Genomic DNA, 51,194 nt, shown 5'->3' on the forward strand with positions numbered 1-51,194 from the left:
TAACAAGGGGAAGATTACAGAATGATAAATATTTTAATTGATTATTCAAATGATTGATTTTCTTTTAAAATCAATAAATATAATTGATATTATTCATTAGCCTTATTCAAATGAAATCGAGTAAATTTGTCTAAAATTTTAATAAAATGTTTTTATATAACAGACATAGACGACTACGCAAAAACGAATCAATTCGTAGTATGATTCGCGAAAATCATTTGTCACCAAACGATTTTATTTTACCAATTTTTATGGCTGAAGGAGAAGGTGTGAAGGAAGAAATCGCTGCAATTCCAGGTATTTACCGCCAATCTCTTGACAATACTGTAAAAGAAGTAAAAGAAATTTGGGATTTAGGTATAAAATCGGTTAACATATATTGTAAAGTTAGTGATAACTTAAAAGATAACACAGGTAAAGAGGCTTGGAATCCAAACGGATTGATGCAAAATACAATCAAAGCGATTAAAGATGCTGTTCCTGAAATGATTGTAATGCCTGATGTTGCCTTAGATCCATATTCAGTTTATGGTCACGATGGAATCATCAAAAATGGAGAAGTTATTAATGATGAAACAGTTGATGCTTTAGTAAAAATGACATTGTCTCATGCAGAAGCTGGGGCTGATTTTGTTGCGCCTTCTGATATGATGGATGGTCGAATAGGAGCAATGCGTGCTGCGTTGGAGGAAAATGGTTTTCATAATGTAGGAATTATGACGTATGCTGCGAAATATGCTTCATCTTTTTATGGACCTTTCCGTACAGCTTTAGATTCTGCACCGGTTGACTCTCAAGAAATTCCGAAAGACAAAAAAACCTATCAAATGGATTACCATAATTCACAAGAAGCGTTGCGCGAAGCAATTGCTGATGTAGAAGAAGGTGCAGATATTTTGATGGTAAAACCAGGTATGGCTTATTTGGATATTGTGAAATTAGTAAAAGATAATTTACAAGTTCCGGTTTCAGTATATCAAGTTTCAGGTGAATATGCGATGATTAAAGCTGCTGTAGAAAAAGGCTGGTTAGATAATGATAAAGTTATTTTAGAGTCTTTAACTTGTTTCAAAAGAGCAGGAGCAGACCTAATTTCAACTTACTTTGCAAAAGAAGCTGCAAGGTTATTGAATGATCAATAAATTAGTTCAAAATAGAAATAAAAAATCCACTTCAAATGAGTGGATTTTTTTTGTTTTATAGCGAATAATTAATCATTTTCGCTGTAAATTGTTGTTTTTCTAATGTAGATAGAAAATATTTTTGTTCAGCTTCCGCTTGTTCTTTTTTCTGATAATTCTTTTCGTAACCCGTTTGAATTTCTTTTAAAGAACCAATCGTTCCATTTTTTAATAAATAATTCTGAAACTTTGTATATCTATCTGCCAGTTTGCCATAGATATCTTTGTTATCGATGCTTGCTTCATAAACATCTGTTACATAAACCTCATTATCTTGTCCATAAGCGATGGAAAAAAAATAATAAGTTTGATTATTCTTTGTTTGACTGAAAACTATTCCAGTAACAAAGAATAAAAATAGTATTAAACCTTTTTTCATTCAACCAAAATTTGAGCACGCAAGTTAATCATTATAACCTAATTAAAACCCTTGTTGTGTGATTTTATATTATTCGGTATAATTTTTTTATATTTGTGTCCTAAAATTGACTCAAAATGTTTCAAAATCTTCAGGATAAATTAGATAAAGCATTACATACCTTAAAAGGAAAAGGACAAATTACAGAAATTAACGTTGCAGAAACCGTAAAAGAGGTGCGTAGAGCGCTTGTTGATGCCGACGTTAGTTATAAAGTTGCAAAAGATTTTACAAATACAGTAAAAGAAAAAGCTTTAGGTGAAAACGTAATTACATCGCTTAATCCTGGACAATTAATGGTAAAAATTGTTCATGATGAATTAGCAAAATTAATGGGAGGTGAGGTTACTGAACTGAAAGTAGACGATAATCCGACAATTATATTGATTGCTGGTTTACAAGGTTCTGGTAAAACAACTTTTTCTGGTAAATTAGCTAATTTCCTAAAAACTAAGAAAAACAAAAAAGTATTATTAGTTGCTGGTGATGTTTATCGTCCTGCAGCCATCAATCAGTTACAAGTTTTAGGAGAACAAATTGGTGTTGATGTTTATGCTGATTTAGAAAACAAAAATCCTGTAGAAATTGCTCAATCAGCAATTGCACAAGCAAAACAAAACGGAAATAATGTAATTATTGTCGATACAGCTGGTCGTTTAGCGATTGATGAGCAAATGATGGATGAAATTCGTCGCGTTCACCAAACAGTTAATCCAACCGAAACTTTATTTGTTGTAGACTCTATGACAGGACAAGATGCGGTGAATACTGCAAAAGCCTTCAATGAAGTGTTAAATTATAATGGAGTTGTTTTAACAAAATTAGACGGTGATACACGTGGTGGAGCTGCTTTAACGATTAGAACTGTTGTTGATAAGCCAATCAAATTTATTTCTACTGGTGAGAAAATGGAAGCTTTAGATGTTTTCTATCCAGAACGTATGGCGGATCGTATTTTGGGAATGGGTGACGTTGTTTCGTTAGTAGAGCGTGCTCAAGAGCAATTTGACGAAGAAGAAGCAAAACGTTTGCAAAAGAAAATTGCAAAAAATAGCTTCGATTTTGATGATTTCTTAAAACAAATTCAGCAAATCAAACGTATGGGTAATATGAAAGATTTGGTCGGAATGATTCCTGGTGCTGGAAAAGCATTAAAAGATGTAGATATTGATGACAATGCTTTTAAAGGTGTTGAAGCAATTATTCACTCAATGACAAAAAAAGAGCGTCAAAATCCAAATATTATCGATAATTCTCGTAAGAAAAGAATTGCAGCTGGTTCTGGAACATCTTTACAAGAAGTGAATCAATTATTGAAACAATTCTCTGAAATGGGAAAAATGATGAAATTTATGAATTCTTCAAATGGTAAAAAGATGATGGAAACAATGTATAAAAATATGCCTGCAGGTGGATTCCCAGGAATGCCAAAAATGTAATCACAATTATTTATATAGCTAAAAACCTCCAATAATTTGGAGGTTTTTTTTATAGATTTTATTTTTGTTTCGTAAACGTTAAGTTTGAACCATTTGAACCATCAACATAGGATTGGTTCAATTTGTTAATTATAAATTTAATGAAAAATATTTAAACGCAACATTAAATATAAGTTAGTGGTATAAGTTTATTCAATTTAACATAATAAAGATTATTAACATTAATATTTCATAGAAATAATAATGTTATAATATATATTATGTTAAGTAAGGATTTAAACAATCTCCTATTTAGATATTTTTATAGAATTTAGATATCCTATCGGAATATCCATATGTTCTAATTATTCTAGATTAAATAATCTAAAATTTGAATGTTCTTTGCTTATTATAATTTCATTGTACCGGTTACAATAAATATAGTTTTATTTGGAGCAACCTCAAAAACCCAAGAATTAACAATTTTTGAAACTTTACACTTTATATTTAATTCTTCATAAATTTCACGTTCAAGAGTTTCTTCTGGCAATTCATTTGGTTATAATCTTCCTCCAGATAATTCCCATTCATTTCGATTATTCTTTATCAATAAATATTTACCATTTATTCTGATTATCCCTTTTATAGATATACATTCTTCTTTCTCTAAAATCGATAAATTCAATCACTTTCTATTTAACATAATCTATGACCTAATAACATTGCTTCTTTTGATTAATATTTAATGTTTTATTAAAATATGATTTTTGTTCTATTGCTATTTAGATTAGTTTAAAATAAATTTGCAACACAATTTTCTTATTGATGAAAAAAGGTTTATTAGCGCTCTCACTATTGGGTACATTTAGTTTTGTAAATGCCCAACGAATTTTAACTGGTACTGTGACGGATGAAAATGGTCAAAAATTATCTAATGTTCAGGTTCAGGATCCTCAAACCAAACGATGGACACAAACAAATTCGGACGGTTTTTTTACAATAGAATTAACGAACGAGAATACTAATTTGTCTTTTTCTCAAAAAGGAAAAGAAACACAAGAAATTGTTGTAGACTCTTCAGAAAATAATGTTTCGATTGTCTTATACAATCAAACTTTACGTTTGGAACAAGTTGATATTTTCCCGAAAAAGAAAAAGGAATATTCAGAAATTACGCTTGGTAAAGAAGCAATAGAAAATGTGCAAGCGTTTTCGTTAAACGAAGTTTTGCAACAATTACCAGGACAAGTTACAATGGATTTTAACAACAACGAATTCAAAAATGTTGTTTTTAGAACTGCGATTTCTTCAAATAATTTGGGATTATCAGGAAGTTTGTCAAGTAATACAAATAGTGATCGCAAAGATTATTTTCAGAATAAAGCGTTTGGGACGTCGATTGTAGTCAATGATATTCCAATTTCAAACAATGAAAATATGCAAGCGTTTACCTCTTTAAATGGTGGTGGTTTCAATGATTTTAATAACCCTAGTTATGGTGTCGATTTGCGTCAAATTACAACGGCTAATATCGATGAAGTAAAAATTATTCAAGGAATTGCTCCTGCAAAATATGGTGATTTAACTTCAGGACTAATCATTATCAATTCTAAAGTTGGTTCAACTCCCCTACGCGCTTCTATTTCGATGTTAGATGCGACAACAGAATATAATATATCAAAAGGTTTCAAGCTTAATGATAGAAATTTCTTGAGTTTGTCGGGGAATTATTTGGCTTCTAATGAAGATGTTCGCGATAATTTGAAATCCTATAATCGTATTACAACAAATGCTGCGTGGAAATCATCGAACAAAATCAATACATTGGTTAATACTTTAGAAGGAAGTTTTGCAATCAATAATGATAAAATAAAATATGATCCAGATGATATTTCGGATCCTAAAATAAAGAATGATAAGTTCACGATTCGATTATCTAATAATCTGAAATGGAACTTGAAAAAAGATTGGATTGATGCTTTAAATGTTGACGCAAACATCAATTATGAGAAGCAAAATTCGAAAGAAGAACGTTGGAATAATGTCGCAACTGCTGCGGTCACAACTTCTACGGAAAATGGAATTTCGGATGCGATATTTTTACCAAATCAATATACATTTGTCAAAAATGTAGAAGGAATTCCGATGTCTACTTTCTTAAATATAGAAGGTGTAAAAAATTACGAATCTAAAAACAATTGGAACCATACTTTTTCTGTTGGTTTATCTTCTCGATCAAGCTCTAACAAAGGTCGCGGAACATATACGGACGAAAATACAACGCCTAATTATTATACATTAAGTGGAGCAAAAGGTGGTTTGGGTTATCGTGATTATAATTTCAAAAACACCAAAACGCAATGGCAATTGTCTGTTTATGCAGAAGATAGAATTGTGAAATTTGGCGAAAATGATAATGTTTTCAAGTTAGATTTAGGTTTTAGATTCGATAATCAATATGGAAATAACACATTTCAACCGCGTATAAATACATCTTACGCGTTCAATAAAGTGTTTAGAATTCGTGGTGGATACGGAATTGCTTCTAAAGCACCTTCGTTGAATCAACTATTTACGGGAGATCGAATTTACGATCGTTTGTTGGGAGACGGAATTTATTATGTCAATAATAAGCAATATGGCTGGATTGAAACGTTTCTTTTGGAAGGAAATAATTTAAATTTGAAACCAAGTAGATCTTACAATTCAGAAATAGGTTTTGATGTTAATTTGCCTTTCGGATCATTAAATGTAACAGGATATTATAATCAATTGAAAGATGGTATTTCAAAAGTTTATCATGCAACAACTTTAGAAGGTTCTACAATTAGTGTGGACACGTCTACTTCTACTCCAACCTATTCTGTAACTGGAAAAGAAGCTTATCAAATTATTTATAATACTTTAGAAAATAACTTAGAATCGACGGATAAAGGTATCGAAATGTTTATAAATTTTAACCGAATCAAATCTCTAAATTTAGATATTTCGGTGAATGGTTCGTACACAAAAACAACAAATAATAAGCCTGTTTATGAATATGAAGCTTCTACAAATGTTTTAGCAAAAGAAAAATATGCTGTCTATTATAATCCAAAATCGAATGATGAAGCTTTAATGTTTGGAACAAATTTTAATTATCATTTGAAAAAAGTTGGATTGATTTTATCTCTTCGTACAGAACATATTTTTATTCAAAATCATGATAAATACAACAATAGAAATCCAATAGGATATTTGGATGAAAATTCTGTTTATCATGCAATTCCTGTCGAAGATCAAGGAAATACAGATTTGTACGGACATTTGATTAAAGCGCCACAAAAAACATTAGCAGAATTACAAAATTCATTGCATAATTTCCATTTACGCATTTCGAAAGATTTCTTGAATGGATTCAAAGTATCTGTTTATACAACAAATGTTTTTGGTTTAAAACCTACTTATATCAACGATTCTGGAGAAAGAAGAGTCTCTAATATTGCAAAATTTTCATTGGGAGGTAAAATTGAATACACTTTCTAATTCTAAACAATTTCAAAAAAGATTATTATGTTAAAAAAATATATACTTCTCACTCCTATTTTAGCAAGTTTATTATTTAATTCTTGTTCTGATGATGATTTTGGAAATTCAGCGGTTCAACCCGTTACATTTACAACAAAGGTTACTTTTGATAGCGATTTTGATGCTTCAAAATTACCTGTAAATGCGAAAACAATTCTTAAAAATACGCAAACAGGAATGATATATGAAGCGGTTACTAACAGTAATGGTGAAGCGGTTTTTCCTCAACTAATTCCAGGAACATATTCAGCGAATGTTAGTTTTTCATTGACTCCAGCAGAGTTTGAAACTTTATTTGGATATGATGCAGGAACGGAAGATAATATTGAGTTTAATGGATCTGCGCAAAATGTGAGTGTAAATTCTTCAAATATTTCAATTGCTATAGAGTTGAATTCGGCTAAAATAATTGGTGGTTTAATTTTAAAACAAATCTATTACGGAGGTTCTGATATCAAAGAAGGCGCTTTGTTTAGAGATCAATTTATTGAGATTTACAACAATTCGAATGAAGTAATTTATGCAGATGGTTTAATTTTTGGGCAATTATTTGGTGCTAATACAGTCGAATCTCAATCATATTCTCAAGCAAATGGACAATTAGATTGGTCCAAAGGTGAAGGAAATACAAAAGGTGCTGAAGCGAATACGGGTTATGTGTATGTTGCGAATGCGGTTCGTATTCCAGGAAATGGAACGACTTATCCAGTTCAACCAGGTCAAAGTATTACAATTGCGCAAACGGCGATAAATCATAAAGGAAATTATACCGATGCAAATGGTAAAGTGATCGAAATTCTGAAACCAGAGTTAACGGTCGACTTATCAAATGCCGATTTTGAGGTAAATATGACGAGTTATTTAGGTTCTCAATATTCGTATGATATTCAAAATCCTGCTGTTCCAGATTTAGATATTGTGTGGTGGGCAAATGGAAATAAAGATTTATTGTTAGACAATTTAGGTCGTCAAGCTTATATTCTTTTTAGAGCTGATGAAAATGATATAAATGGTTTTGGTAAGGTGAGAAATCCATCAAATAAAACAACATATCAATATTTACAATTGCCGAATGATTTTATTTTAGATGCTGTAGAAACAACACAAGATATGGGAACTAAATTGGTTCCGAAAAAATTACAGAACAAACAAGATGCTGGTTATGCTTATTTAACAGCGGGTTCTTATACATCAACATCTATTATTCGTAAAACTCAAAAAACAATTAATGGTCGTATAATTTTGAAGGATACAAACAATTCCACAAACGATTTTGTAAACATCAAAGCTGAACCAAAGATTTTTGCGCAATAGAAATTAAAAAACATGAAATCAATTGATTTAACAACATACGATAACAAATTATTGAAAATTGTTTCTTTTGCGTGTTTACTTTTCGGAAGTACATCATTTGCACAAGAAAATGATTCGATAAAAGTAACTTCTAACGAAGCTGAACAAGTTGTAAAAGATTTGAATTGGCAATTACCCGTTGCAACACATTCTTTACCGATTAAAGATTATACACATACAGGGATTTATTTGAGTCATCAAAACAATCAATTTGCGCGTAAACAAACAGCCGAAGAAACAAATCGTTATGGTTTTTTGAGCGAAGGTTTGTACACAACTGAAAATGGTTTTAGAATTTTCGGAATGATAGATTTGCAGAAATTCAATGAAAAAAATCTATCATGGAATCTTTCTGATGAACGTACTGATGAGCAACAAGTGCTTTCTCCGCAATATTTCTACGTTCCGCGTGCAGCAGATTGGGATAATCAGCAATATTTGATTCGTGGTGGAGTTTCGAAAAATTTTGGAAACTTAACATTAGCTGCTAAAGCCGAATTGAATGTCAATAAAATGGCGCGTAAATTAGATCCTCGTCCAGAAATCAAAAACAATAAATTAGTTGGAGAAATTCAAGTTGGTTATGAAATTTTTGATGGACATCAAATTTTTGTATTAGGTGCATATGGTCGAAAAGACAAGGATTATAGCTTAAAGTATAAAGGAAGAAATCAAGATGTAGAAGAAAATTCAAGTACCTATTTGCGTTACATGGCAGGTTATGGTCGCGAAATTAATAATCCATTGAGAAATAAAATAGATAACGAAAAAACAATTTACGAATATTTTACACGAAATATCATTTCTAAAATCGGTGGTGGATATCAATTTAGTTCAGACAATACAAAGTTGATTTTAGGTTACAATTACCAAGAAAATCAACAGCGAATGTATGATAGCAAAACCAAAGAAGATAAGTTCTTTATCTATGTTTGGGATATCAACGAGCATTTTGCTTATGCGAATTTTATGACAAAATTTGATAACAATACAATCAATGCGCGTTTAGATTTTTCGAGAAAAGATGGCGAAAATTACGATGTTTCTATCGGTGGAATGAATTATCAAAATCGTTTACAAAATCTAAATTTAGATGTTAATTTAGCGAATCGTGATCTTACAAAAATGAATTATTTTCTTGGATTCAAAACAAGCTATAATCAGAACAAATATTACGATGCTTTAGCGATATATGACATGAAAATTAAATCGTTGGATGTTGGTATTTATGGAAATAAAGATTTGATGTTGAATAATAATTCGAAATTAAATGTCGGTTTAGCTTTTAATTATTATGCATTGTTAGATTCTTATTTTGATTATACAAAAATGACTGGAGTAAACGAAGATACTTTTTACAACAATGTTGCGGCTTATGATTATGCGTACAATACAACCAATCATTTTGATGCTTCAACGTCTATTCGTTACATTTTACCTGTAAAAAACAATAAAACAATCGAGTTGTATACGCAGTTAAAAGGTATATTTGCAACAAATAAGAGCAATTTTACCGAAATCAATACAGATAATACGTATTTAATGAATTTCGGAATTCAATTAAATTATTAGAATGAAGATGAAAAAAATGCTTCCAATCGTTGCATTTGGTGCGACTACTCTATTTTATGCGTTTAATAGTAACAAAATAATCGATCAAGGTTATACAGTTACCGAATTACGTGCATTGTATAGTAGCGGAGATCAGTCAAAATGGCCTAAACCAATTGTGGACGAAAGTGTTTTGAAAGATGGTTTTGAAGATATTGGTACATTAGGCGAAGTTCCTTTTCCTAAAGATAATCCGTATTCTAAAGAGAAAGCTGAGTTAGGAAAATCCTTATTTTTTGATCCTCGTTTATCAAATTCCAATCAAATTTCTTGTGCAAATTGCCACGATCCTGAGTTGAATTGGGTCGATGGTCGTCGTGTTCCTTATGGTGAAGATCGACAGTTGGGAGCGCGTAATTCGCCGAGTTTGATGAATGTTGCTTACTCAAAAGTAATGTTTTGGGATGGTCGTGCAAAAACATTGGAAGAACAAGCAGAATTTCCGATTCGTGATAAAAAAGAAATGAATCATCACATTGATTTTGCAACAAAACGAATTGCTGAAATTAATGGTTACAAAGAATTATTTAAAGCCGCTTTTGGTGACGAAAAAGTAACGAATGACCGTATTACAAAAGCAATTGCAACTTTTGAACGTACAATTTTATCTCCGAAAAATAGATTTGATAAATTTATTGCAGGAAAATCGGATGAATTAACTGATCAAGAAATTGAAGGTTTACATCTTTTCCGCACAAAAGCGCGTTGCATCAATTGTCACAATACAGCGTATTTTTCGGATAATAAATTTCATAATATTGGTTTGACATATTATGGTCGAGAATACGAAGATTTAGGTTTATACAATACAACTAAATTGGCTAAAAATGTTGGCGAATTCAAAACACCTTCATTGCGAGAAGTTCCTCAAAATGCACCTTATATGCACAACGGACTTTTTCCTACGATTCGTGGTGTAATCAATATGTACAATGCAGGAATGTTCCATTTTCAACCAAATGAGAAACAGAAAATGATTCATTATTTCCGAAAACAACAGAGTTAGTTCAGAAATTGAATTTAACTGCTTCGGAAATGGATGCATTAGAAGCTTTTTTGATGAGTTTGAAACAGAATCAATACAAAATGCGTCCACCGCAATTACCGAATAAATAACAAATTATAAATAAAAAACGACTCAATAATTGAGTCGTTTTTTATTTTGTATAGTTTTAATTTTCAACTAAAATTTTTAATTGATTTTGAATAAATACTTGACTCAAATTATTATTGAGTTCATTATATTTTGATTTTAACACTTGATTTTTAGACGATTTGTAAACAGAAGCATCAACTTTATCAAACTTATATTTTGTTTCTGTGGTTTCAAAAGATTGTTCAGAAGTTTTTACAATTTCAATTAAAGAATTGGTCAAATCTTTCAATAAATTTAATTTTTTTATTTCAAGATTAACGAGATCATTTAATCGTTTTTCCTCTTTATCTTTTTGCACTTCATTTAATTGTAATTCAATTTTTTTCAATTCTCGTTGTTGCGCTGTATTTCCTCTCGAATAAATTGGAATAGAAAGATTCAATCCAATATATTGACTTTTGTTGTCTTTTAATTGATTTCCAAACTGAAAATTAGTATCCGCCAAACTCTTAATTTTCTGCGCATAAAAAGTTCCGTAAGAATAATTCAAGAAATTTCTTTGTATTTACGTTCGATTGTGTAAGATGAAAGCGCAAACAATCCAAATAATGCGATTGTAATCACAATAACATTTAGAATTTTGAACATTTTCTCTTGTTTTGTGTAATTCTCATACGAACGAGCAAATTGCTTATCAACAAATTCATATTCAAATGGATAATCTTGATTAACTTTAGCTTTCCAAAACGTTTCAATGTTATCGATGGTTTCTTTTGTATCTTCTGTGTCTATTTTAATCAGTATATTTTGAAGATTGGAAGGCATCCACTTTACAACTTTAAAATGAAAAAACATCATTGGTCTAATCTTAGCCTGTGGCTCTCCCAAATTAAAATCTTTTATTACTCCAACCAGTTTTAATTTTTGATTATTCCAATCGAACTCGTCATTTAACTTTAATGTTTCTCCAAAATGTTTTTTTGCGGTTTCATTAATAAGAACACTGGAAATTGTATCAGATGAGATTTTAGGATCTAAATCTCGTCCTTCTTTTACTTCAATTTTCATCATGTTTAGAAAGCCAAAGTCAATCGCCATATTATCTGTTACCAATTGTTTATCTTTTACTCTAAAACTTGTGTTGGATATTGCTCCACCGGAACCAAACTTAAATGCCGTTGCATTAATGCTTTGTACGCCTTTAATTTTTGCTAAATCTTGCTGGAAACTTTCGTAAAAATTGAACTTATTTTCTCCTAAATCCTGTCTTTTAAACGGAATACTAATCACTTGATCTCCTGAAAATCCCAAATCTTTTTTTGCAATATGATTCATTTGTTGAATAACAAGAGTTCCAGCTACAATAAAGAATGTAGCAATAGAAAATTGTAAAATCAACATTCCATTTCGTAACCAAATTCCATTCTTGCTTCTTGAAAAATTCCCTTTTAGAACGTTAAGCTCTTTAAAATTTGACACATAAATGGCAGGAAAAATTCCGGCAATAATCACAACTACAATGAAAATCGCTACAAGATATGGGATAAACGGGATAATTTCTATTTCCAGGTTTTTGTCAATCAGCTGATTATAACTGGGTAAACCTACTTCAACCAAAGCCAAAGCAACCACAAATGCCAAAACAGTTGTAATGGTTGTTTCTACAATAAATTGGACAACAATATTTCGTTTGGTTGCTCCAACCACTTTTCTGATTCCTACTTCTTTTGCTCTTCTAATTGCTTGTGCAGTGGAAAGGTTAATATAATTGATGATGGATAAAATTAAAATCAGATAAGATAATCCCAGGTTAATCTGTAAAAACAGTTTGTTTCCCATTCCTTCCGGAAGTCTTGAAACTTTGGCATTTAATCTCGAATCTTTTAAAGGCTGTAATTGTACTTTAACAGGTTCGTATATCTTTGAAAATTCTTCTACTGAAACTCCTTCTCGTTGCGCATTTTTAACTGTATTATTCTCATAAAATAATTGTGTAGCCAGTTTCTCTACTTCTAGTTTGTCTGCAGGATTTTTAAGCTTTATAAATAGTCCTGTGCCATAATTTCCCCAGTTATCCTTAATATCCTCTAAACGTGAATAAATATTAGAAATAACCATTTTAGGTTGAAAGCTTGTGTATTTTTCTGCTTTAAAAACACCATAAATCGGCATCTTTATTCCATCATATGTTGTCAAGATTTTCCCTACAGGGTTTTCTTTACCAAAGATTTTGATTGCTTCACTCTCTTCTATTGCAACACCATATCTGTTTTTGCGAAAATCATCTACACTTCCTTTTATAAACTTGAATGGAATAAAATCAAAAAAATTCTGATCTGTACTAGTAATTCCAGTAACATAAACTTTTTTATTATTGACGTAATAAGTTTCTTGCCCATACCAACCTTCAAACCAACAATAACTTTCTATCTTATCTGATTTTTCTTTTAAGTAACGAGGCAAAGGTTCAACACTTGTAGGCCAAGTTTCTCCACCTCTCTGAAATACAGTTAATGTTTCAAATACGCGACCAATATTCGGATTCCATTGATTGTAACTCGTTTCATCTTTCCAATATAAAGTCGAAAAAATAACACCAGCAATTCCGATAGCTAAACCAAGAATTGTAAGAAATGTAAACCCTTTATTCTTGATCGTATTTCTTAAGTATATTTTAAGCCAATTTTTTAGCATTGAATTTAAATTTTAGTTTTCTCAAAAACATTTACATTTTTCTGATTCATTTTTTCAGAAAGAATTTCACCATCTTTCATGGTAATAATTTTATCAGAGTAAGCCGCATCATGAGCCGAATGTGTCACCATCAAAATTGTAGATCCTTGCGCATGCAAATCGGTCAAAAGCTCCATGACTTCATTTCCATTAATACTATCCAAATTTCCTGTTGGTTCATCAGCCAAAATTATTTTAGGATTAATCACTAAAGCTCTTGCTACTGCAACACGTTGTTGCTGACCACCAGAAAGTTGCTGTGGATAATGTTGCAAACGATGGACAATGTTTAATTTTTCGGCAATTTCTTGCACTCGTTTTTTTCGTTCCGAGTTCGAAACTTTAGAATAAATCAAAGGTAATTCGATATTATCATAAACTGATAATTCATCAATTAAGTTGAAATTTTGGAAGATAAATCCTATGTTTTCTTTTCTAACTTGAGAGCGTTTCGATTCGTTTGCATTAGACATTTCAAGGTTATTCAAGGTATAACTTCCTCCATTGAAAGAATCCAATAATCCAATAATATTCAATAAAGTTGATTTTCCACAACCTGAAGGGCCCATAATGGAAATAAATTCTCCAGAATTGATTATTAAATTAATCTCATTCAACGCTTTTGTTTGAATATCTTCTGTGATAAATATTTTTGATAAGTTTTCTATTTTAATCATGATGTTATTTTTTTAATTTATTTTTTGTCATTCCGAACATAGCTTTTAGCGAAATGAGGAATCTGTATTTTATAGATTTCTCGATAAGCTCGAAATGACAGCTAAAATTGTGTGTTATTATTTTTTTATCGTTAATTCTTGTACTTCTTTATAATCTTCGTAATTCGAAATAATTACTTTTTCATTTACTTTTAATCCTGAGGATATCTCATAAACACTCGGATTTTCTCTTCCTAATTCAATTTTTCTTCGTGTTGCTTTATCATTATTAACAACAAAAATCCACTTCCCTTGTGTGGTTGTATAAAAGGAACCTTTCTGAATCACTAATTTCTTCTCTTTCTCGGATAAAATCAATTTTACTCCTACGGATAAACCTTCTTGTAAATTTTCAGGAATTTTATCAATAAATTCTAATTCTGTTTTAAATTTTCCATTTTTTATTTCTGGAGAAATCTTAGTCACTTTCACTTTTATGATTTTTCCTTTAATTTCGATTTGTCCATATTGATTTTCTTGAATTCTATCCAAATAATATTCATCTACCATTGCAACTAATTTATAACCGCTTAGAATATCCACTTTTCCTATGCTTTTTCCTGCTTCTATTGATTGTCCTAATGTCGCTTCAAAAGAACTTAAACGACCAGTTTCAGGTGCTAAAACCAAGAAATTTTGTTTGTTTTTCCGAAGCGTTACTAGACTTTTTTGCATGATAGCTAAAGCTTCATTAATTTGCTTTAATTGAATCGAATTTGATTCACGTTCCTTTACCAAACTTTTTTGAATAATTGCTTTTCGTTCTTGCTGATAGCGCATTTTTTCCTTCGTATTCTCCCACTCATTTTTTGCTAACACTTCTCGATCATATAACTTTTGATTTAGTTCATAATCTAATTTTGATTGATTAAAATCGTGTTCAATTCCTACAAAATCCTTTGATAGATCTAATTCTTGATTCCGAATAGATAGTTTTGCAACATTTAATTGATTCATTTGTTCAATAATTGCCGTTTCTTGCGTCAAAAAATTAAGTTCCGTATTCGGATTATATAATCGTGCAATTGGTAATCCTTTTGTCACCTTCTCACCATTTTCTACAAATATTTCTTGAACAGAACCACCTTCTATCACATTGATAAAGATTGAATTAATTGGTTCTATTTGTGCCTGAAAAACAACAAAATCTTCAAAATAATCTTCAGAAACGTCTTTTATCATCAATTCATTTGCACTTACAGTTAAAGTTCGCGGTCGATTCATCAAATAAAAACTCGAACCGCCTAAAATTATGGTCGTTACAGCAATTATTCCGAGGCGTTTATATTTTTTATTTTTTTGATTGATTTTCGTATCCATTATTTATTAAATTTACCAAACAACCGTTTATTTATGGTTATTTTACTAATTATCAATACGTAATAAATATGCCCAAAATTTATAATTTCTTAAAGCATTGAAATCAATTCTTTTAAAAAATTATATAAAAAATAGACTGTCCGAAAACGAACACTTATTTGTTCAGAAACGGACACATGACAAAACTGAATATGAAGAAAACTTTAGCCACTATACCGATTTTAGACGATCAAGAAGAAATATTAATTGCAAGTCGACTACTTTTGAAACGCCAATTCGAAACAATTATCACTTGTTCTGATCCTAAAAAGATTCCTCAAATCTTGGTAGAAAATGAAATTGATGTTGTTTTAATGGACATGAATTTTAGAACAGGTTATGAAGATGGAAAAGAAGGAATTTTTTGGCTGAAAGAAATTCAACATGCGCAACCAAAAACGAGAGTAATTTTAATGACTTCCTATGGAAGTGTAGAAACTGCGGTTGAAGGTTTAAAACTTGGTGCGATTGATTATATTTTAAAACCATGGGATAATGATAAATTAGTTAATCTTATAAAAGAAGCGATAAAACAACTTAGAAAATCGAGGAAAATAAAAGAAGCGAAAGAAAATAAGTTGTTTTACGGAAATTCTCCGAGTATCGAAAAAGTATATAAAATCACCAATAAAATTGCAAAAACCGATGCAACAATCTTGATTTTAGGCGAAAATGGTACAGGAAAATCAGTTTTGGCAAAATCAATTCATGAAAATTCTTCTCGAAATACAGAAAAATTTGTTCATGTTGATTTAGGTTCTTTAAACGAAAATCTATTTGAAAGTGAATTATTTGGATATAAAAAAGGTGCGTTTACCGATGCAAAAGAAGATACAATTGGTCGATTTGAAGCAGCAAATAATGGAACAATTTTTTTAGATGAAATTGGGAATTTACCAAATCATTTACAAGCAAAACTTTTGCAAGTAATTCAGAATAAAGAAATTATTCGTTTAGGAGAAAGTTTACCAAGAAAAATTGATGTTCGGATTATTGTTGCTACGAATGCGAATCTTGAAAATGCAGTAAAAGAAGGTCGTTTTAGGGAAGATTTATATTATCGAATCAATACAATTTCAGTTACAATGCCAAGTCTTAGCGAACGAAAAGAAGATATTAAACCTTTGATTGATTATTTTTTAGAACTTTATGTTGATAAATATGAAGTAGAAAAACCTATTATCCATGAACAAATTTTACATCAATTAGAAAACTACGATTGGAACGGAAACATTCGAGAATTGCAAAACAGAATCGAACGTGCAATTATTTTGGCTGAAGAAAATGAAATTACGATTGAAAATATAGGTTTCACAACATTTATTCCTCAAAAAATAACAGATAATTCAAATAATTTGAACGAAATAGAGCGAAATAAAATTGTAGAACGTTTACATTTTTTTGAAGGAAATATTAGTAAAACAGCCGAAAATTTAGGTGTTTCTCGTGCTGCTTTATATCGAAAATTAGAAAAATATAACATTACGAATTATAAATAATGAAACGCAATTCTCTTATTTTTCAGTTAGTACTCAGAATACTTTTTTTAGCATTTCTTTTGTTTATGTTGGCTTTTATTGGAATCAAAAATTATTGGTTTTCATTTACATTTGTATGTATTATTACAATTGTTTCGATTACGGAAATAATTCATTTTTCTAAAAATTATCTTTCTAAAAATCAGAAAATTATAGATGCTTTATTGTACAATGACTTTAGCTTAAATATTAATCAAAATCAATATAAAAAAGACAATTCTGTATTAAAATTATATCATAAAATTAGAGAAGAACATGTTTTAAATTCGTCTAAAGAAATCATTTATCATCAATTATTGAATGCAGTTCCGTTTGGCTTTTTGATTCTTAAAAAAGAAGAAAATGATCGAAAAATTATATTTATCAATCATCATTTTCAAAAGATATTTAGCGTTCCAAAATCAAGTTCGTGGAATTATCTAAAAAAATTGATTCCACAGTTTTGTGAAACTTTAGAAAATAAAGAATTTGATGATTTTAAAAGTACAATTGACATACAAATTAATGATGAAGAGCGACAAACTTATCTGATTCAGAACACAAAAACGTTGATTGCTCATGATGAATATGCGATTATTTTTATTGATTCGATTCAGCGCGTGATTGATTCCACTGAAAAAGAGGCTTGGATGAATATTATGAAAGTTATTGCGCATGAAATCATCAATTCTTTGACGCCTATTTATTCATTAGCAAATACCACAAAAACTTATTTTGAAGCGAATCATTTAGACAAAAATGATTATGATGATATTCGTTTGAGTTTGGATACAATTATGAATAGAAGTCAGCATTTACAGACGTTTGTAGAGCAATATCGTAAATTGACCATGTTACCAAACCCTGTTAAATCGTTACAAAATTTGTATGAAATTGTCCAAGGAATTGAACAATCTTTTTCGGCTGAATTTCATCAAAAAAATATTGTTTTTCAGAATTTAATTCCACAAAATATTGAAGTTGAAATTGATCGTATCTTATTTGAACAAGTTTTGATTAACTTAATCAAAAATGCGATTTATTCATTAGAAAATGTAGAAACTAAATCTATTGAAATTTCATCGAAACAAACTGATAATCGATTGCAAATTATTATTCAAGATTCTGGACAATTGATTGATGAAGAAATCATTTCCAAAATATTTTTACCTTTTTATACAACTCGAAAAGATGGTGCAGGAATTGGCTTAACACTTTCCAAAAACATTATAGAAGCGCACAAAGGTTATTTGTATTATCAACAAAATGATGGCGTGAAACGTTTTAATATCATCTTAAAGTAATTAGTAAAAAGTGTAACTTTAACCTCTAATTATATAATACTTTCTCGCCAAAATCTTTGGAAATTTGTCCCATAAAATTACTGTTATGAATGCACTAACACTTACTATACCGATTATCAATTTGAATTCAGAAAAAGATGTTGAACTCATCAATAAATTACTTTCTGAAATAGAAAATCTTGATGAATATGCTGTGAATTTAGATGCTAAAACGATTAACGTTTCGGCAAAGAAATTATGGAAAGTTTCCCCTAAAATCTACGAAACTTTAAAGCAAAATAACTTCAAAATAGATTCTGTCGAAAAATCGTATCCCGTTCTCAATATGACGTGTGCTTCGTGTGCGAGTAGTTCTCAAGCGAATCTTAATCGTCAGTTAGGTGTTGTAAATGCGGAAGTGAATTACGGAAATGGAATGGGAAAAATAGAGTACATTCCTACTCTAGTTTCTCCAGAAAATTTGAAAAATGCTTTAGTAGAAGTTGGCTATGATTTGGTGATTGATGAGTCTAAAAATCAAGATGAAGAAATAGAACAACTTCACGAAGAAAAATACAAAACGCTGAAAAATAAAGTGATTTGGGCTTTAATTTTTGGAGTTCCTTTATTTATTATTGGAATGTTTTTTATGGATATGCCTTACGGAAATTACATTATGTGGGCACTTTCTACGCCAATTCTTTTCATTTTTGGGCAACAATTTTTCGTCGGTGCTTGGAAACAATTGAAAAATAAATCGGCTAATATGGATACTTTGGTTACTTTGAGTACAAGTGTAGCCTATCTTTTTAGCGTTTTCAATACATTATTTCCAGAATATTGGCACAGCAAAGGTTTGCATGCGCATCCTTATTTTGAAGCTGCTGGTTTAATCATCGTTTTTATCTTGATTGGTAAATTGATGGAAGAACGTGCGAAAGGAAATACTTCCGAAGCGATCAAGAAATTAATCGGATTACAACCTAATACTGTGTTGGTTGTGAAAGATGGAGATCAGGTTGAAGTGAAAATTGAAGATGTACAAATTGGTGATTTGATTATTGCAAAACCTGGAGATAAAATTGCGGTTGATGGAATTATTGTTTCGGGAGAATCTTTTATCGATGAAAGTTCATTGACAGGAGAACCAATTCCAGTTGAAAAAGGAATTGATGCAAATGTTTTTTCAGGGACCTTAAACCAAAACTCTCCTATTCAATATAAAGCCTTGAAAGTAGGGAATGATACACTTTTGGCTCAAATTATTCAATCGGTTAAAAATGCACAAGGAAGTAAAGCGCCAGTTCAACAATTGGTAGACAAAATTGCAGGTGTTTTTGTTCCGATTGTAATTATTATTGCAATTCTAACGTTCATTACTTGGTTAGTTTTAGGTCAAGAAAATGCTTTTACAATGGCCCTTTTATCGATGATTACTGTCCTTGTTATCGCTTGTCCTTGTGCGCTTGGTTTAGCAACACCTACCGCGATTATGGTTGGAATGGGAAAAGGTGCTGAGCAAGGAATTTTGATCAAAAATGCTGAAAGTTTAGAATTAGCGAAGAAAATTGATACAATTATTTTAGATAAAACAGGAACAATTACAGAAGGAAAACCAAAAGTACAAGAATTGATTTGGTTTGATGATTCTGCTAAAAATATGCTTTATACAATCGAAAATAATTCGCAACATCCTTTGGCAAAAGCGATTACAGAACATATTGGAAAACAAGATATTTTACCTGAACTAAAAATTGAAGATATATCTGGAAAAGGATTGAAAGCTAATATTTTAAATGACACTTATTATGTTGGAAAAACAAGTTGGATTACTGAATTAAATATTCAAATTGATGAAAATGTAAAACAAGCTATTCAAGATTTTTCGATTAAAAATTATACTACTTCTTTCTTTGGAAATGATAAAAAAGTTTTGGGATTAATTGGAATTTCTGATGAAATAAAAGCAACTTCTGTTGAAGCTATTAAAGCTTTTCACGAAAAAGGAATTGAAGTTTGGATGGTGACTGGTGACAACGAATTTTCGGCAAATGCAATTGCAAAACAAGTCGGAATTGATCAAGTTGTCGCAAATGCTTTACCAAATGATAAAATGAGTATTATCAAAGATTTGCAGCAAAAAGGAAAAGTTGTTGCAATGGTTGGTGATGGAATTAACGACAGTGCAGCGTTGGCTCAGGCGGATGTTTCGATTGCGATGGGAAATGGTTCTGATATTGCGATTGATGTGGCAGAAGTTACCTTGATTGGCGGAGATTTGACAAAAATCGATCATGCAATTAATTTATCTACGCAAACGGTCAAAACAATTCATCAAAATTTATTTTGGGCATTTATTTACAATGTAATAGGAATTCCAATCGCTGCTGGAGTGCTTTATCCAATTAACGGATTTTTGTTAGATCCTATGATTGCTGGTGCTGCAATGGCTTTGAGTAGTGTAAGTGTTGTAACAAATAGTTTATTGTTAAAGTATAAAAAGATTTAAAAAAGATTTAAAAAAACTTTAAAATATTCATAAAAAAATCGGCTAAATATTTAGTCGATTTTAATCTTCTAATTCTTTGATTTTAACCTTTGAAGAAAAATCAGGATGTTTTGTATTGATTAAATAATTATATTCTTTTGGAATGATTGACGATGGAACTTTGATAACCAAATATTTAAAATCCTGATACCAAGCAGAACCAATCTCTTGTAACTCGGGATAAGCCTCTACAGATTGCCAATTCTTAGGTAATTTAGACTTTTTAATTTCATAAATTTCATCTTCTTCGCAATCAATTTCTATCACTAATAATTTGTACGAGTTATCAATGCTAATAGAACTTCTATGCACCACCAATTTTAAGGTTGAAAGCGCGCGAGAACTTCCTGCATAAATAACAAATTCATCATTTTTATTCCATCTGTTGGCAACTCCAGAAGCTTGTAATGATTTTGAATATCTCGCTTTACGAATATTGTAAACTAACATTGTTAGACGTTTTCTCCGTATTCTATCGCAGTCAAACGATTATCGATAAATTTCAGACCTGAAACTGTATCAAGAAAATCTGCTGGCGATTTTTTATCTAACAAAACATTAGGCGTCGTTAACCATTTCTCGAAATCATCTTTTGTATTGAAAACCTCCAAACCGTGTTTGTATAAAGAAATCAATAAAACAATATGCTCTTTTGTATTATCTTTTAGAGAAACATCTTTCGTTTTATAATTTCTGTATGTACGCGTTGTGATATTTAACCAACTTGAGATTATTTCGTCTTTTAACGTTGATAATTCATCAAGATATTGAATATATTTTTGATCAATATTATAACGATTTACGTAAAAATAAACACTCGTAAAATCTCTTACTTCAGGGATTTCATTTATGATTTGTTCGTATTTTTTTAGTTTAACAGTTGCCATAATTCTAAACTTTTATTAAAGTTACAATTTTTCCACTTAATAAAGGAACTTTTTCTCAAATTTAAATAAATTTAACAAAAAAAGAGGTTGCCTAAGCAACCTCTTCCTATATAATGATTTAAAAATTCTTATTTCAAAGAACCAACCATATCTTCTGGTTTTACCCATTCGTCAAATTCTTCAGCAGTTACATACCCTAATGCGATTGCAGTTTCTTTTAACGTTGAGTTGTTTTTGTGAGCTGTTTGAGCAATTTCAGCAGCTTTGTAGTAACCAATTTTCGTATTAAGTGCTGTAACTAACATTAATGAATTATCAACTAATTCTTTGATACGAGCATAATTTGGCTCAATACCTTGCGCACAATGCTCATCAAAAGACACACAAGCATCTCCTAATAAACGTGCAGATTGTAAGAAGTTTGCAGCCATAACTGGTTTGAAAACATTCAATTCATAATGACCTTGAGTTCCTCCAATTGTAATCGCAACATCGTTACCCATAACTTGAGCTGCAACCATTGTTAACGCCTCACATTGAGTAGGATTTACTTTACCTGGCATGATAGAAGATCCTGGTTCGTTTTCTGGAATGATAATTTCTCCAATACCTGAACGAGGTCCAGAAGCTAACATACGAACGTCATTTGCAATTTTGTTTAATGAAACAGCTAATTGTTTCAAAGCTCCGTGAGTTTCTACGATTGCATCGTGAGCAGCTAATGCTTCGAACTTATTTTCTGCTGTTACAAATGGATGACCTGTAAATTCAGCAATGTATTTAGCAACTAAAACATCGTATCCTTCTGGCGTGTTAAGACCTGTACCTACAGCAGTTCCACCTAAAGCAACTTCAGATAAATGCTCTAGTGTATTTCTTAAAGCTTTTAAACCGTGATTTAATTGCGCTACATATCCAGAAATCTCTTGACCTAATGTTAATGGCGTTGCATCCATTAAGTGTGTACGACCAATTTTTACAACAGATTTAAATTCTTCAGCTTTCTTAGCTAATGTATCACGTAATTGCTCAACACCTGGAATTGTTACTTCAACAACTGCTTTGTAAGCAGCAATGTGCATACCTGTTGGGAAAGTATCATTAGAAGATTGAGATTTGTTAACGTCGTCATTCGCTTTAAGAACTGGTTCACCTTCTCCAATTTTGAATCCAGCTAAAACTTGCGCACGATTAGCAACAACTTCATTCACATTCATATTAGATTGAGTTCCTGAACCTGTTTGCCAAATTACTAAAGGAAATTGATCATCTAATTTTCCTGCTAAAATTTCGTCACATACAGCAGCAATAGCATCACGTTTTTCAACTGGTAAAACACCTAATTCAGCATTTGCATAAGCAGCAGCTTTCTTAAGATAAGCGAAACCTTCTACAATTTCGTGAGGCATAGAAGCCGCAGGACCAATTTTAAAGTTGTTACGAGAACGTTCTGTTTGAGCACCCCAGTATTTATCTGCAGGAACTTTTACTTCCCCCATGGTGTCTTTCTCAATTCTGTATTCCATTTTGGTATTTTTTATTATTTATATATTGTTTACTTATCTCACAAATTTAAGAAATCGTTTGATGAAAGAAAAGTGATTAATGTTAGTATTTCTATAAATTTTATTTACTAAGTTTGTATCACATAAAAATAAAATCATGATTCAATTTTTAGGTTTCTTATTATTCTTAACAATCGCTTTATGCGGATTCTGGGGTATCATCTTTTTTGCAACGATGGCTATTTCTTGGATTCCATTTTGGGTTGCGAATTTAAGAAAAGAAAAAGCTGGAATAGTAACAGCAGAAGATCCTCGTCTGATTTTACCAAATCAAGAAGGAATCACAGTATTATTCAAAAAATAATAAGCTGTAAAAAAAAATTAAAAGGAACTTGACGAAGTTCCTTTTTTTATTTATTCGACTTTCGAATCTTCTTCATAATTTCCTTCCAAATAATTTTTCAAACTAATTCGGATAATTTCTGTCCAACCAGCTTCAAAACTTTCGCGCGAGAAATTTTTATCATCAGGCGGAAAAGTTTCAATTCCTTCATGAATCAACGTTAATTTTGTTTGCGGAACAATTTCATCTGTTAATTCATCCAAAATAAATGTAACAACAGAATTTCCTTCGTAGACAGGATATTTCCATGTATAAGCTAACAATTTAGTCGGCTCTACTTCTACTATTTTACAGTGATGTAAATACGATCCGCCATAAAACTCAAATTCGAATCCAACTTCTGGAACAAACTTCTTAATATCAAAATACCATTTATCAAAAGCAGATTTTGTCGTTAAGGCATTCCACACTTTATCAATTGAAACATCAAAAATTTCTACTATTTCTACAGGCTTTGCACTCATATTCTATTTTTTTATGATTTTGTTTAATTTACTAATTTTTTAATTATTATTTAAATTTAGCCCAAAATTTAATTGTTACATTTGCTATGTGTAAAATTTTTAAAATGAAATTTAATAAAACTTTTTTAAGTGTTTTAGGGTTATTTGCTGGTCTTTCGCTATATGCGCAACAAGAGGTTAGCCGTCCAAAACTAGTAGTTGGTATCGTTGTCGATCAAATGCGATGGGATTATTTATATCGTTACCAAGATAGATATTCTACAGGAGGTTTCAATCGTATGTTAAACGAAGGTTTTAGCAACGAAAATACCTATATTCCTTATATACCTACTTATACAGCTATCGGTCATAGCACTATTTATACAGGTTCTGTGCCTGCTATTCACGGAATTGCTGGGAACGATTTTATCATTCAAGCAACAGGACAAGAAATGTATTGTACGCAAGATGATGCTGTAAATGGGGTTGGAACTTCATCAAAAGCAGGAAAAATGTCTCCAAAAAACTTGTTAACTTCTACAGTTACTGATCAATTAAAATTATCAACAAATTTCCGTTCAAAAGTATATGGAGTTTCGTTAAAAGATCGTGGAGGAATATTACCTGCAGGTCATTTTGCTGATGCTGCTTTTTGGTTTGATGGAGAATCTGGTAACTGGGTTTCGAGTACATTTTATATGAATGAGTTGCCAAAATGGTTACAAAAATTCAACGATAAAAAAGTTCCTGAAAAATATTTAGACAAATGGAACACACTTTATCCGATTGATACTTATGTACAAAGTGAAAAAGATGGAAATCCATATCGCGAAAATTATAAAGGATTAGATAAAATGCAATTTCCTTATGATTTGAAAGCGTTGAAAAAAGAAAATGGTTTAGGTTTGATTCGCTCTACTCCTTTCGGAAATTCGTTAACAAAAGATATCGCGATTGAAATTATTGATAACGAAAAATTAGGTCAAAATGAGAAAGGAATTACAGATTTTTTAGCGGTTAGTTTCTCTTCTACTGATTATGTTGGACATCAATTTTCTCCAAATACAATCGAAGCCGAAGATACTTATTTGCGTTTAGATAAAGACTTGGAACAATTATTTAATCACTTAGACCAAAAAGTTGGAAAAGGGCAATATTTAGTTTTCTTAACTGCAGATCATGGTGGAGCTCATAATCCTAAATATTTCCAAGATAAAAAAGGTAATGCAGGATACTTTCCAACTGGAGAAGTAAAAAAAGCATTAAATGCTAAATTACAAGAGAAATTCAAATCTACTGATATTGTACGCTCATTGACAAATTATCAGGTTCATTTGAATTATCAAACGATCGAACAAAATAAATTAGACGAAGAAGATATCAAAGAAGAAATCGTAAAGTTTATGCAAAAAGTTGATGGTGTTTCTTTCGTAGCTGATATGGATAAAATTGGAGAAGCTTCTATTCCTGCGATTATCAAAGAACGAATGGTTAACGGTTACAATCGTAAACGTAGCGGTGCTATTACTTATATTTTAGAACCACAATGGTACGGCGGAAAACAAAATGCTGGAGGAACAACACACGGAACTTGGGGGGCTTACGATGCTCACATTCCATTTGTTTTGATGGGTTGGGGTATAAAACATGGTAAAAATAATAACCGTGTTTATATGACAGATATCGCACCTACAGTTGCCGCTTTGCTACATATAGAAGAGCCAAACGGAAATATTGGCGAACCAGTTTCTGAAGTAACAAATCCAAAATAATCTTATAAAAGATAATTCTAAAAACGCAACTTAATTAGTTGCGTTTTTTTTTGTTTCTATAATTATTATTTACTCTATTTCAATTGTTTAAATTTTATAATTAAAGAAATTAACGATTAACATCTATAACATTATTTTGATAAATAATAAGCTCATATTATTGATAATGAGAAAAATATAAATAAGAGGGGGTAATGAGGGATTTGTTTTAAGAGGAAAATCAGCATTTTTCGTTGATTTGTAATAGAAGATAATTATACAAAATCATGAGAAATTATAGAACGTTATAATATTCCAAAAACAACATTGTATAAATGGATAATTTTTAATATTCTGCACAATATTAGTAAAAGAGTATAATTTTCTCCAATTAAATTAATAACTTTAATATTCTAAATACATCATAATGAAAAAGACTTTTTTAAGTAAATTAACTTTGACATTATTTTCTACCAACCTATTTTTTTTATTATCTCCACAACTAGATGCTTGCACAAGAGTTGTCTATAAAGGTCCAGAAAATACTGTAATCACAGCTCGTTCTATGGATTGGAAAGATGAAATTGATGCAAATATTTGGGTTTTTCCTAGAGGTATAGATCGATCTGGCAACGTTGGAAATGCTTCGGAAAAATGGACTTCAAAATACGGAAGTGTAATTGCAAGTGCTTGGGACATTGCGACAACAGATGGCATGAACGAAAAAGGACTTGTTGCGAATGTTTTGTGGTTAGTAGAAAGCCAGTATCCTCAATTTAATCCAAAAGGAACAAAGCCAGGTGTTACAATTGCAGCTTGGGCACAATATGTTTTAGATAATTATGCTACAGTAAAAGAAGCTGTAGATGATTTGAGAAAAGAAAAATTTGTAATTGTTTCTGACTACATTCCAGGTACTCAAAAATTTACAACTTTACATCTTTCAATTTCTGATGCAAATGGAGACAATGCAATTTTCGAATATGTAAACGGGAAATTAAAAATACACCATGATCCTTCTTATACAGTAATGACAAATTCTCCAGTTTTTGATGAGCAATTAGCAATTAATCAATATTGGAAAGGGATTCCAGGAACAATTATGTTACCAGGAACTAACAGAGCTGCTGATCGTTATGTAAGAGCATCATATTACATTAATGCAATTCCGCAAACCGCTGATACTCGCACTTCTACTGCAAGTGTTTTTAGTGTTATCAGAAATGTATCGGTTCCGTTAGGAATTTCTTCAGAAGCAGAACCTAACATATCGTCTACAAGATGGAGATCAGTTTCTGATCATAAAAATCTTGTTTATTACTTTGAAACTACAAAAACTCCAAATACATTTTGGGTTGATTTAAAGAAAATTGATTTTGGTAAAAATGCAAAAACAAAACGATTAAGCGTAAGTAAAAATGAAACGTATGCTGGCGAAACTTCACAACTTTTTAGTGATACAAAACCATTTACATTTGTTGGAATTTAGATCGAAAAATTAATCAATATTTTTCTTGCAAATAGTTCTAAATCAACATTCAATATGATTGCCAATAACAAACATTTTATATCTGCCTTTTTATTATTAGGATCTATTGTTTATGCTCAAAAATCAAATGATACAATTGATATTTCGATAAGACCTTACACTAGTTTGAGAGGTCATCTTGCTGTGCATGATAAAGTAATGGAGCTACAAGAAAATGCCTCTCGTGCTGGAATTGAAATTAATCTAAAAAAAGGAAATATTGCATTTGTAGCTGGTATTGAACTCCAAATAAATATGTTCAAAGGTAACTCGTCGTTTAATGTTGATGGAAATTTAGATAGTGATCTTTTGACAATTGTTTCAGAACAAAAACAACAAGTTTTTGGTAATCGCTTGGGTTACTTAGGTATTGATTTGTCTAAATATGGTAAAATAACATTTGGTAAACAATGGAGTGTTTACCGTGATGTTACAGCTTATACAGATCGTTTTAATGTATTTGGAGGACGCGCTTCTGCAACTTTTACAGGTGGAACAGATGGTGGTTTGCTAGGAACAGGACGAGCAGATCAATCAATAATTTATAGAAATAAAATTAAAGCTTTTCAATTTGGTGCTCAAATCCAAACAAAAGGTGGAAATGATGATAAGATTATTGATGGTTTTGGTTTTTCAGCTCAATTAGAATTAAATCAAAATATTAGTATTGGAGCTGCATTTAACCGTGCTTTTATAGCTCAAAACTTAATTGATGATAATCATATCTTAGGTTTATCAGGACATCCAACTTTTTATTCAATTGGTTTAAAATATACGAGTAAACAATTTGATGTTAGTCTACTTGGAATTTTACAGCAAAATGGTGATTTTATACCTATTTCATATCAATCTGAAAATACAATTAATCCTTCATATGTTTTTGATGCAAAAGGTTTTGAGACAGCGTTGAAATATAAACTAAATAAATTTTCAATTTTAGGAGGTTATAATTTATATGTTCCTGAAACAAAGAAATCTGTAGAAAATATAATCATTGATAAAAATTTCAGACGAAGTGATTTCATTACAGGATTAGAATATTATCCGATGAAATATGTACAATTATATACAGAACAGCGTATCTCTTTTGGTAAAAATTATATTGGTAAAAAAGAACAAAGTGTTTTTACATTGGGAATGAAACTAGATTTATCTAGACAATTTAATAAGAAACTTAACCTATAATAAAACCACAACTAACTTAACTTTTCTCTCTATCATTTGAAATAATTAATAAAACGAAACTTAAAAAATTATGTTTAACTTTTTTCAAAAAAGCACATTTTTAATTCTATTAGCATCAAGTACGCAAACTTTTGCTCAAGACTCAATTCAGCCAGATGATTCTTGGCATTTCAAAGTAGAGCCAAATATGATGTTGCCTCATATGAAAGGAAAAGCGAGTGTTTCTCGACTTCCGAATGTACATGTAAGTCAATCCCCTTCAGACTTTTTTGAGCATTTGAAATTTGCTGGAATGTTAATTTTTGAAGCCGAAAACAAAGATTGGGTGATTACATCTGATATTATTTATGCTTCTTTAGCTGCAAATGTTAAAAAAGACCCTTTAGTTTTGGATGGTAAATTAACAGCAAAACAATTCTCTTTTGAAGCAGGTTTATTGAGAAAAATTACACCTTGGCTAGAAGCTGGTATTAGTATGAACCTTGTAAATATTAAATCTGGATTTGATGTAAATCTAATCAATCCAGTTTCTTTAAAACCAATGCATTTAGATCGTAGTATTTCTAAAACTTGGGTAGATCCAATGTTAGTTGCAAGAACAAGAAGTTTACCAAACAAAAAGTTTTTGTATAATGTTTCTGGAGAAATTGGAGGATTTGGAATCGGCTCAAAATTAGCATGGCAATTAGAAGGATTGGCTGGTTATCAATTCTCTGATTTATTTTACGCAATGGCGGGCTATCAAATCATAAGTATGGACTACGAGAAAGGAAGTAACAATTCCAACTTTGTTTATGATATGGATATGTTTGGACCAATGATAAAAATTGGCTTTAACTTAAAATAATAACCTTAAAATAAATATATTATGAAAAAATTATTTGTATTATGTGCTTTTACAAGCATATTATTCACAGCTTGCGAAAAAAAGACTGAAAGTACTCCTGCCACTGAAAATAAATCATCACAAAAAATCGATGACTCCACTTCTCAATCTGCTTTAGATTGGGACGGAACTTATGAGGGCGTGATCCCTTGTGCTGATTGTGAAGGAATTAAAACAGAATTAACTTTAAATCAAGATAATACATATACCTTAACAGAGGAATATATCGACAAAAACCTAAAGGTTGAAAATCAAGGTAATATTACGTGGACTGATGATGGTAATTCAATTTCATTAAAAACAAAAGACGATGAATATAAACGTTATAAGGTTGGAGAGAATATTTTATTCCAATTAGATTTAGAAGGAAATGAAATTACTGGAGCTTTAGCACAAAATTATCAGTTAAAGAAAAAATAAATAAGATAGATAAGAAAACGTAACCAAAAATGGTTGCGTTTTTTTACTTTTATAAAAAATAAAACAGAAATGACTTTCAATTCACCAATCATATCAACACAAGAATTACATGATAATCTACATCTTAAAAATTTAATTATTTTAGATTGTACGATTGATAAAGTTGGACAATCAATAAAAGATCAAGAATTAAAATTAATTCCGAATTCTCTTTTCTTTGATTTGGAAGGAAAATTTTCTGATCATTCTTCGCAATTTCCTCATACATTTGTTGATGAAGAAACTTTTACAAAAGAAGCTCAAAATTTGGGCATTAATCAAGATTCTATCATCGTTTGTTATGATCGTTGGGGAGTTTATTCGAGTCCGAGAGTTTGGTGGATGTTCAAAGTAATGGGACACAATGAAATATATGTTTTAGATGGCGGATTACCTGTTTGGATGGATAATAATTTTGTCACAACTTCTACTTATTTTCTACCTACTATAAAAGGTGACTTTATTGCTGACTTTCAATCGAATTGGTTTGCTGATACACAAGTTATGTTAAATGCAATAAATGATGATTCAAAAATGATTATAGATGCTCGATCAGAAGGGCGTTTCAAGGGGACTTCTCCTGAGCCAAGACAAGGTTTACGAAGCGGACATATTCCAGCTTCTAAGAATTTATTTTTTGAAAATGTTTTGGCTGATACATCATATAAATCAAAAGAAAAACTGAAAGCAATTTTCGAAAAATTGACAGATTCATCCAAAGAAAATATTTTTTCGTGCGGTTCTGGTGTTACAGCTTCCATCCTAGCCTTGGCTTCGACAATTGCAGGTTTTGATAAGGTAAAAGTTTATGATGGTTCTTGGTCTGAATGGGGCGCTGACGAAAATTTACCGATTGAAAGATAGTTTAAAACTATTTTGCATGATTTACAAATCCGAGTAAAAAACTCGGATTTGTAAATTTTAAGCTAAATGTTTTTATTTTTTGGTAAGAAAACTTCCGCCATCATACAGCGAGCGCTTCCTCCTCCTAATTTTTCAATCAAATCTATCTTAACAGGTAATATTGGATTATAAGCCTCAATTTTAGAAATTTGTTCTTGATTAAGCGAATTATAAGCCGTTTGTGACATCACCAAATATGATTGTCCTAAACCTCCAACTTGCAACATATTGCCAGCAAATTGATGCACTTGTGCTTCTGTAATTGCAATTATTTCTTTTCCAGCTTCTAATAAATACTCACAAACTGTTTTCTTTTCTTTTTTATCATCGATAGAATCCAAACAAATAATCGCATACTTATCTGCAATACACATCATTACATTTGTATGATAAATTGGTTTGCGTTCTCCATTTACAGTTTGATTCGCATGAAAAATAACTGGCGTATATTCTAATTCCTCACAAAATTCAATCAATAAATCTTCATCAGTTCGTTGAGAAATACATGCATAAGCCAATTCATGCTCGCGATCAAGAATAATACTTCCTGTTCCTTCCAGGAAAATTTCGTCTTCTTCTGCCGATGTAAAATCAATCACATCATCAATATGAAAACCTTTTTCTTCCAACAAACTCAATACATCTTCTTCACGACGCTCTTGTCTCCTATTTTTTGCAAACATAGGATATAACACAACATTTCCGTTATCATGAAAAGAAATCCAATTGTTTGGGAAGATTGAATCTGGCGTATGCGGTGAAGCAGTATCTTTGATCGTGATAACATTTACACCTTTTGAACGCAAAGCAGAAACCATTCCTTGAAATTCTTCTAACGCTTCTTTCTGAATATCTTCTTGAGAATCTGTTGTTTCTGTTTGGAAATAATTGTTAACAGCCGTTTCTGGATTGTAATAAAAAGCTGTTGGCTCAACCATCAAAATAGTTGACGTATATTGTTTTTGTTTCATGTTATTTTCTGATTAATGGCATTGTAGAACATCTTAGTAAACCTCCCATTTTAGAAACTTCGCGGTAATTAATTCGTTCCACTTTTATGTTCCATACATTTTCTAAATGATCATTTAAACGTATAAAATTTTTCTCAGAAACAACAACTTCAGGAGAAATTGAAAACACATTTGGATTCATCCAATACATTTCTTCTTTTGTTACTTCGAATAAATTTTCTTTTCCAAAAATATCGACAATTTGCTGATATTCATTCTCAAATAAAAAGCCATCTTTGTAAATAATTGCTTTGTCTTTCCCAACAGGATTGAAAGTGCAATCTAAATGTAAAATTCCTTCATATGGATTTTCATCATTCTTTTTCAATTCAAAATCCAATACTTTTTTATTCGGAAATTTAGCTTTGATATACTTTACAAACTCAACATTTGTACGTCCTGTTTTATAATTTTTGAAATCTGCTTGTTTGTACGTTCCAACAAAAATATAATCGTTATACAAAATCACATCGCCACCTTCTACATAAACTTCTTCTGGTAATGCATTGATTTTATTTCCTTTGAATTGACGTTTTATTTCGCGATACGCTTGCAATTCTTCTAAACGATCTGGAATAATATTCGAGATAAAGAATTCATCATCAATAACAAAACCGACATCTCGAGAGAAAACTTGATTGCAATCTTCGATCAATGTTGGACGTAAAACTTCAACATTATATTTCTTCAAAACTTGTTCAAATTCTGACATTTCCGCAATCAAATCTTCTTCTTTTGGATAATCATTATTCTTTACGGTTTCATAAGATTTGGCATCGAACGTCTGATCAAGTGTTGGATTAGCTCCGTTAGATTCTGCTCGACCCAAGACTACAGTTTGCAGTTGAGCCGTTTCATTCTGTACATTTAATCGCATAATTTATTGTAGTTTTTAATTTTATGTTCCAAAAAAAATCCCGCAATAGCGAGATTTAATTTTGTATAAATATACATTTTATTTTTGAATTCCTAAAGCTTTCAAACCATTTACTGTTGCAATATTTGAAAGTTGTTCCACATCATAAAAGTGACAAGACTCTAGCATTACTCTCAATTCTGTAAGTAAATGACCATCAGAAAAAGGTTTATAAATATCATTAATATTATCTGTTCCGAAGGCAACGTTAATTCCTCTTGGAATCATTTCATCAACTGGCGTTACCGAGTTGTGCGAAGGCGCCAAACGCTCTGTACGATTGTGATCTATCCAAGCAGTTGGACAAGAAACAATGTGCATATCTGCTTTTTTAATTAAATCATATAATTCGTAACGATATTTTCTTGGATGAGCCGCTACAGAAATTGAGTGAACCGCAGAAACTTTTCCTTGCATTCCGTGTTCAATCGTTTTCAAAGCTAATTGTTCCGTTTCTTTTTCTTCGTCTGTGTTAAATTGATCAACATGAACGTGAACCAATTTATTTTTTGCTTTTGCAGTTGATAATAAAATATCTAAATGCTCATCTTCTCGACCGAAATCTTTTGCAGGTAAACCTCCGATAATATCCACAAAATCAGAAGACATATCAAACCATTCGCGCGCTTTTGGATCGATAACTCCTTTCAGTACTTGATTTGCAAAACGCATTTCGATGTCTTTTCCGTAATTATCTTTTAAGCGTTGAGCAGCTTGTATACTACGATCTTCAATCACTTCATCCGCATCAATAAAAGAACCAATTGCTTGACAACCTTGCTCTAACATGAAATTAATCGCTTTTTCCATTCGGAAATAAATATCATCAACAGATGAATTACGTTTCATATCATCAACTAAATGCCATTTTTCTTTTAAGTAAGAATTTGATAATGCGAAAGTGTCCGAAGTCAATGAATAAGCTCTATCTAAGTGTGAATGCGTATTAACCCAACCTCCTTTTTCGTTGATTTTTTCAAGTACTTCTTCAATTGGATTATAGTTCTGTTTGTTCATCGTGAGTTTGTTTGTTTTCGGGATGTAAAATTAACAAGATTATTCAATAGAAATGAAGCGATATTATCAAAAAGATTTCTGTAACTTTGTGCCTTTGTTAGTAACATGAGCAAGCAAAAAAAATCCAACAATAGTTGGACTTTTTTGTTTGTTTATTTTTTTTAAGAAAAAGTTCTATTTTACCATCTGGATATTTTGAATTAGGCTTTGTAAATTTTAAATCATCTACTAAATCCATATTTACTGCAATAAAACTTGCATAATCAACATCTTTTCCGTCAATTGAATAACCTATTTTTAAATCTTTTTTTGGTTAAGAAATGATTAATTTAGAATTTTTAATTCCAGGAATTGTATCATTCAAAGTTTTAGATTGTGCAAAACTCAACAATGGAAGAAATAAAAAAGCTAATAGTAATTTTTTCATATCATTAATATTTGTTCCATAATTTCTCAAACTTTTATGTTATGATTCTTTCTCTTTTTTGGAAACAATATCAATTTTTCCGTTTGGATATTTTTTATCTGTTTTGATTACTGTAATATATTTAATTTCATCTGGACTCATTTTCGTAAAAATACTTTTATCAACTCTCTCTCCATCAATAAAAATTGCAGGTCTACTATTTTCATATTCAGAAATAGATATAGAACTTGGTACAATTCTATTTAAAACTTTTTCATTTGAATTTTCTTGTGCAAAACTCAACATTGGAAGAAATGCAAAAGCTAATAATATTTTTTTCATAAATCGTTAATTTATATAAAGTTAATTAAATATTTTATAAAAACTAATTTTTGTATGTTCGTTTTACAGATTGAATTCCTTCAATATTTTTCATTTCCATCATGATTTTTTCTAATTCGGCTTTATTTTTAACTGAAACTGTAATCTTTCCATCAAAAATACCTGCATCCTCAGATAAATTAATACTATGCATGTTCAACGAGTTATTTTTTGAAATAACTAACGTAATATCACTCACCATTCCAGCTCGATCCAAACCTTGTAACTCAATCAACGCTTTAAATTCTTGTTGAGAAGAATCAATCCATTTCGCTTTTATAATTCTGTACGCATAATTTGCTTGTAACGAAACTGAGTTTGGACAATCTACCTTATGTACTTTTATTCCTTTTGAAACTGTGATAAAACCATATACTTTGTCACCCGGAATTGGATTACAACAACTCGCTAATTCATAATCTAAACGCTCTTCATCATTCCCAAAAACAAGACTATCTAATTTCGTTTTGTCGATAGAAATATTATCTTTTTTAGTTGTATTGAATGTTGATTTTCTGAAACGGTTAATCAATCCTGTGAAACCAGTATTTCGTTCTGCAAATTTACGTAAATCATTGTTGTCAATAATTCCCATTGCAACATTATAAAATACATCTTGACTCGAACTTAACTTAAAGTATTGCTGTAACTGATTAATCGTATTTTCACTAAAATCAACCTTTAAATGTCTTAATTTACGTTGAATAATTTCTTTTCCATCTTCTGCAACTTTACGTTTATCTGAGTTTAAAGAAGCTTTAATTTTACTTCTCGCTTTACTCGTTACAACATATTCTAACCACTCTAATTTTGGTTTTTGTTGTGTTGATGTAATGATTTCTACTTGATCACCACTTTGCAATTGATGCGACAGCGGATACAATTTTCCATTCACTTTTGCACCCAAACAATGGTCACCAACATTGGTGTGAATAGAGTAAGCAAAATCCAACGAACTCGCTCCTTTTGGTAACGAATGCAAGTCTCCTTTTGGCGTAAAAACATAAATCTCTTTGGAGTACAAATTGAACTTGAAATTATCCATAAACTCAATCGCATCCTTAGTATCTTCTTGCTCCAACATTTCACGAACTTGATGAATCCATTCATCAACTTTCGTTTCGTCGTCCGATATATTTTCTTTGTATTTATAATGTGCTGCGATACCCATTTCGGCAACTTCGTCCATTCTTTCGGAACGAATTTGTACTTCTACCCAACGCGCTTGTGGTCCCATAACCGTTACGTGAAGCGATTCATAACCAGTAGTTTTGGGTTGAGAAATCCAGTCGCGCATACGTTTTGGATTTGGAATAAATAAATCCGTCACCAACGAATAAATTTTCCAAGCTAAGAATTTTTCATTCTTTTTATCTGAACGATAAATTACACGAATCGCAAACAAATCAAAAACTTCCTCGAAAGGAATTCCTTGATTAATCATTTTTCGATAAATTGAATTGATTGATTTTGAACGACCTTTGATCTCAAATTCTAAACCTTCGGCTTCAAGTTTTTCTGAAATAGTCTTACAGAAATCATCAATGTATTTTTTTCTTTCGGCTTCAGTTTCTGTTAATTTATGTTCAATATTAAAATATGCATCTGGTTTAGTGTATTTCAAACTCAAATCTTCTAGTTCAGATTTGATGTTATACAATCCCATTCTGTGAGCCAAAGGCGCATATATAAAAATAGTTTCGGATGCTATTTTTAACTGTTTATCCTCTCGCATACTTTCTAACGTACGCATATTGTGTAAACGATCGGCAATTTTGATCAAAATCACACGCACATCTTCAGATAAAGTCAGTAATAATTTTTTATAATTTTCAGATTGTATCGAAACATCTTGTTTATTTAAGACAGCAATTTTTGTTAATCCATCTATAATTTTTGCAATCTTTTTTCCAAAAAGTTTCTCAATATCTTCTAACGTATATTCAGTATCTTCTACTACATCATGCATTAAAGCCGCAGAAATTGATGTAGCACCAAGCCCAATTTCGTCAGCAACAATTTTGGCAACAGCAATCGGATGATAGATATATGGCTCGCCTGTTTTTCTACGCTGATCTTTATGCGCATCAACAGCCAAATCAAAAGCTTTACGAATCAACTTTTTATCTTCATCTGATAAAGTGACATATGTATTTTGAAGCATCTCTTTATAACGTCTCGTTATCTCAATGTTCTCTCTCTCTAATTGTTCGTCTGTAATAACATGAGGCGTATCCATCTTTCTTATGTTTTTGTTGATTTAGAAAAAAGCTTTAATTCCCTTTATTTATCTGCTTTCTTCGAAGGATTAAATATACAATATTTTATTTTTTATTGACTATAATATTCAACTGATTTTATCACGTTTTTTAAGTCTTTATTTTTAATCAATCTAATTTATAACGTACTTTTTACACTATTAATTTAATAATAAAAGTTGATTAATATAATCTGATTTTATCAATTTACAATTATATACTACTTTTTATTGTATAGTTGATAAATAATTAACTGTCCTAAAACAAACATTTTAAACTTTATTATTAATTCTAAACATTTTTCTAACTTAACAAAACAAATAAAACACAGCACACACATAAATGGATTACAAAACTTTATACTCAAAAAGTATTGAAGAACCTGAACTTTTTTGGAAAGAAGAAGCGCAGAAATTAGCATGGTCAACTTACCCTGAACAAATCTTAAAACAAAATGAAAACGGATATTATTCGTGGTTTGTTGACGGAAAAATAAATATGAGCCGTTTGGCTTTGGAGGAAAATATAAAAGCTGGACGCGGAGAACAATTTGCTTTAATTTACGATTCTCCTGTTACAGAAGTTGTTCAAAAAATTACGTACAATCAGCTTTTAGAAAAAGTAAGTCGTTTTGCAGGAGGTCTTACATCCTTAGGATTATCAAAAGGTGATACAGCAATTATTTATATGCCTATGATTCCAGAAGCAATTGTTGCGATGCTTGCTTGTGCGAGAATTGGTGTAATACATTCTGTTGTTTTTGGAGGTTTTGCAGCGCCAGAATTAGCTATTCGTATTGATGATGCTCAACCTGATGTTATTATTTCTGCGTCTTATGGAGTAGAAATTAATCGTCAAATCAACTATAAACCATTGATTGATGAAGCAATTGAATTAACACTTTACAAACCAAAAAACATTGTCATTTTTGAACGTCCAAATCACACCGATGATTTATCAGCAGAAAACGTTCATACCTATGATGAAATGTATCAACATCAACCTATAGAACCTATCGAAGTTCCAAGTACACATCCATTATATATTTTGTATACTTCTGGAACAACTTCTACGCCAAAAGGTGTCGTACGCGATACAGGAGGTTATGCAACTGCACTAAATTCGACAATGAACTATTTTTATGATTTAGAACCAGGTGATACAATTCTTACTGCAAGTGATATTGGTTGGGTTGTTGGACATTCCTATATCGTTTATGCGCCGTTAATTTATGGTGTTACAACGGTTATTTATGAAGGAAAACCAATCAAAACTCCTGACGCTGGAGCTTTTTGGAGAATGGTTGAAGAACATAAAATCAAAAATGTTTTCACAGCTCCAACAGCAATTCGAGCAATTCGAAAAGAAGATCCAGAAGGAAAATTATTCCAAAAATACGATACGTCAAGTCTGAAACGTTTATTCTTAGCAGGAGAACGTTGTGATACATCTACTTATTATTGGTTAAAAGAAATTTCAAAATTACCCGTTATTGATCATTGGTGGCAGACAGAAAGCGGCTGGCCAATGTTAGGAATTTGTGTTGGAATCGAAAATATAATGCCTGAACCTGGCGCAGCTGGATTACCTGTTTTTGGGTATAATATAAAAATTGTAAATGAAGAAGGACAAGAAAATGATATACGAGAGGAAGGTTCTATCGTGATTCAGCTTCCACTTCCTCCTGGTTGTATGACAAGTTTATGGCGAAATGAACACCGATTTATAAAAGGTTATTTTCAACAATTTCCGAATCATTATTTAACTGGTGACGGAGGTTTTAGAGATGAAAATGGTTTTGTATTTATTACAGGTCGAACTGATGATATTATTAATGTCGCTGGTCATAGGTTAAGTACTGCAACAATGGAAGAATTGGTTTCTTCTCATCCTGATATTACAGAATGTGCGGTTGTGGGAATTAAAGATGAATTGAAAGGTCAAATTCCAATAGGTTTGATTGTTACAAAAGAAAACGCATCAAAATCGGAAGAAGAAATCGAAAAAGATTTGATTGCTTTATTACGCAAAGAAATTGGCGGAATTGCCTGTTTCAAAACATCTATAATAGTTAACAGACTACCAAAAACACGAAGCGGAAAAATATTACGCAAAACTTTATCTCAAATTGCAGACGGAACACCATTCACAATTCCATCTACAATTGATGATGCTACAGTTTTAGATGAATTAATTCACGAATTTTCAAGAAGAAACGTAGGTCTAGCCTTTGCGATTTCGTCAATATAATCCATTTTATTCATTCACTATTTCAAAAGCAGTAATTCCTACTATTACTGCTTTTTTTATTCATTTTTACATAAATTTGAATTAGAAATATCATTCAATGCCAAATCAATCCAAATCATTAGAAGATGTGCACGAAAGTGTTCAAATCAAAAAAGGAAAGTTTAGAAAAATCCTAAGTTTTTTTGGACCTGCCTACTTAATAAGCGTTGGTTACATGGATCCGGGAAACTGGGCAACCGATTTAGCAGGCGGCAGCCAATTTGGTTATACTTTGATTTGGGTTTTATTGATGAGTAACATAATGGCTTTGTTATTACAAAGTTTATGTACACGTTTGGGAATTGTTCGACGAAAAGATTTGGCGCAATGTAACCGAGAAACTTATCCGAAAGGAATGAATCTCATCTTGTATATTTTAGCCGAAATAGCTATTGCAGCTTGTGATTTAGCAGAAATTTTGGGAATGGCAATTGGTCTAAATTTACTTTTTGGAATAGATTTGATCTATGGTGTTTTAATCAGTTTCTTAGACACTTTTCTCCTACTTTATCTTCAAAAATTAGGCATGCGAAAAATGGAACTTTTCATTGTTGGTTTAATCACGATGATTGGTTTATGTTTTTTAACCGAAATGTTTTTAGCAAAACCAGATTTTGGAGAAGTTGCAAAAGGATTTATTCCATCTATTCCAAATAGCGCTGCATTGTATATCAGCATTGGTATTATCGGCGCAACTGTAATGCCGCATAATCTTTATTTACATTCTGCACTCGTCCAAACGCGGCAAATAAAACGCGATGATTTTTCAATCAAAAAAGCCTTCAAATATAACTTTTGGGATAGCGCAATTGCTCTGAATTTAGCCTTCTTTGTCAATGCTGCAATCTTAATTTTAGCTTCATCCGTATTCCATAAAAACGGCTATCACGATGTTGCAGAACTGAGCGATGCTTATAGATTATTGGGGACAACTTTAGGAACAGATTTGGCTCCAAAATTATTCGCAGTTGCTTTAATTTTAGCTGGACAAAGCTCTACAGTTACAGGAACTTTAGCTGGACAAATTGTGATGGAAGGATATTTACATCTACGTATTAATCCTGTTTTGAGAAGAATTTTGACACGATTATTAGCCGTAGTTCCAGCAGTTGTAGTCATTCTTATTTTTGGAGAAAAAGAAGTCGGTTCTTTACTAATTTTCAGTCAAGTTATCCTAAGTATGCAATTGGCTTTTGCGGTAATTCCGTTGATTCATTTTGTGAGTGATAAAGCGAAAATGGGGAATTTTGCAATCAATACAACAACCAAATTTTTTGCATGGACAATCGCTTTTATTATTTCATTTCTGAATGCGCAATTGGTGTATGAAGAAGTTAATAAATGGATGGCAAATAGTGAATCTTACACTTTAAATATTTTTCTTATAGCGTTAGAAATAGGACTTTTAGTTTTATTATTGCTGACATTTTTTATTCCAATTATGTTGAAGAAAAATGAAGAACATCAAAAGGAAATTCATGAACCATTTGAGAAGTTTACGTTAGAAGAAATTTCGAATCAACATTTCAAAAAGATTGTTGTTGCGTTAGATTTTTCGAAAACGGATAGAAAAGTGATTAATTATGCGACACAATTAGCTACTACAGAATCTACCATTATTTTGGTTCATATTGTCGAAAGTGCTTCTGCAAAATACACGGGAGAGCGTACGAATGATGAAGAATCTCTGTCAGATTTGAAACGTTTAGAACAATATGCAGAGATCATTCGACCTTTGTTTAATGAAACTAAAATCGAATTAGGTTACAATAATCGAATCAATTCAATTGCTGAAATTTGTAAACGAAATCAAGCAGATTTGTTGATTGTTGGTTCGCACGGACACCGAGGTTTTATGGATTTTATTTTTGGAGAAACGATTAATAAATTAAGGCATCGCGTTAATATTCCGGTCTTTATTGCAAAATAATAAAAAGCCATTCAGAATTTTTCTGAATGGCTTTTTGATTAGATTAAAATATAAAAATTATTTGATCGATAATAATTCAATCATTTCTTTATTTTCTTGTAAAATAGCATGATCTAAAGCAGTTTTACCATTGTTATCTTTAATGTTTAAATCTGCACCAGCTTCGATTAGTTTTTTGGCAATTTCGTTTTGACCAAATGTTACAGCAAAAATCAAAACAGAAGCTCCATTAAAATTCACTTGATTAACATCAGCCTTATTCGCAATTAGTAAATTTACCATTTCAGGAAATCCTCTAAAGGCGGCTCCCATCAACGCATTGTTTCCAGATAAATCTTGCGCATTAGGATTTGCTTCTTTTGATAATAATACTTTCGCAGCGTCTGAACTGTTATTATAAATCGCTAAAATTAAAGGTGTAAATCCACGTTGATTTGCTTCATTTACATGCTTTCCATTAGAAATTAACTCTTCTATTTGCTTCACATTATTTTCTCTCGCCGCACTAAACAAATCTTGTGTATAAATAGATGAAAAACTGAATAGAAATAAGGCTAAAAATATATACTTTTTCATGATAATATTGATTTTATGAAAGTCATGGAGTCGAACTCTATCGACTCCAAACCAATAGAAATTATTTTGGTAAATATTGCTTTACATTGTTCATAGAAGTATTTGTAGCCTTCATCAAACGTGTTCCATATTCTGTATTTGCTTGGTAAAAATGTGCAATCATTTTATGAACAATTACTTTATTTTTAACCGATTTTAAAGCTCCAGATAAATTTTTGATTAATTTATCTTGATCTTTTTTAGAGAATGATTTGTACAAATCTCCAGCTTGTACAAAGTTATTTTCCTTTATCAATGACATGCTGAGTTGTTATAGCTCCTGCAGGAAAAAAAGATTTTGAATATTTGAATTTTGCATTATCTACAACCTCAGGAAGATTAGTTGAAGGTTGATAATTTACATCACCTTTTTGCTCACGGATCGACATATATCCGTCTTGATTATATGTTTTTACACTTTTTTTAGTGCATTAACAGGAATTTGTTAGAAATTACCCGTTAAACGATGACGTTGCGTATCAGAATAGGAAAACATACGACCTTGTAACAATTTATCTTCAGAAGCTTCAATTCCTGGAACCAACGTAGCTGGAGCAAATGCTGCTTGTTCAACTTGTTGAAAATAATTCGTTGGATTCTCATTCAATGTCATTGTTCCAACTTTAACTAATTTTGCAACAGATTTTGGCCAAATTTTCGTTACATCAACAGGATTGAAATCTAATTTATCAAAATCTTATCGTTTCAATAATTGAACATATAAATCCCATTTCGGAAAGTTTCCTTTGTCGATTTCATTACGTAAATCTTATGTTGCATGTTCTATTTCAGTCTATTGAATTTTATTCGCATCTTCTTGTGTTAAATTTTTCGTTTCTTGTTAAGGTAACCATTTGTATTTCACATAAGTTACTTCACCTTTTGCATTTACCCATTTGTAAGCATGTACACCATTTCCTTCCATTTGACGAAAATTTGCAGGAATTCCGTAATCTGAAAACAATCACGTTAAGATATGCGTGGACTCTGGTAAATTAGAGAAAAAATCAAATACACGATTTGGATCAGATGCGCCATTTGTTACAGGAGATGGCCTGAAAGCATGTACCATATCTTGGAATTTGATCGCATCCCGAATAAAGAAAACAGGTAAATTGTTTCCAACTAAATCGTAATTTCCTTGTTCTGTGTAAAATTTCACAGCAAATCCACGTGGATCACGATAAGTTTCTGGTGAACCTTGTTGATGCGTTACAGTTGAAAAACGTACAAATAATGGTGTTTTTTTACCAGCTGTAGACAAGAAATCAGCCATCGTTACATCAGAAAAATCTTTATCAGCTACAAATTCTCCAAAAGCTCCAGCTCCACGCGCATGAACAACACGTTCTGGAATACGTTCGCGATCAAATGTTGCTAATTTTTCAATTAAATGAATATCTTCTAGTAAAACTTGTCCGTTATTTCCAATTGTTTTAGAATTTTGATTTTCTCCAAGTGGAGCGCCTGTGTTTGTTGTTAATTGTTGCGCAAATCCAATCGTAGAAAGGAATGCTAAACTTAATACTAAACTTCTTTTGATTATAATTATAGTTTTATTCTTTATTTATCATTTTAAGACAGAGCAAAACTAAACCGGATACAATTATAAATCAAATCTATAAAAACTATGAGATATAATTAATTTTTATAATAATTACAATTCAATTATTTATATGGAAGAAAAAGGTGATATATTATTTCGCAATAAATGAATAAATAAAAATGATAAAGAAGTTTAGAAATAAAAAAAACCGCTTATTTAGCGGTTTTGAGAGATATTATTTAATTTTTTCTAAATCGTTGAAAAGACATAGAAGGTTTAATTTTTATCGATTCATTAGCGATTAATACCATTAAATTCAAGTGTTGATTAAATTTCCATAAAGAGTTTCCTTCAACCTCTATTCCTTGTGGAGTTCTGATAAGTTCTAAATTTGTGTACATCATAATCTATAATTTTTTGGTTGACGCTAATATTGTGTTAAAAACAATTTTTAATGTTAATTTCATTTAACACAACTGATAAAATTAAAAGTTTCTAATAAAATTCAGTATTTTGTATTTGTTTTTTAATAAACATAAATTATACCAAAAAATATACAAATGGTTTCCTTCATGTTAAATTTTAAGAAATTTGACTCCAGCCAACTTTATCTTTATGATTTTCAATAAAATATTTTTTTGTTGGCTCATAAATCGAAGAAGAAAGTGTTGGATCTTGTGAAAGAATAGCTTCTACACATTTTCTTGCAGCATACAAAACCTCTTTATCTTTCGCTAAATCAGCAATTTTAAGATTGAGAACTCCACTTTGTTGCGTTCCCATCATATCACCAGGACCACGCAATTCCAAGTCTACTTCCGCTACCTGAAAACCATCATTGGTTTCACACATTGTCTGAATTCTACGTTTCGATACTTCATTCAATTTCCCTCCCGTCATCAAAATACAATACGATTGTTCCGCTCCACGACCTACACGGCCACGAAGTTGATGTAATTGAGAAAGTCCAAAACGTTCAGAATTTTCAATAATCATAACAGAAGCATTTGGGACATTAACACCTACTTCTATCACAGTTGTCGCAACTAAAATCTGGGTTTCATTATTTTTGAAACGATTCATTTCAAATTCTTTATCAGCAGGTTTTTGACGACCATGCACAATACTTATCGCATATTCTGGCAACGGAAAAGCACGAGAAATACTTTCGTAGCCATCCATCAAATCTTTCAATTCTAACTTTGCAGATTCTTCAATTAATGGATAAACCACATAAATTTGACGACCTTTCGCAATTTCATCTTTCATAAATTTGAAAACACTCAAACGATGTGCATCAGTTTTATGAAGCGTTTTAATAGGTTTTCGTCCTTTTGGTAATTCATCGATCACCGAAACATCCAAATCGCCATACATTGTCATCGAAAGTGTACGTGGAATTGGCGTGGCTGTCATCACTAAAATATGTGGTGGAAGTTTAGCTTTTCTCCAAATTTTTGCACGTTGAGCGACTCCAAAACGATGTTGTTCATCAATAATAGCTAATGCCAAATTCTGAAAAATCACATTATCTTCTAACAATGCATGCGTCCCAATAATGATTTTAAGGTTTCCATTTTCAAGGTTTTCTAAAATAGGTTGACGTTTTTTCTTTGTCACTGAACCCGTTAATAATTCAACCGAAATATCCAAACCATTCAGCAATTCTGTAATGCTTTCGTAATGTTGTTGTGCAAGAATTTCGGTTGGCGCAATTAAAGCCGCCTGAAAACCATTGTCAACTGCAATCAATATCGTTAACAACGCAACCATCGTTTTTCCAGAACCAACATCACCTTGCAACAAACGATTCATTTGCGCAGGTTGACGAAGATCAAAACGAATTTCTTTTATCACTCTTTTTTGTGCATTTGTCAATTCAAAAGGTAAATATTCATTGTAAAATGTATTGAAATAACGACCAATTTCTGGAAAAGGATTACTTCTATTCTTTTGTTTATTGACTGCTTTTTGAGAGAGATTAGCAAGATTTAGAAAGAAAAATTCTTCAAATTTTAGACGTCGAATTGCCGCATTTAATTCTGTTACATCTTTTGGAAAATGAATTGCTTTTAAGGCTTCATTTCTTCCAACTAATTTATAATGATCGAGAACATTTAATGGTAAATTCTCAGGAATATCATTATTTTCAGCAAAAAGATTCATCATCATTTTCTGAAGAACACGATTCGTTATTCCTTTTTTTGTCAACTTTTCGGTACTCGGATAAACTGGAAATAATCCAAGCGGAATATTTTTAGCGTCTTCAACTAATTCAATTTCAGGATGTGTAATACTAAAATTATTATTGAACACATTTGGTTTTCCGTAAATCACAACTTCTTTGAAAAGATCATTTCTTAATTTCTCCTTTTGCCAAGAAGAAACTTTAAACCAAACTAATTCTAAAGTTCCAGTTCCATCTTGAAATTTCCCAACTAAACGTTTTACTTTTCCTTGGTTAATTTCTTCTAAACTAACAATTTTACCTTTCAATTGTATTTCGGCTGCTGTTGATGAAATTTCTGAAATTTTATAGAATTTCGATTTATCAACATAACGAAAAGGAAAATGCTGTATCAAATCTTCGTATCTAAAAATTCTGAATTCACTTTGCAGTGTTTTAGCACGCTCAGGTCCAGCACCTTTTAAATATTCTATTGTTTTTTTTAATGGATTTTGATACATTTTTCTACTTTCGAAAGTCGCAATTTACCAAATTTTAACGATAAACAATGTCATCATTGTTACAAAATAAGCTCGTAGAATTGCTTTATATTTGTAACAAATTAGAATCAAATGAATTTAACAGAATACATCAACAAAGGTTTATCATACGAAGATTATATCACACGCGTTGAAGATGATTTGGAAAACGAAATCGAAAACGATGATCCGAAAGAATATGTACAATATTATGCTTTGGGATTGCAACGCATGAACAGAATTTTTAAAACATTCAGTTTAAATCCTGCTCAAGAAATACGCGTTAAATCAACTACAAATAATTTAAAATTATTAGTAATTACAGAAGGTTGGTGTGGAGATGCATCTCAAATTTTACCTGTTGTGGAGAAATTGGCAAATGCACTTCAAGTTTCGACGCATTATGTTTTACGTGATGAAAACATGGAGTTGATGGAAAAATACAAAACAAATGGTGCAGCTTCTATTCCGATTATTATTGGAGTGAATGATGAAAATGAAGAAGCTTTCCGTTTTGGTCCTCGTCCACAAGCTGGAATGGAAATGTTGGCGCGTTTCAAAAGTAATCCTGATACGTATTCAGCAGATGATTTTCACGAAGATTTACAAAAATATTACAACAATAATAAAGGTGAAGATATTGTAAATGAAATTTTAGATTTGATTGACGAAAACATCGGTAATTAATCATTTTTTTCTATTTGTTCAACTTGATATTTGTTCGCATCTTTGTGTAAGATTTTATTGAAAAAGAAAAATGAAAGGAAATAAGCAAATTATTTTTGCCATCGTTGTAGTTGTCGCTTTAGTCGCTATTATGTTTACGCCAATTGGTACATTTTTTAAAAGTAAAATGGAAGATAATAGCCACGTTGCTGGTTCTGATATAGAATTAACAGAAAGTGATTATGATATTGATTTAATTGGTCATAACGGCGCTGCGAATACAAACTTGATTGATTTCAAGAAAAGTGGTGAAGTTGTTTTCCTAAATTTTTGGGGAAGCTGGTGTCCTCCTTGTGTTGCAGAAATGCCAACAATTCAGAAATTGTATGAAGCAAAAGGACAAAAAGTAAAATTTGTATTGATTGCTATTCAGGATAAACCGACAGTTTTTAATCCTTTTTTGCAAAAAAATAATTATACAATGCCAGTTTATGAGCCAAATAGTCCAATTTCGAATAATATGTTACCAAAGGTTTTTCCAACAACTTATATCTTAAATAAAAAAGGTGAAGTTGTGTTGAAAGAAACAAAAACGAGAGATTGGAACGATAAAGAAATTAATGATTTATTAGATAAATTAATCGCTGAATAATTTCATTCAAAAAGATAAAAAACCGTTATTAAATGATTAATAACGGTTTTTTTTATATCTGTAATTTAATTTTCTCTCATCAATGCTAATTGCAATAAAGCAGTTGTTGTATTTTGATTACGTGTAGTAGCACTTACATTAAATAGATTTTCGAAAAAATTATTGGTCAATTTTGTTTTTCCGTAACCAGAAGGACAATACAAATAAACGACATCATCAGCAATAAAATATTGTTCATCTTCAGTTTTCGAATTTTCAACTTTTTCAGTATTTATTTCCTCAGGTTTATTGGCTAAAAATGTATAATGCAAAAACTCTTTATCGATGCTAAAATCCTTTAAGAATGGATTATTTTCGATGATGTTTTTTAATTTTTCGATGGTTAAAATCAAAATTGGAACTTCAAAAGATAAACTTTCTACAATTTTATCGTGAATTAAATCTCCAATTTCTTTGATATCAGTCAAATTTGTCGAAAAAACTGCATTTCCACTTTGCACGTAAGTGGTAACATTTTCCAGTCTAAGTTCCTCTAAAAGTTTGGTTAAAACATCCATTTTGATGATTTTTTTACCACTCACATTTATACCTCTCAGAATTGCAATAAAAGTATTCATAAAACTATCTCTATTTACGAGAAACTTTGTTTAAAATTATGAAAATAAATATAATAGAAATTTTAAAACAAATCCCTAATTGTTACGATAATTTTGATAAATTAGCATCATTCTGAATAATAAAAAAACTAATAAAACCTATGACTACAAACAGATTAGAAGCTTTTAGCGATGGCGTTCTTGCAATTATTATTACCATTATGGTTTTGGATCTGAAAGTTCCGCTTGGAGATGATATAATGAGTTTGAAACCTTATATCCCAAAATTTCTGAATTATTTGTTCAGTTTTATTTATGTTGGAATTTATTGGAACAATCATCATCATCTTTTTCAGGCGATTGAGAAAGTAAATGGCGGAATTTTATGGAGTAATTTGCACTTGCTTTTTTGGTTGTCTTTATTACCAGTTTCCACAGGTTGGATGGGCGAAAATTACGACTCAACTTTTCCAGTTGCTTTTTATGGATTTGTCTTATTTATGAGCAGTGTAGCATTTATGATTATTGAAAAAATCGCTGTAAAACAAGAAGGAAAAGAATCAATAATTGGGAAATCTGTGAGTAGAAGTTTTAAAGAAATTTCTTCGAGTATTGGTTATTTGGCTGGAATCGGAATTTCATTTGTAAAACCAGAAATTGGTATTGTCATTTATGCTTTAATTGCTTTACTATGGCTAATTCCAGATAGAAGAATTGAAAAATCGATGCGATAATTATTGATAATTTTCCACAGAATCAATTAATTTTTGAAGAAGATTAGATGTAGAATCTTCTTCAAAATTTTTAAAAGATTGTCCTAACCATAAATTAGTAAACGCTGTATTTTCGTTCAATTTAGAAGCATTTCTCAACGGATTTGTTAATTTATTTTGATAAGGATAAGGTAAAACAAACTCAGAGTTTTCAAATAAATGAATAAATTCATTCTCAATTCCTCGTGCATATCTTCCAGAAAAACTTTTCGTCAAGATAATTTCACTTTCCCTTACATTTTTTAATCGTTCTTTTTCGAAGGATTTTAAAGCACTTTCATTGGAACACAAAAACAAACTACCAATCTGAAAAGCATCTGCACCCAATTGTTTAGCAGCCAAAAGTGTTTTCGTATCATAAATTCCACCAGCAAAAATCAACGGCTTTTTTACAACATCCTTTACTTGCGAAAACAATGAAAAGCCACCAATTTGAGGCAAAATATCTGGATTAAATGTTCCACGATGCCCACCTGCTTCAATTCCTTGTACACAAATCACATCAATATTCGATTTTTCCAATTGTATCGCTTCTTCCAGCGTTGTACAAGTCCCTATTAATGTCACATGATGTTCTTTAAGACGATTAATAGAATTATCGTCAAAATTGCCAAAAGTGAAACTCAAGATTTTGCACTTTTCTTGTAAAATTACTTCTATTTGTTCCTTATAACCATTTGGTTTTACAGCTTCAATCTCAGGAAAAACGATATCAAAGTTTTGTAGACGCGCAAGCTCAATTAACTTATTTTTTGTTGCATTATACTTTTGCTTTAATTCTGGTGTGATTTCAGGAATATCGTTCGCAAAAATATTGATAGCAAAAGGTTTATTCGTTAATTTTTTGGTTTGATAAATTCGCTTCAATGAATTTTCTGCATCCAAATCAGCAATTGGCAAAGAACCTAAACAGTTACAATTACTTGCTGCAGCAACCATTTCTGATGTCGTTACTCCAAACATTGGCGCTTGAATAATCGGATATTTTACGCCAAATAATGCTGTTAGTTCATTTTGCCAAATCATCTTTTTTTACTTTAAATTTTCTTTCAATTTAGGCATAAAAACTTTTATCGCAGGAAGTAAATCCTCAAAAATTGGATTGTTTTTATTCTTCATAACCACTTCCAAAAACAACTTTAAACCTATTGCAAATTCTACTGATTGATTTTCATTTTCGAACGGATTTTTAGATTTTATCATTTCAATAATCTTAAAAATCTCATCATGATTCATAAAATCTAAAACGATTGGAGCCTGTAATGGTGCATCTTTGTCTAATAATTCGGTCTGTTCTAACGTTAATTTGTAGTGATTTCCTTTCTTTGTCATATATCTAATTTTTCCAAAAGTAACAGATTAGAATTATCAAAAATTAAAATGATTATTCGTTTAATTGATTGATTAAATCAATAATATTTATTCAAAAAAAGAGTCACATTTCTGCAACTCTCTTTTGTTATTTATCAACTCCTTGATTTACTTGCTTATGACGTTCATTCATTGCTTTCATTTCCGCCATAAATTCTTTGTCTGTCACAACTTTTCCCTTTGTTGGCAAAGTAATCACAATATCTTTATCTAAAACTTCGATTTCTTTCATTGTAAAAATAGCCTTGAACTCATCTTCTGACATTTCTGCTTTCACAATCAATCCTGGTAAATTTGCATAACGATAAGGACCATCTCTATAAGGTAAACTTGTTGTATACCACGCTATCAACTCTCTTCCTTCCTCATCTATTCCAACTGCTTTTGTCGCGTTATAACCTGCTATTTCTGTTTTTTCTTTTGTGATTTTCCATTGATAATCAAAGATTTTATCTTTAATCAAAAAGGTTTTCACGCCAAAATCTTTCACATTATAAAATTCATTTTTTTCATAATCTTTATATTGTGGATTTGCTTCTGCAGCAATAATCATCTGCACAATAGAATTGTCATTGGATTGATTATTATCAATTTTAATTTCAGGTTTGAAAGAAGACATTTTACCATTACTCTCCAATACAAATTTCACCGAAATTCCGCGATCTATTTCACTTTTGAAACTCGCTTGATACGCAGCAGGGATACTACTTTTGATCTTATCGAAATCTAAAATAAAATCTGTGTTGTAGATTACTTTTATGTTCTCCTTTTTAGTTTGTGCAAAAGAAATAATAGACGAAATAGTTGTAAAACATACCGAAAATATAAGTTTTTTCATGTTATAATAATTTATGGTTTTGTTATTCTCAAAAGTAAAGAAACAAAGGTAATGAATTTGTTAAATAAGGCACAATAAATCATATCAGATTCATAAAATATAATTTAAAAATTTAACAATTTCCTAAAATTGAGAATCAAATAAATTGAAAGAATAAATATTACTTTTAAAATATATTGACGACCAAAATTTATGAAATTACAAAAAGGAATTACAGGTTTTGACTCCACTCCTAATATACAACAGAAGATTTAGAGAAAATTCTGAAAAGAATTAAATATCCATTTACCAAGACAGAAGTTATTCTGAAAATGAATGATTCTTACCCGTTGTGCATATTAAATAATTTGAGTTTTTAGATTATTAATATTTCGATTAAAGTATGTTTTATTAATGTACTGAACCAAAGTAAGTGCAGTAGTTTTAGCTAAAATTCTGGTTTTAAACCCTTCGAAAGTCTTTGCATAATTTCGT

At 30.9% G+C, this 51,194-nt stretch carries 43 protein-coding genes and 2 pseudogenes; 21 read left to right on the forward strand and 24 right to left on the reverse strand.

Annotated elements, in window-relative coordinates:
• Positions 1 to 146 precede the first annotated feature (146 nt).
• Positions 147 to 1,142, forward strand: a complete 996-nt coding sequence (hemB, locus tag B3M86_RS08960; RefSeq protein WP_291075866.1) for a porphobilinogen synthase — start codon at positions 147 to 149, stop codon at positions 1,140 to 1,142.
• A gap of 55 nt (positions 1,143 to 1,197) precedes the next feature.
• Here the strand turns inward: hemB and B3M86_RS08965 are convergent, their stop codons facing one another.
• Positions 1,198 to 1,560 carry a hypothetical protein gene (locus tag B3M86_RS08965; protein ID WP_291075868.1) on the reverse strand — a complete coding sequence of 121 codons (363 nt, stop codon included), beginning with the start codon at positions 1,558 to 1,560 and terminating at the stop codon, positions 1,198 to 1,200.
• 116 nt (positions 1,561 to 1,676) lie between these two features.
• Here B3M86_RS08965 and ffh point away from each other — a divergent pair, with 116 nt between their 5' ends.
• On the forward strand, positions 1,677 to 3,038 hold the full coding sequence (gene ffh, locus B3M86_RS08970; protein ID WP_280035688.1) for a signal recognition particle protein: 1,362 nt from the start codon (positions 1,677 to 1,679) through the stop codon (positions 3,036 to 3,038).
• A gap of 388 nt (positions 3,039 to 3,426) precedes the next feature.
• Here ffh and B3M86_RS08975 read toward each other — a convergent pair whose 3' ends face one another.
• Positions 3,427 to 3,567, reverse strand: coding sequence for a hypothetical protein (locus B3M86_RS08975; RefSeq protein WP_181816309.1), 141 nt, complete (start codon positions 3,565 to 3,567; stop codon positions 3,427 to 3,429).
• A 275-nt stretch (positions 3,568 to 3,842) separates the two neighbouring features.
• On the opposite strand from B3M86_RS08975, the gene B3M86_RS08980 reads away from it, so the two are divergent.
• From B3M86_RS08980 to B3M86_RS08995, 4 genes are read left to right on the forward strand one after another with little or no spacing between them, the layout of a single operon-like run.
• Positions 3,843 to 6,542 (forward strand): TonB-dependent receptor, encoded by a 2,700-nt coding sequence (locus B3M86_RS08980; RefSeq protein ID WP_280061447.1) that lies wholly within the window; start codon positions 3,843 to 3,845, stop codon positions 6,540 to 6,542.
• A gap of 27 nt (positions 6,543 to 6,569) precedes the next feature.
• On the forward strand, positions 6,570 to 7,898 hold the full coding sequence (locus B3M86_RS08985; RefSeq protein WP_115000542.1) for a DUF4876 domain-containing protein: 1,329 nt from the start codon (positions 6,570 to 6,572) through the stop codon (positions 7,896 to 7,898).
• Between the two features lie 12 nt (positions 7,899 to 7,910).
• On the forward strand, positions 7,911 to 9,509 hold the full coding sequence (locus B3M86_RS08990) for a DUF6850 family outer membrane beta-barrel protein (protein WP_115000543.1): 1,599 nt from the start codon (positions 7,911 to 7,913) through the stop codon (positions 9,507 to 9,509).
• Between the two features lies 1 nt (position 9,510).
• Positions 9,511 to 10,554, forward strand: coding sequence for a cytochrome-c peroxidase (locus B3M86_RS08995; protein WP_291075871.1), 1,044 nt, complete (start codon positions 9,511 to 9,513; stop codon positions 10,552 to 10,554).
• Between the two features lie 166 nt (positions 10,555 to 10,720).
• Here B3M86_RS08995 and B3M86_RS09000 read toward each other — a convergent pair whose 3' ends face one another.
• From B3M86_RS09000 to B3M86_RS09015, 4 genes are all read right to left on the reverse strand, one after another.
• Positions 10,721 to 11,194: a TolC family protein gene (locus B3M86_RS09000; protein ID WP_286494825.1), complete on the reverse strand. Its 474-nt coding sequence runs from the start codon at positions 11,192 to 11,194 to the stop codon at positions 10,721 to 10,723.
• Complete coding sequence (locus B3M86_RS09005; protein WP_286494824.1) at positions 11,191 to 13,338, reverse strand: ABC transporter permease; 2,148 nt, start codon at positions 13,336 to 13,338, stop codon at positions 11,191 to 11,193. The genes B3M86_RS09000 and B3M86_RS09005 overlap by 4 nt, the downstream gene beginning before the upstream one ends.
• Before the next feature lie 5 nt (positions 13,339 to 13,343).
• The gene (locus B3M86_RS09010) at positions 13,344 to 14,054 is read right to left on the reverse strand and encodes an ABC transporter ATP-binding protein (protein ID WP_286494823.1); all 711 of its coding nucleotides are present in this window, start codon (positions 14,052 to 14,054) and stop codon (positions 13,344 to 13,346) included.
• A gap of 117 nt (positions 14,055 to 14,171) precedes the next feature.
• Positions 14,172 to 15,413: an efflux RND transporter periplasmic adaptor subunit gene (locus tag B3M86_RS09015; RefSeq protein WP_291048238.1), complete on the reverse strand. Its 1,242-nt coding sequence runs from the start codon at positions 15,411 to 15,413 to the stop codon at positions 14,172 to 14,174.
• A 191-nt stretch (positions 15,414 to 15,604) separates the two neighbouring features.
• Between B3M86_RS09015 and B3M86_RS09020 the strand changes: the two genes are divergently transcribed.
• The 3 genes from B3M86_RS09020 to B3M86_RS09030 all read left to right on the forward strand — a co-directional run bounded on the left by B3M86_RS09020 (position 15,605) and on the right by B3M86_RS09030 (position 20,761).
• Complete coding sequence (locus B3M86_RS09020) at positions 15,605 to 16,951, forward strand: sigma-54-dependent transcriptional regulator (RefSeq protein ID WP_291075882.1); 1,347 nt, start codon at positions 15,605 to 15,607, stop codon at positions 16,949 to 16,951.
• Between the two features lie 65 nt (positions 16,952 to 17,016).
• Complete coding sequence (locus B3M86_RS09025; RefSeq protein WP_286494821.1) at positions 17,017 to 18,273, forward strand: sensor histidine kinase; 1,257 nt, start codon at positions 17,017 to 17,019, stop codon at positions 18,271 to 18,273.
• A gap of 85 nt (positions 18,274 to 18,358) precedes the next feature.
• A complete protein-coding gene (locus tag B3M86_RS09030; protein ID WP_286494820.1) occupies positions 18,359 to 20,761 on the forward strand; it encodes a heavy metal translocating P-type ATPase in 2,403 nt (800 codons plus the stop codon).
• A gap of 60 nt (positions 20,762 to 20,821) precedes the next feature.
• Here the strand turns inward: B3M86_RS09030 and B3M86_RS09035 are convergent, their stop codons facing one another.
• From B3M86_RS09035 to fumC, 3 genes are all read right to left on the reverse strand, one after another.
• Positions 20,822 to 21,250, reverse strand: a complete 429-nt coding sequence (locus tag B3M86_RS09035) for an RES family NAD+ phosphorylase (protein WP_286494819.1) — start codon at positions 21,248 to 21,250, stop codon at positions 20,822 to 20,824.
• A 2-nt stretch (positions 21,251 to 21,252) separates the two neighbouring features.
• Positions 21,253 to 21,687: an antitoxin Xre/MbcA/ParS toxin-binding domain-containing protein gene (locus B3M86_RS09040; RefSeq protein ID WP_038334185.1), complete on the reverse strand. Its 435-nt coding sequence runs from the start codon at positions 21,685 to 21,687 to the stop codon at positions 21,253 to 21,255.
• 128 nt (positions 21,688 to 21,815) lie between these two features.
• Positions 21,816 to 23,213: a class II fumarate hydratase gene (gene fumC / locus B3M86_RS09045; RefSeq protein ID WP_180904387.1), complete on the reverse strand. Its 1,398-nt coding sequence runs from the start codon at positions 23,211 to 23,213 to the stop codon at positions 21,816 to 21,818.
• 136 nt (positions 23,214 to 23,349) lie between these two features.
• Between fumC and B3M86_RS09050 the strand changes: the two genes are divergently transcribed.
• Positions 23,350 to 23,556, forward strand: a complete 207-nt coding sequence (locus tag B3M86_RS09050; protein WP_291075873.1) for a hypothetical protein — start codon at positions 23,350 to 23,352, stop codon at positions 23,554 to 23,556.
• Between the two features lie 50 nt (positions 23,557 to 23,606).
• Here the strand turns inward: B3M86_RS09050 and B3M86_RS09055 are convergent, their stop codons facing one another.
• Positions 23,607 to 24,059 (reverse strand): SRPBCC family protein, encoded by a 453-nt coding sequence (locus B3M86_RS09055; protein ID WP_115000556.1) that lies wholly within the window; start codon positions 24,057 to 24,059, stop codon positions 23,607 to 23,609.
• A 104-nt stretch (positions 24,060 to 24,163) separates the two neighbouring features.
• Between B3M86_RS09055 and pafA the strand changes: the two genes are divergently transcribed.
• From pafA to B3M86_RS09085, 6 genes are all read left to right on the forward strand, one after another.
• Complete coding sequence (pafA, locus tag B3M86_RS09060; protein ID WP_286494818.1) at positions 24,164 to 25,810, forward strand: alkaline phosphatase PafA; 1,647 nt, start codon at positions 24,164 to 24,166, stop codon at positions 25,808 to 25,810.
• A 406-nt stretch (positions 25,811 to 26,216) separates the two neighbouring features.
• Positions 26,217 to 27,278: a linear amide C-N hydrolase gene (locus B3M86_RS09065; RefSeq protein WP_286494817.1), complete on the forward strand. Its 1,062-nt coding sequence runs from the start codon at positions 26,217 to 26,219 to the stop codon at positions 27,276 to 27,278.
• Positions 27,279 to 27,332: 54 nt separating this feature from the next.
• A complete protein-coding gene (locus B3M86_RS09070) occupies positions 27,333 to 28,502 on the forward strand; it encodes a porin (protein WP_286494816.1) in 1,170 nt (389 codons plus the stop codon).
• Between the two features lie 70 nt (positions 28,503 to 28,572).
• Positions 28,573 to 29,349 carry a hypothetical protein gene (locus B3M86_RS09075; RefSeq protein WP_286494815.1) on the forward strand — a complete coding sequence of 259 codons (777 nt, stop codon included), beginning with the start codon at positions 28,573 to 28,575 and terminating at the stop codon, positions 29,347 to 29,349.
• Between the two features lie 21 nt (positions 29,350 to 29,370).
• Complete coding sequence (locus B3M86_RS09080; RefSeq protein ID WP_286494814.1) at positions 29,371 to 29,808, forward strand: copper resistance protein NlpE; 438 nt, start codon at positions 29,371 to 29,373, stop codon at positions 29,806 to 29,808.
• Between the two features lie 69 nt (positions 29,809 to 29,877).
• The gene (locus B3M86_RS09085; RefSeq protein WP_291048214.1) at positions 29,878 to 30,711 is read left to right on the forward strand and encodes a sulfurtransferase; all 834 of its coding nucleotides are present in this window, start codon (positions 29,878 to 29,880) and stop codon (positions 30,709 to 30,711) included.
• A 62-nt stretch (positions 30,712 to 30,773) separates the two neighbouring features.
• On the opposite strand, the gene ctlX is transcribed toward B3M86_RS09085, so the two are convergent.
• From ctlX to B3M86_RS09110, 5 genes are all read right to left on the reverse strand, one after another.
• Positions 30,774 to 31,721 (reverse strand): citrulline utilization hydrolase CtlX, encoded by a 948-nt coding sequence (ctlX, locus tag B3M86_RS09090; RefSeq protein WP_286494812.1) that lies wholly within the window; start codon positions 31,719 to 31,721, stop codon positions 30,774 to 30,776.
• 1 nt (position 31,722) lies between these two features.
• Entirely contained in the window at positions 31,723 to 32,637 is a 915-nt protein-coding gene (locus B3M86_RS09095) for a dimethylarginine dimethylaminohydrolase family protein (protein ID WP_291048210.1), read from the reverse strand.
• Between the two features lie 78 nt (positions 32,638 to 32,715).
• Positions 32,716 to 33,693 carry an amidohydrolase family protein gene (locus B3M86_RS09100; protein WP_125349365.1) on the reverse strand — a complete coding sequence of 326 codons (978 nt, stop codon included), beginning with the start codon at positions 33,691 to 33,693 and terminating at the stop codon, positions 32,716 to 32,718.
• A 466-nt stretch (positions 33,694 to 34,159) separates the two neighbouring features.
• Complete coding sequence (locus tag B3M86_RS09105; protein ID WP_038335788.1) at positions 34,160 to 34,441, reverse strand: hypothetical protein; 282 nt, start codon at positions 34,439 to 34,441, stop codon at positions 34,160 to 34,162.
• A gap of 43 nt (positions 34,442 to 34,484) precedes the next feature.
• The gene (locus tag B3M86_RS09110) at positions 34,485 to 36,719 is read right to left on the reverse strand and encodes a RelA/SpoT family protein (RefSeq protein WP_291048205.1); all 2,235 of its coding nucleotides are present in this window, start codon (positions 36,717 to 36,719) and stop codon (positions 34,485 to 34,487) included.
• Positions 36,720 to 37,080: 361 nt separating this feature from the next.
• On the opposite strand from B3M86_RS09110, the gene B3M86_RS09115 reads away from it, so the two are divergent.
• Together B3M86_RS09115 and B3M86_RS09120 are read left to right on the forward strand one after the other, a co-directional pair.
• Positions 37,081 to 38,988 (forward strand): AMP-binding protein, encoded by a 1,908-nt coding sequence (locus tag B3M86_RS09115; RefSeq protein WP_115000246.1) that lies wholly within the window; start codon positions 37,081 to 37,083, stop codon positions 38,986 to 38,988.
• A 97-nt stretch (positions 38,989 to 39,085) separates the two neighbouring features.
• A complete protein-coding gene (locus B3M86_RS09120; RefSeq protein WP_291075875.1) occupies positions 39,086 to 40,957 on the forward strand; it encodes an Nramp family divalent metal transporter in 1,872 nt (623 codons plus the stop codon).
• Between the two features lie 57 nt (positions 40,958 to 41,014).
• Here B3M86_RS09120 and B3M86_RS09125 read toward each other — a convergent pair whose 3' ends face one another.
• From B3M86_RS09125 to recG, 4 genes and pseudogenes are all read right to left on the reverse strand, one after another.
• The gene (locus tag B3M86_RS09125; RefSeq protein WP_291074434.1) at positions 41,015 to 41,533 is read right to left on the reverse strand and encodes an ankyrin repeat domain-containing protein; all 519 of its coding nucleotides are present in this window, start codon (positions 41,531 to 41,533) and stop codon (positions 41,015 to 41,017) included.
• Between the two features lie 61 nt (positions 41,534 to 41,594).
• Positions 41,595 to 43,118, reverse strand: a pseudogene (locus tag B3M86_RS13880) (catalase).
• A 239-nt stretch (positions 43,119 to 43,357) separates the two neighbouring features.
• A complete protein-coding gene (locus tag B3M86_RS09150; RefSeq protein WP_280051470.1) occupies positions 43,358 to 43,522 on the reverse strand; it encodes a hypothetical protein in 165 nt (54 codons plus the stop codon).
• A 178-nt stretch (positions 43,523 to 43,700) separates the two neighbouring features.
• Complete coding sequence (gene recG, locus B3M86_RS09155) at positions 43,701 to 45,806, reverse strand: ATP-dependent DNA helicase RecG (protein WP_291075879.1); 2,106 nt, start codon at positions 45,804 to 45,806, stop codon at positions 43,701 to 43,703.
• 111 nt (positions 45,807 to 45,917) lie between these two features.
• On the opposite strand from recG, the gene B3M86_RS09160 reads away from it, so the two are divergent.
• Positions 45,918 to 46,511 (forward strand): thioredoxin family protein, encoded by a 594-nt coding sequence (locus B3M86_RS09160; protein WP_115000253.1) that lies wholly within the window; start codon positions 45,918 to 45,920, stop codon positions 46,509 to 46,511.
• 70 nt (positions 46,512 to 46,581) lie between these two features.
• Positions 46,582 to 47,142, forward strand: a complete 561-nt coding sequence (locus B3M86_RS09165) for a TlpA family protein disulfide reductase (RefSeq protein ID WP_115000255.1) — start codon at positions 46,582 to 46,584, stop codon at positions 47,140 to 47,142.
• A gap of 65 nt (positions 47,143 to 47,207) precedes the next feature.
• On the opposite strand, the gene B3M86_RS09170 is transcribed toward B3M86_RS09165, so the two are convergent.
• Positions 47,208 to 47,759 carry a DUF1697 domain-containing protein gene (locus B3M86_RS09170; RefSeq protein WP_115000257.1) on the reverse strand — a complete coding sequence of 184 codons (552 nt, stop codon included), beginning with the start codon at positions 47,757 to 47,759 and terminating at the stop codon, positions 47,208 to 47,210.
• 140 nt (positions 47,760 to 47,899) lie between these two features.
• Here B3M86_RS09170 and B3M86_RS09175 point away from each other — a divergent pair, with 140 nt between their 5' ends.
• On the forward strand, positions 47,900 to 48,472 hold the full coding sequence (locus B3M86_RS09175; protein WP_115000259.1) for a TMEM175 family protein: 573 nt from the start codon (positions 47,900 to 47,902) through the stop codon (positions 48,470 to 48,472).
• Here B3M86_RS09175 and B3M86_RS09180 read toward each other — a convergent pair whose 3' ends face one another.
• The 4 genes and pseudogenes from B3M86_RS09180 to B3M86_RS09195 form a co-directional block, all read right to left on the reverse strand.
• On the reverse strand, positions 48,473 to 49,537 hold the full coding sequence (locus tag B3M86_RS09180; RefSeq protein ID WP_221854445.1) for an NAD(P)H-dependent flavin oxidoreductase: 1,065 nt from the start codon (positions 49,535 to 49,537) through the stop codon (positions 48,473 to 48,475).
• Positions 49,538 to 49,543: 6 nt separating this feature from the next.
• Positions 49,544 to 49,843, reverse strand: coding sequence for a DUF3861 domain-containing protein (locus B3M86_RS09185; RefSeq protein ID WP_221854444.1), 300 nt, complete (start codon positions 49,841 to 49,843; stop codon positions 49,544 to 49,546).
• Between the two features lie 127 nt (positions 49,844 to 49,970).
• Positions 49,971 to 50,720 carry a GLPGLI family protein gene (locus tag B3M86_RS09190; RefSeq protein WP_291075880.1) on the reverse strand — a complete coding sequence of 250 codons (750 nt, stop codon included), beginning with the start codon at positions 50,718 to 50,720 and terminating at the stop codon, positions 49,971 to 49,973.
• A gap of 338 nt (positions 50,721 to 51,058) precedes the next feature.
• Positions 51,059 to 51,194: pseudogene (locus B3M86_RS09195) on the reverse strand (IS982 family transposase); the annotation flags it as partial.

The sequence above is a fragment of the Empedobacter sp. UBA6305 genome, assembly GCF_002440405.1.
In the GTDB taxonomy this organism is placed as follows: Bacteria; Bacteroidota; Bacteroidia; order Flavobacteriales; family Weeksellaceae; genus Empedobacter; species Empedobacter falsenii_B.

Coding starts and splice junctions, on each gene's coding strand:
- hemB (WP_291075866.1), top strand. CDS start 147: ATGTTTTTATATAACAGACATAGACGACTACGCAAAAACGAATCAATT.
- B3M86_RS08965 (WP_291075868.1), bottom strand. CDS start 1,560: ATGAAAAAAGGTTTAATACTATTTTTATTCTTTGTTACTGGAATAGTT.
- ffh (WP_280035688.1), top strand. CDS start 1,677: ATGTTTCAAAATCTTCAGGATAAATTAGATAAAGCATTACATACCTTA.
- B3M86_RS08980 (WP_280061447.1), top strand. CDS start 3,843: ATGAAAAAAGGTTTATTAGCGCTCTCACTATTGGGTACATTTAGTTTT.
- B3M86_RS08985 (WP_115000542.1), top strand. CDS start 6,570: ATGTTAAAAAAATATATACTTCTCACTCCTATTTTAGCAAGTTTATTA.
- B3M86_RS08990 (WP_115000543.1), top strand. CDS start 7,911: ATGAAATCAATTGATTTAACAACATACGATAACAAATTATTGAAAATT.
- B3M86_RS08995 (WP_291075871.1), top strand. CDS start 9,511: ATGAAGATGAAAAAAATGCTTCCAATCGTTGCATTTGGTGCGACTACT.
- B3M86_RS09005 (WP_286494824.1), bottom strand. CDS start 13,338: ATGCTAAAAAATTGGCTTAAAATATACTTAAGAAATACGATCAAGAAT.
- B3M86_RS09010 (WP_286494823.1), bottom strand. CDS start 14,054: ATGATTAAAATAGAAAACTTATCAAAAATATTTATCACAGAAGATATT.
- B3M86_RS09015 (WP_291048238.1), bottom strand. CDS start 15,413: ATGGATACGAAAATCAATCAAAAAAATAAAAAATATAAACGCCTCGGA.
- B3M86_RS09020 (WP_291075882.1), top strand. CDS start 15,605: ATGAAGAAAACTTTAGCCACTATACCGATTTTAGACGATCAAGAAGAA.
- B3M86_RS09025 (WP_286494821.1), top strand. CDS start 17,017: ATGTTGGCTTTTATTGGAATCAAAAATTATTGGTTTTCATTTACATTT.
- B3M86_RS09030 (WP_286494820.1), top strand. CDS start 18,359: ATGAATGCACTAACACTTACTATACCGATTATCAATTTGAATTCAGAA.
- B3M86_RS09035 (WP_286494819.1), bottom strand. CDS start 21,250: ATGTTAGTTTACAATATTCGTAAAGCGAGATATTCAAAATCATTACAA.
- B3M86_RS09040 (WP_038334185.1), bottom strand. CDS start 21,687: ATGGCAACTGTTAAACTAAAAAAATACGAACAAATCATAAATGAAATC.
- fumC (WP_180904387.1), bottom strand. CDS start 23,213: ATGGAATACAGAATTGAGAAAGACACCATGGGGGAAGTAAAAGTTCCT.
- B3M86_RS09050 (WP_291075873.1), top strand. CDS start 23,350: ATGATTCAATTTTTAGGTTTCTTATTATTCTTAACAATCGCTTTATGC.
- B3M86_RS09055 (WP_115000556.1), bottom strand. CDS start 24,059: ATGAGTGCAAAGCCTGTAGAAATAGTAGAAATTTTTGATGTTTCAATT.
- pafA (WP_286494818.1), top strand. CDS start 24,164: ATGAAATTTAATAAAACTTTTTTAAGTGTTTTAGGGTTATTTGCTGGT.
- B3M86_RS09065 (WP_286494817.1), top strand. CDS start 26,217: ATGAAAAAGACTTTTTTAAGTAAATTAACTTTGACATTATTTTCTACC.
- B3M86_RS09070 (WP_286494816.1), top strand. CDS start 27,333: ATGATTGCCAATAACAAACATTTTATATCTGCCTTTTTATTATTAGGA.
- B3M86_RS09075 (WP_286494815.1), top strand. CDS start 28,573: ATGTTTAACTTTTTTCAAAAAAGCACATTTTTAATTCTATTAGCATCA.
- B3M86_RS09080 (WP_286494814.1), top strand. CDS start 29,371: ATGAAAAAATTATTTGTATTATGTGCTTTTACAAGCATATTATTCACA.
- B3M86_RS09085 (WP_291048214.1), top strand. CDS start 29,878: ATGACTTTCAATTCACCAATCATATCAACACAAGAATTACATGATAAT.
- ctlX (WP_286494812.1), bottom strand. CDS start 31,721: ATGAAACAAAAACAATATACGTCAACTATTTTGATGGTTGAGCCAACA.
- B3M86_RS09095 (WP_291048210.1), bottom strand. CDS start 32,637: ATGCGATTAAATGTACAGAATGAAACGGCTCAACTGCAAACTGTAGTC.
- B3M86_RS09100 (WP_125349365.1), bottom strand. CDS start 33,693: ATGAACAAACAGAACTATAATCCAATTGAAGAAGTACTTGAAAAAATC.
- B3M86_RS09105 (WP_038335788.1), bottom strand. CDS start 34,441: ATGAAAAAAATATTATTAGCTTTTGCATTTCTTCCAATGTTGAGTTTT.
- B3M86_RS09110 (WP_291048205.1), bottom strand. CDS start 36,719: ATGGATACGCCTCATGTTATTACAGACGAACAATTAGAGAGAGAGAAC.
- B3M86_RS09115 (WP_115000246.1), top strand. CDS start 37,081: ATGGATTACAAAACTTTATACTCAAAAAGTATTGAAGAACCTGAACTT.
- B3M86_RS09120 (WP_291075875.1), top strand. CDS start 39,086: ATGCCAAATCAATCCAAATCATTAGAAGATGTGCACGAAAGTGTTCAA.
- B3M86_RS09125 (WP_291074434.1), bottom strand. CDS start 41,533: ATGAAAAAGTATATATTTTTAGCCTTATTTCTATTCAGTTTTTCATCT.
- B3M86_RS09150 (WP_280051470.1), bottom strand. CDS start 43,522: ATGATGTACACAAATTTAGAACTTATCAGAACTCCACAAGGAATAGAG.
- recG (WP_291075879.1), bottom strand. CDS start 45,806: ATGTATCAAAATCCATTAAAAAAAACAATAGAATATTTAAAAGGTGCT.
- B3M86_RS09160 (WP_115000253.1), top strand. CDS start 45,918: ATGAATTTAACAGAATACATCAACAAAGGTTTATCATACGAAGATTAT.
- B3M86_RS09165 (WP_115000255.1), top strand. CDS start 46,582: ATGAAAGGAAATAAGCAAATTATTTTTGCCATCGTTGTAGTTGTCGCT.
- B3M86_RS09170 (WP_115000257.1), bottom strand. CDS start 47,759: ATGAATACTTTTATTGCAATTCTGAGAGGTATAAATGTGAGTGGTAAA.
- B3M86_RS09175 (WP_115000259.1), top strand. CDS start 47,900: ATGACTACAAACAGATTAGAAGCTTTTAGCGATGGCGTTCTTGCAATT.
- B3M86_RS09180 (WP_221854445.1), bottom strand. CDS start 49,537: ATGATTTGGCAAAATGAACTAACAGCATTATTTGGCGTAAAATATCCG.
- B3M86_RS09185 (WP_221854444.1), bottom strand. CDS start 49,843: ATGACAAAGAAAGGAAATCACTACAAATTAACGTTAGAACAGACCGAA.
- B3M86_RS09190 (WP_291075880.1), bottom strand. CDS start 50,720: ATGAAAAAACTTATATTTTCGGTATGTTTTACAACTATTTCGTCTATT.